The following is a 57,671-nucleotide window of genomic DNA, read 5'->3' on the forward strand; positions in this document are numbered from 1 at the left end:
CTTGGGCATTTTCTTGGATAAATGAATAGTAAGCCCCTACTTCAAAGAGATTGGCTTTACCTGTAATAGTGTTATTGAAAGAGGTAGAAGAGGATTTAATACTATTATAGCCATAGCTAAGCGCAAGTCCTACAATCGAGCGGGCATCATTATGGCTAAAGGCATAATCATAACCCCCTTGGATATTGGTAGAATAGGTATGTAGCCCTGCCCCACGATTTGAACTACTTTTACCATTAAAGATTCTTGCCCATACCCCTTGAGTAGCAGGGTTATCTCGGAGTTCGCCTAAGCGTTTATTGAGATCATTGATATTAGCTAAGAATATCGAATAGTTATTCGCAATTACTGCGGTAGCACTAGCTGCTTGGGCAGCATTGATAGTAGCAGAAACGGAGTTGATGTAGTAGTTGGTGAAAGAGGCTATATTATCCTTATCACCATCTTCTTTGGGTTTGACATTGGTAACAACACCCGCAGCATTCTTTTCTTCTACCATTTCCTGTGTTTGTGTTCTAAATGTGGTAATCACATCATCAAAGCCTTGGGTAACAATGGATTTATCATAAAAAGCAAAATGCGAACTCGCATCATTTTTGACAGAAGCTACTAAGATGTTTTTATCAGAGAGATCCCCAAGCTTGGAATCATTGCCACCCTCACTCCCAGCAGTTGTGGTTTGAAATACTTGGAGGTAATCTTTTTGTGGGGTGGTATCTGCGCCTAAGATAATCACCCGATCGGCATTGGGTTTATCAGCATTACTCGCTAAGGGATTATAAGCTACACGGAAGACGACATCATTGAGGTCTTTTACATTACCAATACTCAAGGTAGCATAGTTTTCTTTGGGGGTATTGAGATTATTGAGGGTATTGCCATCACTGGAGAGGCTTGCGAGATCAATAATCGTATTGGTTTGAAATAACGTATCGCCTTTGAGATTATTTTTATCAATGCTATTGTTATTGCCCTCTAAGGTCCGGATATAAGAGCCATTACTCAAGATGAGTTTGGCGCCTTGATTGAGTTTGATAGCGACATTGGCATCGGTAATATTTAAATCCCCAATAAAGACAGCATTTTGATTAAAGATGGCTTGGTAGTTGGAGACAGCACCCTTAGATTCTTCTGTTGCTTTGGGTAAGCTATGGACATCGCCCACGAGGATTCCTGAAATATTAGCCGTATAAATGCCATCGCTTGCTGTTTTATCCACATTGATACTTACGGCAGCCCCTGTGGCAGTGGGACTGCCAAATAAGGTTTGGTAAGCTAGAGGTAGCGAATCAAAGTCATCGCGGTATTTCTTTAAAATACTTGTAGCTTTATCGGCATCTAAACGGATAATGATCCCATTGTTATAGGTGTAGCCATTGACTTTGGCAGTGTTTTTATTGGTATCAGAGCTGGTAGGGTCATAAGCGTTGGCTTCTTTAGAATCAGGGGCAGGATTAAAGTTGGTAGAATCACCCATATGGTGGTATGTATCTGAATCATCTGCTGGTGGGGTTACCTTATCGGCAAAGATCACATTGGTGTGCCCACCAGAATAATTAAAATTCGCACCCCCTTTGATATTCCCTCCAATGGCAATATTGGCTGTCCCGCCTGTGGTATTGACATTAAAGACTGGGGGGGTATTTTGCAAGAGATTCTTTGTTGTTTCATTACCTACTAAGGCGTTAGAGAATCCATCACTAAGATTTAACGTTACATTGGTCGTGCCATCTTGGGTATTGATATTGCCACCGAGATAGAGGGCGTCTTTGAAATCGATGTTGGTAAAAGATGTGTGAGATTCATTATTGATATCCCCCACAAATGAACCAATACCAGCTTGGCGCAGATAGTCTTGGATAGCTTGGGGGGTGTTAGAAGCAAGCGTGGCTTTGGAGAAATCAATCGTGGAGGCTTTTGAATCTTTTGATTCAGAAGAGGCAGGAGGAACATCATAGGAACTAAATGTTACATTACTCACACGCAAGCCATTTGCATTATCTTGTGTATTGATTGCCCCCATCATTGCTCCTGCTTTGATAGTCGCATCGGTAATCGCCCCAGCAGCTATCGTATTGATATTCCCTAGTAATGTCGATTGGGTGAGATTGATAGTGAAGTGGGGGAGAGAGGTGTTATTTAATAATGTGTTTAGGTCAGATGTTCCAGTGAAGGTCTGTGTATTGCTTGCTCCCGCATTGAGATTGCCCATAATAGTAGAATCCTTAGTAGCTGTGATAGTCGTGCTACCAATACCCACACCACTAGTAGAACTACTCGTAACACTGCCATTGAGTATCCCTCCATTGAGATTGATAGTCATCTTACCGACTTGGTTAGTAACATTGCCATCTTGCAGAGCGCCAGAATTGAGGGTGAGGGAAGAAATGGCATTAAATGTGATTGGACCCGAGATTGAATTATACATATTTGAATCATTGTTCTTTTTGAATGACTGATTGATAATCTCGCCCTTATGGGTGCCTCCTGCTATAGTAATATCCATCAATCCCCCTGTGTTTGTGATAGTGCCCTCTTGGAGAGAACCTTTCTCAAGCTTGAGTTCAAGTGTCCCAATAAAGGCGAGATTGCTAGCACTTTTGAGGGCCTGATACCAATCAGGATGGGATGTTTGATATGTATTGGCGATTGTTGTTTGTAGCATATTTACAAGATACTGGTTTTGCTTCTTATTTGTTACACCATAAGCTATGTTTAGACCCGCATTATTGGTAATATTGCCTTTTAAAGTAGCATTTTCTTTAATATTGACATTCATTTTCGTGCCAGGATTGATGAGATCACCAGATGAAATCCCATTATTTGTATTTTCAGAGCTATTTTGTATATTGAATGTGATGGGTTTTATCATCCCCTTATCAGCCCAATAGCCACCAAGTGTTCCTTTTACGCTACTAACAAGCCTTTGAGCATTTTGGAGTGTCGCCCCATCAAGATTAATAATAGTATTTTCAGCATTGATGAATTTGATTTGGTTGGCATCAAACGCTTCATTGGTAAGATTGAGGTTGAAAGTTTCGATAGATTTTCCATAATCACCTATTTTATCAACACCAACGATAATCCCAGTGTCTTTATTAGTGGCAACTTTAGCCCCATTTTTGAGTTCAAGAGTAAAACTGCCTTTCGGATTATATGTGCTTCCTATCAAACTAATATTGCCATTGACGGCATATTGCTCATCTCCATTTGCCCCTTTGCCATTGCCATCAAAGCTGAGGGTAATATTATTAGAACCAGTAGGTGGAGTTGCAAGAGCGTTTGGATATGCTGATATATTAATGTTTCCATCAATGCTGGCATTTTGTGTGGAAACATTCAAATTAATACCACCCGAAGAAGCTATGGAGCCAGTAACATTCCCTTTCATATAAGCACCTTGTGTATTAGGTTTGCCCGTTGATATAAACTGAATCGTATTGGTTTGTCCATCAGCGTTTATATTTCCCTCTAGCTTAGAATCCTCAAATGTGACCTTCATATTGCTACTATTGGGATAGCCTTGATTCCCACGACCACCAATGATATTGCCTTTCATATTCGCACCATTTTGGAATGTAATATTGGTAGTGCCTACACCACCAGGTATGCCAGCGGGATTAAGTTGGTAAATTTGACCATTATAGATATTCCCTACAAAGGCATAACCAGCAACAGATTGACTATTTACCTGTGTAGAACCTCCATAGCTTCCATTGAAAGTAAAGTTTGCTTCTTTCCCAATCCCCGCACCACCCCCTTGGTGTTTCAAATTCCCTACAAATACGGAGTTTTGAAAATTCGCACTTGTAATTTTTCCACCTTGAGTAACCGTGAGATTCCCTTGAAGTATGGTATTGTTGGCTTTAAGTCCTGTGATATCTTGATTATTGGTAATAGTCATATCGTTAAATTTATAATAATCATCTGATGATTGTTTTGTGACACTGATATTAGCGCCACTACCTGGAGTGAAACAAGCCGTAGGGTCTCCTAGCGTGCAATCCGCCCCATACACCAAAGCACTCCCCATCACTGAAGCCAAGATGATGGAAAAAAGCGGTTTGAATGATTTTTGTAGATTTTGCGATTGTTTTGAAATCTGGGAAGATTGGGATTTTCCTAGATTGTTAGAATCAAAAGATTGTTGGGATTCTTTAGAAATTTGTATTTTCTTTGAATCCTGGAATGTTTGGGATTTTTCAAAATATCTTGCGTTTTTGCTCGTGTGTGCTTGGATAAAGGATTTTTGAGAGGATTGAGAAGATTTTGGGAAGCTATTTAGGAGATCTTGCCCCCCCCCCCCGCAGTATTTCTGGGTGATGATTTTGGGTATTCATTACGTATTCCTTTTGTCAATCTTTGAGATTTTTGAATTTAAAAAGCATTATTCTAGTATAAAATTTCTTGAATATATACTTAAATTTTTTTTAAATCTGAAGAAAATGCAATCAAATTGACAATTTTATAGCTATTTTTGAGATATTTCAAATCAAATGATTTACTAAAACAATTTATTTTTGAATAAATTTAATATAAAAAATGTGTTAAATTTTTTGGATTTGGGGGCAAAAACCTGAATGGATTTGAAAAAAATTCTAAAAAATATGCAAAAATAATCGAGTGGGTGGGTGAAGCAAGGATAATATTTCTCCCTACAAACTCCGTATCTTAGCGATCTCATCGCGCAGTCTAGCGGCCTCTTCAAAATCAAGTCGCTTGGCAGCTTCGTGCATTTTTTTGTTTAATTCTTTGATGATACTATCACGCTCTGCCTTCGGAATCTTGGACTTTTTGAGGGCTTTTTCATAAAGCTTGGCATTCGCACTACTTTCTAAGCGTAATTCTTCCTCGAGATTTCTCGCTACGGATTTGGGCGTGATGTGATGGGCGATATTGAATGCTTGCTGTTTTTCTCGGCGATAGTCGGTGATTTCCATCGCTTTTTTCATACTTGCGGTGATTTTTTTGGCGTATAAAAGCACCTTGCCATTGATATTCCTTGCTGCCCTACCCATCGTCTGGATGAGGCTGGTTTCACTACGCAAAAAGCCCTCCTTATCCGCATCCATAATCGCTACAAGCGAGACTTCGGGGAGGTCAAGCCCCTCACGCAAGAGATTGATACCAATAAGCACATCAAATTCCCCCATTCGCAACCCCCGAATGATATGATTGCGCTCGATCGCATCGATTTCACTATGCATATACTGGACTTTGAGCCCTAGTTCAGTATAGTATTTACACAGCTCTTCAGACATCTTTTTGGTGAGTGTGGTTACCAATACCCGCTCATTTTTTGCAACGACTTTTTTTATCTCATCATAGAGATTTTGCACCTGTGTGTCGCTATCACGCACCTCATAGACAGGGTCGAGCAGTCCAGTGGGGCGGATGATTTGCTCAGCGATATTTTTTCCAGAAAGCTCAAGCTCAAGCTGGGCAGGCGTGGCAGAGACAAAGAGAAAATGCGGGGCTTTGTGGATAAATTCATCAAATTTCAAGGGGCGATTATCTAGTGCGGAGGGCAAGCGAAAGCCGTATTCGACAAGCACGCTTTTACGGCTCATATCGCCGGCATACATCCCGCCAAATTGGGGCAAACTCACGTGGGATTCATCGACAATCACCAAATAAGGCTTGCCTTTTTGTTCAAAATAATCTAGGAGGCTATAAGGCGTCTCTCCGGGGGCTTTGCCTGTGAGGTGACGGGAATAGTTTTCGATACCTTTGCAAATCCCGCTAGCTTGGATCATTTCCAAATCAAACTCTGTCCGACCTTTGAGGCGACTATGCTCGATCATTCTGTTTTCTTTTTGAAAAAATGCCAACCTTCCAGCAAGCTCATCTTCGATACTTTTGATAGCACTGGTGAGGCGATTTTGCCCGACGATAAAGGGATTGGCAGCATAGAGGATATAAGAATCCAGCCGTTTCACCTCGGTGCGCTCGATACTATCAAACACGCCGATACGCTCGATCTCATCGCCAAAAAATTCGATACGGATAAATTCGACTTCATTATAAGCGGGGAAAATATCCACACTTTCGCCCATTACCTTGAAATTCCCCCGATCAAAATAATTGTCATTCCTGCTATAGCCCATATCCACGAGCTTGAGAAGAAATTCTTTATAATTGCGTTTTTCTCCTACAGCGATTTTTTCTATCATCGTGAGGTATTCGCTAGGATTTCCCAAGCCATAATTTGCTGAAACACTTGCTACTACAATCACATCATCATAACCGAGCAACGATGTCGTAGCCGAAAGCCGCAAACGCTCCAAATCATCATTGATTGCGCTGTCTTTTTCGATAAAAAGATCACGCCTAGGGATATAGGCTTCAGGCTGGTAATAATCAAAATGCGAGATGAAATACTCGACGTGATTTTTGGGGAAAAATCCCTTAAATTCGCTGTAAAGCTGGGCGCAGAGGGTTTTGTTGTGGCTCATAATGAGTGTGGGGATATTGAGCGTGGCGATGATATTTGCCATCGTGTAGGTCTTCCCACTGCCGGTAACACCGATGAGCGTTTGGTATTTGTTGCCCGCTTGGATACTTTGAGAAATCTTTTTGATCGCCTCGGGCTGATCGCCTGCGGGTGAATACGCAGCATTGAGTATAAAATTTGCCATCACAATCCCTAAAAACAATAAAATATTTGTTACAATTATACTTAATTCGTTGCATATTATTGTGGCGGCTACCCATTTAGGAGACAAAATGCCATTGATTGATAAATTAAGCGAGAAAATCGACCTCTTGCTAGAAAAAATAAGACTCCAAGAAAGTCAAGCTGAAGAATTACGCCTCAAAATCAGCACATTGATGGCTCAAAGTGAAGAAAAAGACCGCCAAATCTCTACCCTTTATGAAGAAATCGCCCAAAAAGACAAAAGCGTGCAAACACTCTATGACAAGATCGCTGAAGTGCTAGAAAAATGACACAAGAACAAATCCCGCAATTCCAAGAAACTGAGGATATTCAAAAAAATAGCCCTAGTGGAGCAATCGATCAAATTGAAATCAAAATCTCTGGTAGGCGATTTCAAATAACGCTAGAAGGCTTCACGCAAGAAGCAAAAAATGAAGTTATCACAACCTTTGGTGATAAGGATTTGGAACTCACCGAACTCCTCAAAACGCATTTAAATAAAATCCAAGAATATTCCCTCCTCAATCAAAAACTAGAGAGTCTGCTCCACAAAATCACATCGTGATTCTCCAATGCACTATTACCACATCGCCCCGCTCAAAACCAATTCGCCGATTTTGACCTACCAATCCCAAGAGATCTTTCAAAAAGGCGATGTTACCAATATCCCCATCAAAAACAAAATCGTTCAAGGCGTTGTTCTTGGCACGTGCGAAAAGCCTGATTTTGCCTGCAAAGAAGCGTTAGCTACCCAGCAATTTTTCAACCCCCATCAAATCCTTTTGGCAGAATTTATCGCGCCGTATTATTGCTGTTCTTGCGGGCTGGCGTATGGGTTATTTACACCATTTGAAAAAGCCCAACAAGAAGAAAAAGAGGGACTTGCCAATATCCCCTCCCCAAACATTTATCAAACAAAAGCCCTCAATGAAAACCAAGCAAAAGCCCTGCGTATCGCAAAGTCGCAAAATGCTAGCTTGCTTTTTGGAGATACTGGGAGCGGGAAGACAGAAATCTATATGCACCTCTTAAAAGAAAGCCTCACACAAAACAAAAATGCGATTTTTTTGATGCCAGAAATTTCGCTCACCCCCCAGATGCAAACCCGCCTAGAAGAAGTCTTTGGCGATGTGGTAGCGATATGGCATAGCAAAATATCCAACAAAAAAAAACAAGAAATTCTCCAAAAAATCCAATCAGGCAAGATAAAAATCATCGCCGGGGCAAGGAGTGCGCTTTTTTTGCCATTGCCCAATCTAGGGCTACTCATCATCGATGAAGAACACGATGATGCCTACAAATCCCAAACCAAACCCCGCTACAACGCCAGAGACATCAGCCTCTATCTCGCCAATAAAGCCAAAATAAAAATCATTCTAGGCTCAGCAACCCCAAGCATCACAAGCTATCACAATGCCAAAAAAGCAGGCACACTCATCCGCCTCAAAGGCAGGCATTTTGACTCAAAAAAAGATATTTTGTTTGAAGAATCCCCTACAAATATCACGCCTTTTTTGCTCACCCATCTCCAAAATACCCTCGCACAAAACCAACAAGCCATTATTTTTTTGCCCACAAGGGCGCATTTCAAAACATTGATTTGTCAAGCCTGCGGTCAAAGCGTGCAATGCCCCTTTTGTAGCATTGATATGAGTTTGCATTTGGACAAAAAAATCCTTTCTTGCCATTATTGTAATTACACGCTTCCCATCCCATCTGCTTGCCCAAATTGTGGTAGTCCTGAGCTTTCAGCCCAACGTCTTGGGACTGCCCAGCTTGCGATCGAACTCCAAACATTATTGCCCCAAGGGCGCATTGGGATTTTTGACAAAGACCACACCAGCACGCAAAACAAACTCAAAAAAATCCTTAATGATTTCAACCGCAACCAGATTGATATTCTCATCGGCACACAGATGATTAGCAAAGGACACGATTATCATAATGTCAATCTTGCGATCATCTTAGGGATGGATTATTTGCTAAAAAGCCCCGATTATAGAAGCTTTGAAAAATCTGTCGCACTCATCTATCAGATCGCTGGGAGAAGCGGGAGAAAAGAAAATGGCAAGGTGATTATCCAAAGCCTAAATAGCGAATTTCTCAAAAATTTTATCGATGATTATGAGGATTTTTTGCATTTTGAGCTTGCACATAGGTCGCATTCCTACCCGCCATTTTCCAAGCTTGCTACATTGCAATTTGCGAACAAAGATGACAAAAAAGCCAAAGATAATATGGAAACTATTTTGAAGATTTTAGAAGCTAAAAAAGACAAAGAAATTATTATTATTGGGGCGGGAAAGTGTGGTATCGAAAAAATCGCTTCAAAATATCGCTATCAGATATTTCTTCGCTCCACGTCGCATACTGCGATGATGAAGATTTTACACACGCTTAGCCCCTATAGCGAAAAGATGGGGTTTGAAATCGACAGGGACCCCACCAACATTTTGTGATTATTTCATCATCTCTTTATAAGGACCAAAGAGATGTTGTTTTTGAGGGAAATTGTCAGGATAAGGTCCAACAACCGCATCCACAGGTTTCACTCGTTTGTCTGGGAAATCTTTCTCTCCGCCTTTTTTGACAGGTCGAGGCTGGGAATTGATATATGCAGCGACATCATAGGCTTCCTCATCGGTCAAATCAGGGTTGCCTTGAGGCATATTGGCTTTGATATACGCTGCTGCTTTTAGCTCTCTATGCATACCCGCACCGGTATTGTAGCTGTCTTTGCCCCAAAGTGGTGGGAATACATAATAAGGCCCGGTAGCCTCCGTATTTTTGAGTCCGTGACCATCTTCTTGGTGGCAAGCGACACATTTTTCTTTGAATACAATTTCACCTTTTTTGGGGTCTGCAGCACGATCCATCAAAGCCATCTTGACTAAGCCCTGACCTTTGATTTTTGCTCCCACAGGCACGCCTTGAGAAAGCCATTGCATATAAGTCATTATCGCTTTCATTTCTTTGGAATTCACTGGCAACGGCTTGCCATTGAGGCTTCGTTGCATACAGCCATTCACCCTATCTTCCAATGTATTAATAGAGTCATTTCTTGAGCGATACTCTGGGAATCGCCCCCAAATACCTACAAAAGCAGATTGAAATTGCCTTGTCCCACCATATGCGTGGCAACTTGAACAAGACATATTATTGCCTGCAAATCTTTTTTTGGGATCTTTGGCTTGTGGCCCGATATATTTTGTGGTTTCATTCAAGATTTTATTTCCTAAAATAACCATTTCAGTATATCGAGAACCCTTTGGCATCTTGCTTTCATCAACATAACCATCTTCTTGCATTGCCGCAGGTAATTTCCATTCTTGCACGGGCAGATCAATACCTGTGGCTTCTTTTTGTTTGGCTATCTCCTTGTCAAATCCAAATCCTACCGCTCCTAGTAAGGGCAAAAGCATTAAAATTTTTAGTCCAGCTTGTTTCATTATCAGTCTCCTTAGTAATACGTGTGTGTGGTTATATATTACCATTAAATAATTAAACAAGAATTAAAATTTTAATCAGAGTGTCGATAAATCTTGATAGCTATGATTGAAAACCCATATTTTTTTCGCCATCGAAATTCCCGCTTTGCTCACGCCTGATTTCTTCGACAAAATCCTCTTTATCAAACACCGCATTATCGCGGGCTGCGACCTTGTAAGCGGTGTTTTTGATGACCAAAGAAATCTGCCCCCCACTCAAAGGAAATGCTGCCAATTCACCCGCCAAAGAAATCGGGGTGTGTGGCTTGGCATATACGGCATTTTTAGGCAAATATTTTTCCCACAATAAAACCCTTTGTTCCAGCGAGGGTTTTTTAAATTCGATTTTATAATTAAACCGCCGTGAAAATGCCGAATCAATGGTTTCCAAAAGATTTGTCGTTGCGATCAAAATGCCTTCAAATTTTTCAATCTGCTCTAAGAAAATATTTTGCATTTGATTGTGCATTTTTTCCACCCCGCTCCCGCTACTCACCCGTGTGCTGAGGAATTGATCGGCTTCATCGAGGAGCAAAATCGGATTATTCTTGAGTTTTTGGGCGATTTCGCAATAGCCATCAAAAATCTTGCGGACATTTTTTTCTGATTCGCCGACATACATCGAGAGGATTTTTGAACAATCAAAGCTAATCACAGGCTTTTTGAGGCTTTTTGCAATACCGAGTGCCGTGAGCGTTTTGCCCGTGCCTGCCGGTCCATAAAAAATAATCCGTGCGTCAATGCCCTTGCCTTTTTCTTTTATGCCCCATTTTTTTAGCCGTGCGATGACCTTCCCATCGACTTGTTTGAGAAGCGAATCAAGCGTTTCTTTGGTCTTGGGAAACAAAATCACCTCATCAAGCCCGATTTTTGGCTCAAGGATTTCAAAGATTTCTTGTTCTTTTACCAAAGATTGCAAGGTGATTTTGGTGGTTTTTTTCTTCCGATTGGGATGAATGATGACTTCCAAAATATCTTCTGGGATAAAAAATGTCCGACTGATCCCTCCAAAAGGACTCAACATCTCATCATAATCGACAAGATTTTTTTCAACCAATGTGCTTTTTTCATCGAGCAACGAACGATTTTTGATACGTTCGTATTCATCTTGACTAACCAGATCAATCAAGCTATTCATATCACGCAAATTTTCATCACTCCCCGAATATTCTTCTTTGAGTAGAGCAAAAAAGATGATTTCTTCTTTGGGATTGAGGGCATTTTCTTTGATGAGGGTTTGGACTTGCATTGGCGTTTTGGTAATCTCCAAACGAGACAAAATCCTTTCTTCAAGCAATTTGAGGCGATGGCTTGTCCGAGAAAGCGAGATAGAGGGGACTTTTTGAAAACTCGAGCTAAGTTTTTGGAGCAAATCAATCCGCAAAAACTGATCCTTGAGATACTCCAAATGGTCCTCATAAGGGCTGATCTCTGGTAATTCAAGATTAAGCGAACCATCTTCTAGGAGTTTTAAAAAACTAAGGCTCAATGATATGTTGGCATTCAAAAGCTCCAAAATCGCCATTTCATTCGTTCTAGCCGTCCCAAATCCACTTTGAACAACCCAGCCAAGCTCCAAAAGATTTTTGATTTTTGGGAGATATTCTAAAATGGCGATTTCTTTTTTATCAAAAACATTTTCAAGCAAGCCCAACACATTGCACTCATCAGTCCCGCTCATCAAAGCTTCTGCCATATGCCGCAAAACCTGCGCTTCCGCAACATCGCATTTGAGATAGGGATAAATCGTAGCTTGTGTGAGATTTTTAGAATGGATAAAATCAATATAATGCTTCAAGAACTTTTCCTTTTTGTAAAATCCAAATGACTATTTTCAAAATACTCTGCTGGCTCTAAATGGATGATTATCTCCCATTGTTTGCTAGGGTCTATCGCTTCGATTCGCTTTTCTATCTCATCAGAAATGCTATGGGCAGACAAAAGCGTGATACCCTCTTCAAACACGACATAAACAACGAGGAATACCCTATCACCGACAATGCGGGTTTTGAGATTATCATAGCCCAAAATCGCACTGGTGTCAAAAATAGCCTCAATAGCCTGCTGGGTTTTTTCATCTAATGCCCGATCGAGTAGCATAAAAATACCTGATTTGATAATCTTAAAAGCCCCATAAGCGATATAAATGGCAATCAACATTCCCAAAATAGGATCGATGAGATAAAAACCACTCGTTTGTATCACCACCAACGAAATCAAAATCGCCCCATTGCTAAACAGATCGCTTTGGTAATGCAAAATATCGGCTTGGATGACCTCATTCCCGCTCATCTTGGCGACTTTTTTCAAAAAAAGCACCAAAATTCCCACCACGATGGTGCTAAAGACCATCACCCCAATCGCAGATCCCGTTTCATTTAAAGGGATTTTAGCATCCAATCGCCTGATGGACTCATAAAAAATATAACCCGCAGAAGCTAATATAAACATCCCCTCAAGCATCGTAGCGATATAGGGGATCTTGATAAACCCATAGTTAAAATGTTTATTAGCTGGCTTTTTGGCTTCTTTGAGTGCAAAATAATTAAACGCGGATATGCAAATATCAAGCAAAGAATCTATGGCACTTGCCAAAACCACGATCGAGCCACTAGAAATGCCAACACCAAACTTTATAATGGCTAAAAATGTCGCTGTGAGCGTGGCGATCATTGTCGCTTTCGTGGGCGTAAAAAGTTGCATTGCCTTTGACCTCACCTCACACCACAAAGCAAAATAAACGTTTTTTAGCCATCCTGATTGCTCGCTTCTTGCATTGAATTTTTCCCTCTGGGGCTAAAAATTATCGGCGTGCCGATGAAATTAAATTTTTCCCTCATAAAATTAACTAAATACCGCCTGTAGCTAAAATGCAACGATTTGGGGCGATTCATCACCAAGGCGATTTTGGGCGGGTGAGTATCGTATTGGGTCGCATAATAAATCTTGACAATCTTGCCGTGATCGCTTGGGAGCGGGTGGCGTTTGGTTGCCTCTGCTATGGTGTCATTGAGCTTGCTAGTCGGGATTCGGCAGGAAAAACATTCATAAACTTCAAGTATTTTTTGTTTGAGTTCCTTGATATGCCGCCGACCCAGCGCACTCACCGTGAGCACAGGAGCGTATTCTAAAAATCTAAATTTTCTTTTGAGTTCAGCGATGATAGAATCGTATGCCTCACATCGTATATCCCATTTATTTAGCACGAGTATCACGCCCAAAGCGTGCTTATCGACTAATGAGCTGATTTTTTCATCAAGCTCGACAAAAGGCGTGCTAGCGTCTAAGACCAAGAGGGCAATCTGGCATTTTTGCAAAACCTTTGTTGTCCTATCAAGGGCGTATCTCTCGATACCCTCAATCTTACCACGTCGGCGAATCCCAGCGGTATCAACAAAACAAATGCTTTTATCCCCAACCCAAATCCTCTCATCCACCGGGTCAATCGTTGTCCCTGCGACATCAGATACCACGCTCCTTTCCTTGCCAACCAACGCATTAAGTAGTGAGCTTTTCCCGACATTGACCCTGCCGATGATACCTACGTGAATGCTCTCTTCGGCGGGTTGCTCTCCATCGGAAGCCTCTAGCTTTTCTTGGCTCTCAATAAAATCAAGAATATCTTCATCATCAAGACTGGCTTGAGATGGGGTGTTGCCATCAAGCCCCAGTGCGAACAAAACGCCATTGATGAGGGCGATGACACCCCGATTGTGGCTCACAGAGATAAAATAAATCTCTTTTGTCCCAAAGGAGGCAAATTCATAAGCAAATTGTTTTTCTTTGTCATTATCGATTTTATTGACTACCAGCAGGCAGTTTGGGTTGATTTTGCTAATTTCTCTAAAAAGCTTTTTATCATCATCTTGGGGGATAAGCTTGCCATCGACAATATAAAGCACCAAATCCGCTTCTTTTGCTGTTTTTAAGCTCAATTCTCTGACCTTGCCAAACAACGCCGTGCTACTATCAAGCCCACCGGTATCACAGATTTGGACCTCGTTGCCCTCCAAAAAGATGGCTTTTTGATTCACATCTCGTGTTGTTCCAGAGATTTCAGATGTGATGGCAATCCGCTCTTTAGCTAAGCGATTAAATAAAGAACTTTTTCCAACGTTGGGTTTGCCCAAAATCGCAATTTTTTTCATCAATTTGCTTCTCTTTAATGATATTTTTCTTATAATCTTTAGGATTTGTTCTAAGATGATTGAGTAATGCAATCATAACCAAAACTTTGAAAATTAGAGGAGTTTTTTAATGAAAAAGGTTTTATTGGTATTTATTTTCATTCCTATCCTTACAAACCTTATATATGGAGAAGAAGTTCAAAACACGCCAAATCCAGCCAGCCAATTCCCAAACCTCCCGACCTCGCAACCTGCCATCCAAAATGAAACGATTGATTTTCCTATCAAAGACGCCCCTGTGGAAATAACCCCATCTAGTGAAGCCCCATCCTCTCTATTGACAGAATCCAAAAAACCACACAACCCAAATAGGGCATTATCAGACCCTAAAGAATCACAAACTTTCCTCAAAGAAAAAACCAAACCAAAAAATATGACATTCACGCAAGAAGAATTTTATGAACCCAAAAAAGATGAGATGGCATTAGAAAGAGAAGAAGAAAAGCTTTTCTTAAATATCCATTCAAAAGCATTGGAACAATTTATGGCAGGGGCGGTGTATGAGACCAAACAGCAGGTGCAAACATTCGCGCTCAAGGACTCTTTTACCCAGATTACGAACGTTGATGGCAAGATTTATGAATACAAATACGCCCAAAAATCCATCGATCGGTATTCTGCCATCGCCCCCTATCAAAAATACCCGCTCAAAAAGATCTCACCGACAAAATACCAGATTCTTATTGATGAACTCCCGCAGGTATTTGACATCAAGGGTTGTAAGATCGCTATCAAAAAACAGCTTTCAGGCACACTCTATCAAAAGCGAGAAGTTATCATTGATCTCGATACCAAAAGGGAATTGCGGAATGAGAGCCATTTTGATTTGTTTTTGGAATGCCCAAAATAATGTGGCGACCCCTGGAAGATTTGAACTCCCGTTCCCACCTAGAAAGGGTGGTATCCTTGGCCACTAGATGAAGGGGTCAAAACCATAAAAAGAAAATTAAAAAACGTAAGATGTTGCCTAATAAAAGATAATGAAGTGGCGGAGCGGACGGGGCTCGAACCCGCGACCCCCTGCGTGACAGGCAGGTATTCTAACCAGCTGAACTACCGCTCCAAATCCTAATGGTGGTCGCTACAAGGCTCGAACTTGTGACATCTACCTTGTAAGGGTAGCGCTCTACCAACTGAGCTAAGCGACCAATTCGGACATTCTAAAGTAACAATGTCGGGGAAATCAAGGATAAGAAGTGGTGACCCCTAGGGGACTCGAACCCCTGTAGCCACCGTGAAAGGGTGGTATCCTAACCGCTAGATGAAGGGGCCACTTCTATATTTTAAACCTATGGTGACCCGTGTTGGATTCGAACCAACGGCCCATTCCTTAAAAGGGAATTGCTCTACCAACTGAGCTAACGGGTCATAAAAGCATTAAATTTAAAATCAAATCTGGCTTAGTTGCTTGTCTTATTTTCGTTTGAGAAACAAAAAGAGCGAAATTATATGTTTTTTATATGGGTTTGTCAAGCGTTTTGAAAGAAACGCCCAAAATTTTCAGAGAAACTTTAGAGATTTTTCAGCAACATTTCCAAAGCACATTCGCAACTTTGTTTTTGAATTTCTTGGCGCTCCCCTTGGAACAAATACCGCTCAACTACAGCGAGATTCCCTGCTTTTTGCACCCCAATATAAATCGTCCCCACAGGTTTTTCCACACTCCCCCCACTAGGACCTGCCACGCCACTAGTTGCCAGGGCAAAATCTGCCCCAAACATCTGCAATGCCCCCCTTAGCATATCACGCACCACAGGCTCACTGACTGCCCCATAGGTTTCAAGCCAATCGGTTTTGACCCCCAAACATTTGTGTTTTATCTCATTGCTATAGCTCACAATCCCGCCATCATAGACAGCCGAAGCCCTCGCCACAGAAGTGAATTGATACGCCAAAAGCCCGCCGGTGCAACTTTCAGCTGTGGTGATTTTTTGATGGTTTTTTTTCAAAATCTCTACGATAGTCGTTGCTAAATCCTCGCTTTCAATGACCCTATCGCCAAAAATAGATTGGATAACCTCAAAAACCTTTTGCGCATCCTTTCCCTCAAGCAAAATCCTCTGATTTTCAATCCGCATTTTCGCATCAAATGGCGCAACATAATTCTGACACAACACCAGACTGGCCTCATTATCAATCCCTAAGAAAGTCAAAAACTTTTTCATAACACGCCCTCTTTTTGATATAATCAATTATATACCATTAACAAGGTGATAAAAAGGAGAAAAAATGTCAAAGCAAGGACCAGTAATCACAACCCGCCCCGAGTCTGCACCCAGCGAAAAACCCATCTACAGAAAAAACGGAAAACTCAAAGAATGGTTTTACAACCAAGAAATCATCAAACTCCAAATCGAACTTGTCAAACTGCAAAATTGGGTCAAAAAAAATAACCAAAAAATTGTCATCATTATGGAGGGCAGAGATGGTGCGGGCAAAGGCGGGACGATCAAAGCCTTGAGCGAACATCTCAATCCCAGAGGATGCCGTATCGTAGCTCTTCAAAAACCCACAGAAATCGAAAAATCGCAATGGTATTTTACCCGCTATATCAGCACGCTCCCATCTGGTGGGGAAATTGTATTTTTTGACAGGAGCTGGTATAACCGCGCCGGTGTCGAAAAAGTAATGGGATTTTGCACGCAAGAAGAATACAAACAATTTATCTACCAAGTCTCCAACCTCGAACAAATGCTTATTTCTAGTGGCACAATGGTTTTCAAGTATTTTCTCAATGTCAATCAAGCCGAACAAAAACGCCGTATCAAAAGCCGTAAAACCGATCCGCTCAAGATGTGGAAACTAAGCCCCATTGATTCAAAATCCTTGAGTTTATGGGAAGAATACACCGAAGCGTTTGAAAAAATGTTTTCAAGAACGCACACGCCCTATGCCCCCTGGATTATCGTTGATTCCAATGACAAAAAAGCCGCTAGGCTTAATATCGCTAGGGATTTGCTCAGTAAAATCGATTATGAAGACAAAGAACCCCGAAATGTTTGCTTGCTCGCAGACCCTAAAATCGTCCATCCCTATTCGCAAAATCCTTACACAGATATCACAATCCCTTCATAAGGATTTCCCACAGCCTCTCTACCACCTCATCATCTAGGTGCAAGGTGCTTTTGGAAGCCAAAAATTCCACGATCTGATCTTGGGGGAATCTCGCCCCACCAATGCAACTTGGGTGAGCGAACAAAAATGCCCGAGCCAGGCTAATCTCCTCGCTGATTTTTTCCCCACAAACAAAGCATTTTTGCCCCCTATCGCCCCTGCCCTCAAAATCGAGCAACCCCGCATACATCTCAAGGACAACACGCAAGGGATTTTGCTTAAACATTTTTTTTGCACCATCTTCAAGCATATCAAAATAAAAGCTATCAAGCTCATAAATATCAAATAAATGCTTACTCAAAAGCCTAATAAATCGTTGCCAAACATACGAGCGATCGAGATTATTTTCCCACGCAAACCCTAGATGTATTACATTCCTAAGTTTGGGTAAAAACAATCCATTGCCCTCTTCTTCAAAATCAATCTTTTTGCCCAAATGCACGATACTATGCCTCGCCCCATAAAATCGATAAAGCCTCTTGATAGCAAAAGGCGTAAGGATTTGGGCGATCAAATCCTCATTTTTTACCGGAATGGTATTCAAAATATAGCCCTGCACGTGTTTTCCTAAATTAAAGAATTGCTTAAAATAAAATCACTATAATGCCAACCTCATTGCAAAAGAAACGCCATCTCCAAGGATATTTTTTGAGTGATTTTATCAAGGCAGTCATTGAGGCAAGCCAACATATCATCGAAATTTTATCACAACGCAAACCCGAACATATGCAAGCCCATCAAATCGGTGCGGGCGGGGATATTAGCCTTGGAGCAGACTTGCTTAGTGAAGAAATCTTTGCCAAATATCTCCTCCCTATCGCCAATATTGATTCTGAAGAATCAGGCTATCTCGTAGGCAAGGGAGATGATGTTATTATCTTAGACCCATTAGATGGGAGCGATAATTACATTTCAAATATCCCTTATTATGGTGCTTCAGTGGCTTTGTGTGCTAGCTCTGGAGAGACAAAAGAAGCCATTATTATAAATTTCTGCTCCCAAAGCGCTTATTTTGACACCGGCGATGGCGTGTTTTTCACAAAAATCCCCGCAAGGACTACTGCGCCCATCACCCCAAAACAGAGCCTTTCAAAATGCGGTATCTTTGAAAAAGCCTATTCTAACCCCGATATTGCCAAAAAACTTTTTGAACACAGCATAAAATTTCGCTCCCTTGGGGCGAGTGCGCTCTCGCTTGCCTATGCTCAAGAAAGCAATTTTATGCTTTTTGGTGGCAAGATTAGAAAATACGACGCGCAAGCGGGATTATTTTTGTCTCGCCATCTATGGATAAATCATTGCGAAGACTTTTTGCTCGTAAGTAGAAATAAGCAAATCTTTGATATGATTTCAAAAATTATCAAAAAGGACTAGAAAATGGGTTTTGCGGATTTTTTGAAGAATCTCAAGAGAGATGAAAGCAAATCGGCGCAAAAAGATACTTCTAGCCATTGGATAAAATGCCCTAAATGCTCGGCTCTGATGTATTATAAAGAAGTTTTTTCCCAATCAAATGTCTGCCCAAAATGCCATTACCATTTCAGAATCTCAGCTAATGATCGGATCGCGCTTTTGTGCGATACAGACAGCTTCATCGAATACGATAAAGAATTACGCCCCATCGATCCTTTGAATTTCGTAGATAAAGAAAGCTACAAACAAAGAATCAAAAAATACGAAGCCAAAACAGGGCGTCCTAGCTCGGTAATCTGCGGTGAAGCGAGTATCAACCATATCCCCTTGCAGATTGCTGTTTTTGACTTTGCCTTTATGGGGGGCAGTCTCGGATCTGTCGAGGGTGAGAAAATCGTCCGCTCCATCAATCGCGCCATTGCAAAAAGACAAGCCCTGCTTATCGTCTCCACAAGCGGGGGAGCGAGAATGCAAGAATCCACGTATTCTTTGATGCAGATGGCAAAAACTAGTGCTGCCCTCGGCAAGCTCTCTGAAGCCAAACTGCCCTTTATTTCTTTGCTTACAGATCCCACTTTTGGTGGCGTGAGTGCCTCGTTTGCATTTCTAGGGGATCTTATCATCGCAGAACCCGGGGCGATGATTGGCTTTGCAGGGGCTAGGGTCATCAAGCAAACCATCGGGGCAGACTTGCCTGATGGCTTCCAAACCGCTGAATTTCTGCTCGAACACGGGCTCATTGATATGGTCATCCATCGTAAAGAACTCAAAAAAACGTTGGGCGATTTGATACATATGCTGAATCCTAACTATGAAATGCAACCTATATTCCATCACTAAACCCAGTCTTGATTCTGATGTTTTTGTGAAGCATTACCAAAAGCAATGCAAGCAATTTGGGCTCACCCTCCAAATCTATGATGTGATGAATACCCAAATCAATAATGCCCAAAAAGTCTCACAAAAAACCGCCCAACAAGCCTATTCCAAAGCGTTAGAGCCATTTTTATCTGATGGAAAAAACATCGCCTTGCACCCAACAGGCAAGCTACTTGATAGCCTCGCATTCAGCAAGCTTTTTGCCAAAGAAAATAAAATCAATTTTTTCATCGGCGGGGCGTATGGGTTTGAAGAAATATTTCTGAAAAAATGCCTCCCTATAAGCCTCAGTCCCCTGACTTTCAGCCACAAAATTGTCAAACTCATTTTGTGCGAACAGATTTATCGCGCTTTTAGCATCATAAACCACCACCCATACCACAAATAAGGAGAATGCGTTGGATAATAAAAACATTAAATTTTTTGAAAATATGCTCCAAAAGCGGCTTGAAGAAATCACTTCCAACATCCATCTCACCAATACCAATCTGATGGAGCTTACTGCTACTAATCTCAAAGATCAAAGCGATATTGTTTCAGCAAACCTTCAAGGCGAGCTTGAATCTTTGATGGCACAGAAACACGGGTTAGAATTAAAAGATATTATTCATTCATTACAAAAAATCAAAAACAAAACATATGGGATTTGTGAAATGTGCGATGATGAAATCGACATCCAGAGGCTCAAAATCAAACCCCACGCCAAATATTGTATCAAATGCAGAGAGTTGCACGAAAAATCCAAAAATAGGAATCGAAAATGAAATTCAAATATTATATTATCTTTGCCATTTTGTTTATCGTGGCAGTGGGTATCTATGTCTATACGCTAGATTCGAGCACCTACACCCTCTCCACCCCCCATCAAACCCAGTCTTTCAACCTCCCGGTTGCCATTTGGATTGCGATGGTGATATTGGTTTTTTTCATTTTGTCATTGGTGTTTTTTCTGGGCGAATGGATACGCGGGCTTTTAGTCAAATATAATGACAACAAGGATTTTGAAAAAATCACCCATCAAATCATTGAGCAGACCAACAAAAAAACTTTCACAAAACAAATCTATAAAAACCAACATTTTAACCTGCTTTCAAAGATACTCGCACGATTTGATTTCAAACCCGACTGCAACACGCCTAAAAGCTCCTATCTCAAGATAGACAAGCTTTTTGACATCTACGAACAAATCGATCTGGGCAATACCCAAGACCTCAAAAAATACGACCCAAGCTGTGACAATGCGTTTTTTATCAAAAACACGTGCAACAAGATCCAAAAAGATCTCAAATTTGCCCTTGAAGTCCTAGCTAGCGACTTGGGTATCGATCTAAAAAAATATGCTTTCATCCACGTGATGCAAAAAGGTAGCGATAAGGAGATCCAAAAAGCTTTAGAATTATCCCAAGCATTTTTGGATAAAGAAATGTCAAAAGAGCTTTTTATCGCCTACTCACAAAACCGCACCACGCTTGATCGTGAGAGTATCGCCCAAGCTTGCACAAAGGCAGGCTATTGTCAAAATGACTACCTCAAGCTCGCTAGAGAATCCAAGCCGTTTCTTTCTCCAGATGTCTGGCTCAAGCTCTTTGAATACCTCGCAGACAAAAACGAAAATGCCGAAAAAAGCTATCTTTATGTGCTTTTGGATCTTGAAATGATTGATTTGGTCAATGAGCGCTTAAGCAGGCATTCAAAAAACGAGTTTTTAATCGTCAATGCCTATCTTGATCTCAAAAAATTAGACAAAAATTACCCGCTTGAGATTTTTTTTGGATAGATATCTCACAGGGATACGGGGATAAAACCCAATAAACACCCACAGAATGCCTGATGAACGCTCAAACCCTCGCGATGGGGCTACCTAGATAAAAATGCCTGATAACATCTCGTAAAAACTCCATAAGCGTGGAATCTGTATTTGCCCTCAAGGCTTGCGTCGCCAAGTTGGCATTATTTCAAAGCCATTTTAATATTTGGGCTTACCAATCTAGCAGCCCCTCAAGACTTTTTATCTTCTGTGTGATAAACCTTGGGTTTGGAGCATTTCCCACCACCCCCACAGCCACAGCCTTTTGAATCTTTCTTCATACCCAAAAGTCTATACACCAAAAACACCATCACCCCAGCAAATAAAACAATACCGACCCAATCAATTGCTTGCATTGAAGCTCCTTTAAAATCATTTTTCAAAATACTTTGAGTATATCACCTTTATGTGTGTTTTGCTAAAACTCATTTTGTAGCAAATAGATTCTTCTATGGTAAAATCGAACAAGCCAGACCTTTGATGCAATGGTGGTTTTAGGCGGTTGCTAAATTCTTCTATGGTAAAATTTTCCTCATTTAGTTTGAGATACAAATCATGTTTTAGGCAGTTGCTAAATTCTTCTATGGTAAAATAAATCTTGTTATCCAATCTAAAGAGTTCGAGTTTTAGGCGGTTGCTAAATTCTTCTATGGTAAAATCACTCCGCTATGGCGATAAAAAAACGATTAGTTTTAGGCGGTTGCTAAATTCTTCTATGGTAAAATGGAGAACAAAACAATGGCAATCGATAATAAGTTTTAGGCGGTTGCTAAATTCTTCTATGGTAAAATTCAATTCCGTGGGGCTTTGAGCCTCAAGATGTTTTAGGCGGTTGCTAAATTCTTCTATGGTAAAATTGATTTTAGTAAAATTAGCAAATACCCCAAGTTTTAGGCGGTTGCTAAATTCTTCTATGGTAAAATATGTCAAAACAAACAATCCTAATCTTATGAGTTTTAGGCGGTTGCTAAATTCTTCTATGGTAAAATCAAACGCTAATAGCAAGATTCTTGAATTAAGTTTTAGGCGGTTGCTAAATTCTTCTATGGTAAAATAGATACCCAGCGACCAAATTATCCAGCAGAGTTTTAGGCGGTTGCTAAATTCTTCTATGGTAAAATACAAACTCCCTTTTTGTATGGGTGATATAAGTTTTAGGCGGTTGCTAAATTCTTCTATGGTAAAATACACCCCGATAAAATCCCCAAATATGGGGAATAATATGGGTTAAAACCATAAAGAATATGCTACAATACACCAGAAGAATTTAGCAACTGCCTAAAATAAACGGTTATAGGGTTCCGTGCGGGGTTACAATCCCCTAAAAACCCTAAAACAATACAAGCTGTCTTGGTTGATTCATCACTTCTAATTCACTTTTTTGCCCCAATAACAATCTCATCTGATCAAATTGTTTTTCTGTCAATACTAACCCCCTGATATGCCCTTTTGGAGGCAATATCAAATCCAATCTATCCAAATGCGAATGCGCACTTGCTACCCCTTTGCATAGACGCATATAAACTGAAAATTGCAACATCAAAAACCCATCTTTAATGAGTTCTTTCCTAAATTTTGCAGCATATTTCCTATCCTCTTTGGTTCGGGTAGGCATATCAAACATCACTAAAATTCTCATAAACTTCTCTTCCATCAGAATTTTCCTTTATAAATACCGGCAATACCAACTGGTTCTCAAATCCCCTAAGCACATTCGCCAAAGATTGCACACTGCGTGTAATCGCACGATACATAGGATAATGCCTATCCTTACAAGCAATCTTAGCGTTCAAAACACCGACTAAATTCTGCCGGTGTTTCCTTTGAAACCCCTCTATAAGCTCTTGTTTTTCAACCATCAAACACACCAAAGAATCAGCAAATACCCGATAAGGCTCTAGCATATCATCAGCCAAGTTAAAAGCATTGAATTGGTTTTTATGGAAAATACCAAATGCAGGCAACAAGCCACTACTCACCAGACTTCTAGCTACACAACCCCGGATAATAGCATAAGCATAATTGAGTGCTGCATTGATAGGGTTGCAATCCTTTCTACTAAATTTATTGCCAAAAAGGGCTTGAAAATAAAGAATCGCCCCTTGAGATTCAAAATTTTTAGCATCATTTAGCACCACAGCTTTGGATAATTCTAAAATTTTTTGCCCACGCTTCGGGCAAAACGCTGTAGCCAACATTGCCTGATTATAAAGCTTTTGTTTAATGATTTGTTGCCATAAAATCGCTTTATTTTGTTTGGAGAATGCGATTTGGTTTTGAAGCATTTCTGATGTCTTGTAATACCCCAAATAAGGAGTAAAAATACCATTAGGGGTATGGGAATCATCGCAAGTAAAAAAAGCAATTTTATTATCGGCGAGCTTGCTGAGCAAGCTTGTGGTGATACTAACGTGCTTACTTTCAGAGATGACAAGGAGAATATCCCTCAGAGGAAAAGTAATATCTTTATTTTCTTGCGTGATACAAAAAAGATTATTTTTTAAACTCAATTTAGCAGGATTGCCAATAAAAATACACCGATACGCCTCATCAAACCCTGCCATTTAGGGCTTCTTTTTGGTGGTTTTCAATCTCACATCTTTTCTAGGCTCCCATCTTGCCTCACAAATCTCTCCTAGCGGGGATATAATACATTTTTTAAAGATTTTGAAATTTTGAATGCCACAACCATCTGCCAAAAACCCTGAATTTGGTTTTTCTTTGAAAAATTCTTTTTCATTTTCTTCTAAAATCTTATTGCTATGATGCCGAAAGGTCATCCCAGACGTCGATGCATTTGTCGCCGCATAATAAGCATAAAGACTTTTGGACATTTTATTTGTTTGGATTTGCACCAAATCATCCTTAAACAAACTAAAACAAAATGTATAATTTGTATCCATTTCGATCCAATCCTTAATCACACCCGTTTTTTTGTCCTTGCCTTGCACGATTGCTTTGTTGGGTAGCCTGCCGATGGCAACATCATAGGTATAAATTGGCACAACATAAAATTTTCCTTTATCTTTGGATTTAAAAATATCGGCACGCACCATTTCCCCATTTGCGACAATGCCTTGATGGATCTGGCGTATTTTCCCAAGCTTGAGGGCTTTTTCAACCCCTTCTGCACCCCCATAGACATCAAGATACTTCTCTTTAGGATAAATAGTCTGTTCGTGCAATGCCCCAGTAACGTTCCTCCTAGGCGCTTTGGAAACAAAAATATTATTGATTTTTTCGCCCACTTGTGTAGCGAAGTTTTCCAAAGGCTTTTGCAATGATTTTTTGGTTTTATTATCACCACGCTCTTGGATATTTTTTGCTTTTTTTGACATCTCAAGATATGCCTGCTCTCTTGTTTGTAGATATGTGCTAAAAGCCTGGATATTCCCATCGGTTGCAAATGCGATGATGATAGCATCTTGTGCGTGATGGAGATGGGTGTCTCTATTTTTGGCTTCCAAACCCCAATAATGTCGCAATAAACTTGTCAAACCCCCATTCAATGTCAAAATATGTTTTTTCGAGCCCTTTGCCCCAGCTTTTTTGCTCATATCCTCAATATCACTCAAAGGCAAAAATTCCAAATAAGAAGCTGTGTATTGGCTGATGAGGCGATTGATATAGCCGGTATCATTGAGATTTCTAGCCAAAAAACTTGCCCGATCACCAATATGCTTGCCAGCAAAATTTTTATTGAAAAGTTTTTTCTTCACATTTCTAGGGAGTTTTTTCATCGTTCGGATTCTTTTTTCAAATTCATCCCATTTTTCTGTATCGTTGCCTAGCCACTCATAGGGGGTTCTATCGCCTTTGGCTTGATTTTGGGTAGCAAAGACTAATACCTTATTGCCTTGTGAATCATCTAAGCTCCTAGAAAGCGGGTAGATATGATCGATTTCAAGCATATTGGCGTCTCTAAGGCATTCTTTAGTGATTTTCTTGCCACTATAGACACAAAATTCATCTTGACAAATCCATAATTTAACCTTGAGGATATTTTTTTGAGTTTCATCCAAGCCATATGTTTTGCAAATCTCTAAAGCGTCTTGATTGCGCCGATAATTTTCTTGCTGTTCTTTAAAAATCCTGCTCCTTTCTTTGAAATTCCTGCCAATATCACGTGTGAATTCAAGATGGATTTTATGCACCTTGCCGTATTTTTTTATGATTGCATTGATAACCTTGCGATATTGAGCCATAGCACGATTGACAACCGGATTGAGCGTGTCTGCAAATCCCGTCTCACTTAGCGGTGGGAGAAGACTGCATTTATTATTTGTTGGGCTATCTTTTTTAAGCCCTGCGAGCAATATCGCTTCATCATACCGCTTCCCCTCTCTCATATAAGGCAATATCCTATCAAGTGCCTTGAGGCTTAAACGAATGGTCGTGCTAAATCCAAGAGAATTATTGATGAGTTTTTCTTGCAGTGGTTTTGAAATAGGGAGTTTGGAGATTTTCTCAGAAAGAATTTTTGATGATTTGTTAAAAGTAATGATTTGAGCGATATTATCCAAAATATCTGCACCCCAAGAGGTAAATTCCGCTTCAAAATCACGTAGATAGTCTTTGAGTTCGTGATATTTTTGGAATTTAATAAAAATCTTATCTTCAGGCTTTTTATCGTTAATATAATCAAGTTTTACATCTTTAAATTCTATTTTTTCATCAAGTTTGAGGATTTCTCGGAGTTTTTGATAACTCAGACCACCTTTAAGCCTTTTGGATCTATCTAAAATCTCTTTAATAATCTCTTTTGGATAGATTTCTCCACTAATATGCTCAATATTTTTTAGGGTGTTGATAATTTTGGTGAGATTGATAAATTCTTCAGCACTATAACAACATTTAGAAGCGCGCTTTTCCTCAGGAAAAAACTCACAATTCCCCACCTTGCTTTCAAAACTTTTCAATTCTCTTTGAGAAAAAGCGATCTTTTTAAAATCATCTTCAAATCCCTTGTGTGCTTTTTGATTGCCAAATTCCCGTTGTGATTTAAAAATTTCTTCTATCTCGTTTTGAAGCTCTCTCCTGCCGATAGAGCGTTTATAATTTTCTTTTGCCCCCTGTTGATGCGATTCTTCTTGCTTGCCTTTGTTGCGCACATTTTCATAACAACCCTGTGAAATCTCTTTGCCATAATATTCTTTAAACATCATCTCGCCAATGGTTTTATACCCTTTGGTTTCCATTTGCTTTTTATTTTCTTTGATAGAATTTAAAATTACTTTTTCTTTTTTTGCCTTGTCGCTGGCGTGATTGTCATCAACGATGGTGCTTAAATCATTATAACCCCTTCTTTTGGCAATATGCAAAAGAACCCGTGCAAATTCCGTATCACTAAGCTTCCTTTCAAGCCCTAAGGCTCTAAGCTCCCAAGGAGAAAGAAACGCTTTATGGGTTGCAAAAAGCTTTGGCAGGGATGGTATATCAGATACAAATACTTCAAATGCAAAACCAAAATGCTTGCATAAAAGTTTTTTGATCTGGGACATCCTTGCTTTTCTTCTTTTGATGATCCTTCGCATACTCCTCGCTTCTCTTCTAGGGAGCGCAAGAGATTCTCCATTTTTGGGGTTTTCTGCTTGGGTAAATAATCTCACCCCGCAATCAATAATCTTGTTATTTTCTCTTAAATCCCTATCCGCCTCGACCAAAGCCCAGCCAATAGAAGTGATACCAATATCTATTCCCAAAATTTTTATCATATAAAACCTTTTTTAGAATGGCTAGATTCTGCCATACCCAAAAGCAAAATAAGGGGGGTTTTACCCCAAAATCTGCTTAGCGATCTCATCTGCCCCATCGGGGTGGATTTTTTCTCGCAAGCCCAAACTCATTTGGGTGATATTTTTCACGCCATCTTCACCGACTTGCTCGAGTTTATCGATAAAATCAAACAAATGCTTTACCTCCAGCTCATTTTGACGCACGATAGCCCCAAGTCCGGCATTTTGGAACTCCAACGCATTATAATATTGGTGATCACTAGCAGCATAGGGGTAAGGCACAAAAAGTGCCACAAGACCATTCGCACACAGCTCCCAAGCTGTGCTAGCGCCCGCCCTACCGACACAAACATCAGCTTTTGAGACCAAATTAATCAAATCCGATCTAAAATCAAAAAGCTCGATAGAACTTTGCTCCATAGAGTCTTTTAGCCCAAGGGCTTCATAAGCATTTTTGACCCGCTCAAAATCATTTTTGCCACATTGATGGATGATTTTTATCCCTTTTTCCAAAAGCCCTTTCGCACACAAAAGGGCAAAATCATTGATCGCTTTTGCCCCTTGCGAACCCCCCAAAAAAATCACATATTCTACCTTTTGCCTAATGCGTGAATGGAGAAAAAAATCATTTCGGATAGGATAAGAAGTCCGGATATAATTTTTCCCCGAATGCGAAAAACTCCCAAAAACTTTTTTAGCAAAAGGGCTCAAAAGCTTATTAAGCGTGCCTTTGATGGCATTTTGTTCGTGGATAAAAAAGCTCACGCCCAAAGAAATCGCCCCAAAGCTCGCTGGCCCCGCAGAAAATCCCCCCACGCTAAGCACCCGTTGGATTTGATGGGTTCTAAGAATCTTCCTAGCCTCCCGCCAAGCAGTCCATTGCAAAAAAATCGAGTGCAAAATACCCAAACCTTTTTGATTCACCACGCCTTTTGTATTCAAAAAATAGCATTTCTCAAACAAATTACAATTTTCAAACCAATCCCTATCCTGCCCACTGACCGAACCGATATAAAAAACCTGATGACCCTTGTTTTTGAGTGCTATACCCATCGCTTGGGCGATCGCTAAATGCCCGCCCGTTCCCCCGCCTGTGATTAGAATATTCATCCGTGCCACTCCTTAAAATAGCGTTTGTCTTATAAATAACATCGCCCTTGAAAAACCTGTCCTAAAAATCACGCCCCCACTTCTTGCTTGACAAAAGATTTGAGTGTTTCTTTGACACCAAAATCAGGATAATCCATCATCGAAAGGGCGATCTGGGCTGCGGTGTGATTTTGCGGGTTAAAAATCAATGGGGCCAAAAAATTCACCATCGAATCTTCCAGATTCTTTTGTAGCACCACCACACAATAAACCTCAACATTAGAATCCTTATCAAGCTCTAAAAGCAACTCGACATATTTTGGCACACTAAAAGAATATTCCCGCAAAGCATAGGGATTTACCAATGTCATCACAAAGCCCCCATCAGGGCTACTTATCTTGCTAAAAAGCGTGTCAATCTTTTCAAATCTAACCTGTGTGATGTTTTCAAACCCTAAAATAGGCGCTTTCAAATCATATAACATATTTTCTCCTGTAATTATTGGCTTTTTTGTATAATTCAAAAAGCAAAACTTATACCAATCTTTTAAGGACACCCGATGGGCTTAGATGCCACAATGAAATCCTACAACCCCACAGAAATTGAAGAAACTATTTATCAAATCTGCAAAGAACGTGGTTATTTTGAAATCAGCGGCAACCAAAATATCCAAAAAGAAAACAAAACATTCTCAATGATGATGCCCCCGCCCAATGTTACCGGCGTCCTCCACATCGGACACGCCCTCACGCTCACCCTCCAAGACATCCTCACCCGTTTCAAGCGAATGGATGGCTACATCACCCTCTATCAGCCCGGACTTGATCACGCCGGGATCGCCACGCAAAATATCGTCGAAAAACAACTCCTCGCACAAGGAATCAAAAAAGAAACTATTGGCAGGGAAGCTTTTATCCAAAAAGTATGGGAATGGAAAGAAAAAAGTGGCGGGGTGATTTTCTCACAAATGGAACGTCTTGGGATCTCACCTGCGTGGTCTCGGGCGAGATTTACAATGGATGAGGGGCTTAAAAATGCCGTGAGAAAAGCCTTTGTGAGCTGGTATGAACACGGGCTTATCGTTCAAGACAACTATATGGTAAATTGGTGCACCCACGATGGCGCACTCTCAGATATTGAAGTAGAATACGAAGAAAATCTTGGCAAACTCTATTACCTCAAATACCCCATCAAAGGCACGCACGACTGCCTCATCGTGGCTACCACACGCCCAGAAACCTATTTTGGAGATACAGCCGTGATGGTCCATCCTGATGATGAACGCTACCAAAAAACTATCGGCAAAAGCGTCTTGCTCCCGCTTGTAGGCAAAGAAATACCCATCATCGCTGATACCTATGTCGATCCCTCATTTGGGACCGGCTGTGTCAAAGTCACCCCCGCTCACGATGTTAATGACTATGAAGTCGGCAAAAGACACCAATTAGACACGATTGTCGTGTTTGATAAAATGGGTATTCTCAATGAAAATGCCCAAGAATTTCAAGGACTAGAACGCCTAGAAGCGCGAGAAAAAATTGTCAAAAAACTCCAAGATGAGGGCTTTATCGAAAAAATCGAAGATTATACCAATCAAGTCGGCAAATGCTACCGCTGTGGCAATATCATCGAACCCTATATCTCAAAACAATGGTTTGTCAAAGCCAGCGTGGCAAACGGGGCGATCGAAAAAGTCAATCAAGGTCTTGCCTCCTTTTATCCTCCCCAGTGGAAAAACAACTACAATGCGTGGATGCGCGAACTCAAAGATTGGTGTATCAGTCGCCAGCTGTGGTGGGGACACCAGATCCCTGTTTGGACTTGCGAATGTTCCCATACATTTGCCAGCCAAGAAGATCACCCATCACAATGCCCCAAATGTGGGAGCAAAAATCTCATTCAAGACCCCGATGTCCTTGATACCTGGTTTAGCTCCGGGCTGTGGGCTTTCAGCACGCTCGGATGGGGTAATGGCGATTTTGGCAAGGATAAAATCTGGCAAAGCGATGATTTGAAAAAATTCTATCCGAATACCACGCTTATCACCGGATTTGATATTTTGTTTTTTTGGGTCGCGCGGATGCTTTTGAGCGGGGAATCCTTGCTTGGGGAATTGCCCTTTAAAGACATCTATTTGCACGCCTTGGTCCGAGATGAAAATGGGGCAAAAATGAGCAAATCCAAAGGCAATGTCATTGACCCTTTGGAAATGATAGAAAAATACGGCGCGGATGCCCTGCGCTTTACCCTAGCGACGCTTTGTGCGCAGGGGCGGGATATTCGGCTATCTTCTGGGGCGATTGAAATCTCAAAAAATTTCGCCAACAAACTCTTTAATGCTACGAATTTCTTGATGATGTATTTGGAGCAATTAGGCGGGCAAAAGGCATTGCAAGAGGGCTTTGAAGACAAACATAGCATACACGATTTCACAACCCCGCTAGGCAAATACGCCAAATCACGACTAAATCTTGCCACAAAAGAAGTCAGAAACGCCCTAGAAGCCTACCGCTTCAATGATGGGGCAAATATCTTGTATCGATTTTTGTGGGGGGAATTTTGCGACTGGTTTATTGAATTTGCCAAAGCCGATAAGGGTGCGATTTATGAGCTTGGTAGCGTGCTAAAAGACGCGCTCAAACTCCTGCACCCCTATATGCCATTTTTGAGTGAATACCTCTGGGGCAAGCTCAATGCCTCGAGCCTAGAAAACTCCCCATCCATAATGATCCAGCCCTATCCAGAAGAAACCACGCAAGATAGGGAGCTAGAAAGTGAGTTTGACATCATCAAAGACGCTATTGTCTCTATTAGGCGCTCAAAGATGATTTTAGACATCGGGAATAAGGAGATTTCAAAAGCTTTCATCGAGCCGAATAGACCAATCAAAGATGAAAAACTCCTGCAAAGCTTCCTTGCTAAGCTTGCCAAAGTCCAAGAAGTAGCCATCACAGATTCCAAACCTAGCCATTGCGTTTCTGATGTGAGTTTGTATTGCCAAACGCACCTAAGTTTGGAGGGCATTGATTTAGAACCTATCAAAAAACGCCTCGAATCGCAAAAACAAAAGCTAGAAAAAGAAATCCATAAGCTCACCTCAATGCTACAGAATCAAAAATTTCTTCAAAATGCCCCCAAAGAAGTGCTTGAAGAAACAAGAAAAAATTTAGAGGATGCTAATGATAAAATGGCGAAAATCACTGAAGAACTGAAATTATTTATATGATTTTAAATCATATCTAACTTTATATGTGTAATAATTTTATAATTTCAAATTTACTGCAGGAGTAATGGGTGATCTTGATGGGCAAAAAAACAAAAGTTGTTTTTTCCACTCCAGATGGCTTTGTAGATACCCATTTGCGTGCTACAAAACCCTCCAAAACAGATACCATCATCGCTTGTATCAAAAGCACATCTCTCATCAAAGCCCAAGTCCGAATCGAAAATGCTTCCTTGCCATTATCAAACACCGCACTTTCAGATTGGCTTTATGCCAAATGTGTTGCCGAAGGGATTTTTGAGCCCAATATTTCCTATTGTTTTGTGTATCTGTGCCAAGACTTCGCTTCAGAAAAAGTCTTTCAAATCTATGCGTTGGACTTAGCGTATTTCCCAGCCCATCAAATCCTCATCCCCGATATTTTTTTACCGATGGGATTGGATTTGACCAAACACACGCAGAGTGTATTTTTGTTTGATAAAAATCTTGTGTTTTATCATCAAAACGAGCTTGTTTATCACTCGTTTTGTCAAAATCCCCAAGAGATTAATAAAGCCCTTGATTATATCCACGCTATCTATTCGATCGCACCCAGCGTGATTTATGCCCAAGATAGCGAGACCCTTGAGCTAATCTCATCTGATGTATCCTTGCCCATCTTGCCACTAAGCGCACTCACAGGGGAGAGTGAAAACCCCATCGCCACGCTGGCATTCTTGTATTTTTCCAAATCCCAAAACAACGCCTTGCCCCTGCTTTTCCCCAGCACGCCGATTTCATTTTATCAAAGCAAGACATTCGATCTGCTGGTCAAAACCCTCTGCGCTACGCTGTTGATGCTCCTTTACCCAACTTCTGAATTTCTGTATTCTATTTATCTTAAACACCGATTTGAAGCACTCACCAAAGAAAATCTTGCAACCCTCCAAACCATCGCCACGTATTCTCAAAGCACCGCCCCAGAGAAAAATAAAGCCCAAGATACGGCACTACAAGACCATCTATACGCCCTATATCAAGCCCAAATTGCCTACTTGCCTCGCTATAATCTCCTTGCTGACCTCTCCAAAATGCTTGCGTTCAAGGATATTGTAGTCGAAGATATTCGTTTGACTAGTGATATTTTTCAAGATGTTGCTGCGATGAGTTTTGTCCTCTCTAGCCTATCGCAAAAAAATATCATCAATGCCATCAACGCACTACAAAATAGCCCGCATTGGACAAATGCAAAACAACAAATCTTCTTTGAAGCCATCAGTAAAAATCAAGAAAAATCCTCAGCTGAAATCATCTGGGTTCGCAATGTTTTCTAGTATTTTTAAAAGCCTTGAAAGCTATATCCAAAACAAAAATAAAAAAGAGCTTTATATCCTTTTGGGGGTATTATGGGGCTTGATATTTGCCCTGATTTATTTTTTGCTTTTGCCCCCTATCTCTGATAATCTCACCCAACAAAAAGAAGCTTATGCGATTTTAAGCTTAGCTTATGCCAAAAATCTCTCCCATCTACAAAAAATTTCTCAAAACCCCCAAGAGAAAAACATTGAGATAAACAAGCAAGCCCAAGAAGTGCATTGGCAACAAGCATTCAGGCACGCTGCGATAAATAATTACGCCCTGCTTAAAATGATTGAAAATCTCGCTACCAAATTGCAATTACAAATCACCTCAGATATTACCAACACAGGCGATGATTTGCTCTTTTGCCTTGAGGGTAGATTCCAAGATTTTACAGAATGGCTACGCTATTTGGAGCAAAATTATTTTGTTTTTATCGAAGATTTCCACCTATTTTTCAAAGAAAACACCCTCGCTTATCAAATCCATATCAAAAATCTAGGAAACTCGTTATGAAAGCTTTGTTTTTAGCTCCACTTTTTTGGGCGAGCCTATTTTCCAGCGAGCTTTCTAGTGATATTTCTAACAAGATCCCCGAGACCTTTTTGAACACCCCTATCCATATCGCTAAACAAAAAATTTTTAATATGTTTGATTCTAGCATTCTCCAAACCCCCAAGCTTGAAATCATCATCAACCAAAAAGCCAAGATCAATGGCAAGTGGTATCAACACGGACAAAAAGTCTCAAAATACCATATCATCGCCATCGAGCAAAATGCTGTGATTTTGAAAAATGCCCAACAAACTCTCAAGCTCACCACCCGAGCTCACCACAAAAAGACAAAATGATGGGCAAAATCAGAGGCAATATCAAACGATGCCTTGCAATTTTTTGCCTGTGTTTATGCGCCCAAGCCAACGATTTATGCAACGACAAAACATTTGACATCGCCACAGCAGAAGATTCATCTATCCGTGAAGTCATCGAAGAAATCGCTAATGAGTGCTATTTCAGCCTGATTTATGCCGATAGCAAGACCAAAGAAATCCTTGATGATCAAAAACCCGTCTTAAACCTCAAAGCCCACAAACTCGAATCCATCTTGCAAATCATTACCGATGGGGCAGATCTGAGTTATGAAATCAAAAAACGCCATATCAAAATCAAACGCCTCATCACCAAAACGTTCAATATCGATTATGTCGCCACGGCACGTGTGGGTTCAAGCAACACCGATGTCATCTTCTCCCAAGACACCCAAAATAATCTCTATCAAACCCCATCTTTAATGTCCCTACAAAACCAAACCGACGCCCACCAAAGGGCGATGGCAATCGGTAGCGAGCAAACCAAACTCAATGTCGGGCGTAGCGGGACAAAAATCTACTCCATTGATGAGCTTAATTTTTGGGGTGAGCTAGAAAACGAACTCGTAGCGATCACCTATCGCCCCGGAGATAGCAACCAGCCGCCAAAATCTGGTACAAAAAGCACCATCGTCATCAACAAAGGGGCTGGACTTGTTACCATCACCGCCTCACCCTCACAAATCCAGAGGGTGCAAGACTACATCGATATCCTCAAGGAAAAAATGCAAGCCCAAGTCCTCATCGATGTGAATATCCTCACGATTTCTCACAATAACATCGATACGGCTGGGGTAAATTGGGGAGAAATCTACAATCTAGGTATCAAGGGCAGTGGGGATGGGAACAATCTGGTTACATTCCAAAATTCAGGCGCAAACTATGGCATTAATATCTTTTCTCAAGACCTCACCTTAGGGAAGATTTTGGAGTTTCTCCATCACTATGGCAAAGTCAGCTCGGTTTCTAACCCCAAAGTCCTCACGCTAAACAACCAGCCTGCCATCATCTCTGTGGGCAATGTATTGCGCTATACACAAAATCTCGTTTATCAAAACAGCACGAATACCGCTGTGATCCAAAACACTGGCGAACAATTCCCCACGGTTTTTTCAGGCGTGCTTTTAGATGTAACGCCTTCAATCAGCAAGGGCTATGTCATCTTGAAAATCAATCCTTCCATCACCAAAGCCAAAGACGCCGCTATAGAAAACCAGCCCAATGCACTCAAATCCCCACCCAATCTATCGACCAACCAACTCTCCTCTATTGTCAAACTCCAAGACAATCAAAAAGTCATCTTAGGCGGGCTCATCCACAAAACCCAATCCATCGTAGAAAAAAAGCTCCCCATTCTAGGCTATATTCCCCTACTCAAATACTTTTTTTCCTACAAAAAAGATCTCAAACAAACCCAAGAAATCATCATCGTCATCACGCCAAAAATCATTACCCCCACGAGCTTTCCGAGTGATTTGGGATACAATATCCCCGAGGGAAACCTATAATGAAAATAAATATAAAAATAGATTGGTCCTTTTTGTTGCAACCAAGCACTTTGATTATAGGGGCTTCATTTTTGCTTGGTATCATTGCGACCAATATCAATTCCTACCAAAACGGCTATGCTAAAGCCATCGAGGATTCTCAAAAATCTTTGAGCCTTTCAAAACCGCAAACACAGCCCGCACCTATGACGTCGCCCGCACTGCCATCGCCACGCATTCAAACCCCCCAAAAACCTGTGCTGGAAAAACCACCATTTTATATGGGCGAAATTCAAGGCAATCTCACCTATGCCCACGCTATTAAAATCGCACAAGATTACTACGCAAATGGGGCGTATGAAAATGCTATGATTTGGGCTTACCGCGCTAATCAAATCGATCCAAACGGCATCCAAAGCTACAAAATCACTATCGAAAGCCTCGAAAAAATCGGCGAAACAAAACAAGCCCAAACATTAAAGCGAGAAGTCGAAGCATTTTTTAGGAATCGCTGATGAATGCAATGAGCGAGATAGAAACGCTGGATTTTCAAGATTGGGCTATTGATGAAAAATCCTGCACCCTTTTGCCCTATCAGCTAGCGTGCAAGCTAAAAACATTCGTATTTTTGATTGATTTTGCAAAACAAAATATCATTTTAGCCGTATGTGAAGACAAAGAAAACACTCACAAACAAAACACCCATAACCAAAGCTTACTCCAAGAAATCATCAAACAAAAATACCCAACATTTGCCGTGCAGCATTGCCCCATCCACCCCAAAAGCTTTTATATCGCCTTAGAACATATCAAAATCCAAGAACAAATCTATCGCTTCAGCACCCAAATCAACCAGCAAAAAAGCGCCCAAAGCAGTATCGAAAGCTTCTATCATTTTATTTTAGAAACTGCTATTTTGCAAAATGCGAGCGATTTGCACCTAGAATCCAAACACACGCACGCAAGTTTTAAGATTCGCAAAGATGGCAAAATCAAAGAAATCGCCAAGCTAAGCTGCGAAATCTTTGAACTCCTTTGTAACAAAATCAAACTCCAATCACGGCTTGATATCAGCGAAAAACGCCTGCCTCAAGATGGGCGATACAGCCTCAATATTGAGGGCAAGGATTATGATTTTAGAATCTCGTGCGTGCCTACCCAGCACGGCGAATCCATCGTAATGCGCCTGCTTTACAAACAAACCCGCCAGATTGATTTGGATTTTCTCAACCTCAGCACCGACCATCACGCATTGATTCAAAAAAGTATCCATTCCCCGCACGGCATTATCCTCATCACCGGACCCACAGGGAGTGGCAAAAGCACCACGCTTTATGCCTTGCTTGAAACGCTAAAATCTTCTGAAAAAAAGCTCATCACCATCGAAGACCCTATCGAATACCAAATCGATCTCGCCACGCAAGTCCAGATCAATCCTGATTATGGATTTGGCTTCCCAGAAGCCTTGCGGGCGATCTTGCGCCAAGACCCCGATATTATTATGGTCGGAGAAATCCGCGACCAAGAAACCCTCCAGCTAGCTATCCAAAGCTCGTTAACTGGTCATCTCGTCCTCTCGACTATCCACACAAACGACACCGCTAGCACCATCGATCGGCTTTTGGATATGGGAATCGCACCTTATTTGCTTAATTCTAGCCTCCATACCATCATCTCCCAACGCTTGGTCCGCAAGCTCTGCCCGCATTGCAAAAAACCCAAAGCAATCTCGCAAACAGAAAAAATCGCCCAAGAACAAAACGCATTCACCCCAGTGGGTTGCCAAAAATGCCATATGCAGGGCTTTGATGGCAGGGAGGCGATTTTTGAGGTTTTAGAAATCACTGATACTATCAAACCCCTCATCGGCAAAACCCCCACATCAAAACTCAAAGAAATATTAAAGGAAAAAGGCTTTCAAACACTCTTTGATGATGGGATAAGAAAAGCACGTGAGGGGATCACAACGTATGAAGAAATTTACCGCAGTATCAAAGAATAACCAATGAAATTCCGTATTCAAGGTATCAAAAACGCACGCACCATCATAATCATATGCCACGCTGCTTCCCAAGAAGAAGCCAAAATAAAAGCCTATGAAGCAGGTATCGCTCCCACGCAAATCACGCCAATATCCCAAAATGCCCTTTCAGGGTTTTTGTTATTTCCTGCCCTTTTATCGCTTCGTGCTTTTTTATTGCCCTCGCACCAAAAAGAACTCATCAATAGTTTCAAACAAATCGCTTTAATGCTCGAAGCCTCCTTGCCGATTGATGAGATTCTCAACTATTGTATCGCTGGGCAAAAGCACCCCAAAATCCAAGCGATGTATCAAGACATACTCCAAAGCCTGCATTCCGGGATTTCTTTGAGCCAAGCATTCAAAAAGCACGCCAACTTCATCGGCGAAATGCACGCAAATATCATCGAAGTGGGGCAAAATACGGGCAACCTGCCGGAAACATTCCGTGCCTTAGCCCACGAACTCGAACAAGACCAGCAAGACATCGCAGGATTTAAGAAAAAAATGTTTTATCCGTTTATCGTGATTTTGAGCGTTTTTGTTGCCTTTGGGATACTCAATGCACTCATTATCCCCGAATTTATCGCTTTATTTGAAGAATTTAACCTTGAGCTTCCTTTTAGCACCCAAGCGCTGATTTTTACAGGGGATTTATTGCAAAAATGGGGGCTGGTGATACTTGTGATAGCAGGGCTTGGAGCGGTGGTAGCCAAAAAATCAATCACAAAATCACCGCCACTAAAAGAGTGGCTACATCGCCACATTTTAGATATCCCATTCATCGGAAAAATACTCCGCTATCGTGATCTCACACGCTGTTTATTTTCGTTTTATCTATGCGTTAAAACAGGGATGGATTTTGGTGCGTCTTTGAAAAATGCTCACGCTTCCATCAACAACCTCCATCTCAAAAGCAGTTTTTCTCAAATCATCACCAACATCCAAAAAGGGCAAAATCTCAGCTATGCGTTGGGTGAAGTCACGCTGTTTGACCCGATGACAAACGGCTTGATTTTAGCCGGTGAAAAAAGCGGGAATCTCGATACCACGCTACAGATGTGTTCCCAATATTATCAAACGCTTTATTCTGAAGCCCTCAATCGCTTTAGCCAATGGGTAGAACCCATCTTGACATTACTCGTAGGTAGCCTTGTGCTGTGGTTTTCGCTAGGGATAATGATGCCAATGTGGGATCTTAATAATATCGAGTAAATTGGTTTTCATTTTGCTTACTCGATTCGCTTAGCGAATCTGAAGACCGCTACATCTATGTTTTACTCGGTTTGACAAGTCAAACCTGAAGACCACTACGCAAGATGTAAAATCTTGCTTCGCTCCTAAAGTATGGGGTTATTCCCAGCTACCGCTGGTCATCAACCCGTTTTCTAAGGTTTTCAATTTTAAACCACTTTCAAACCAAGCTATCTACGCCATTTAATCCTGTGTTGCATTGGGGGCGTGTCAGGGGGTAGGGGTTTTAAAGGGGTCTAGGGGGGCGGACTTCGCAATTTAAGCCCCCCTGACCCCTTTCTAGCTAATATAAGAAAAAATAACTAGTCGCACAGCTATGGAAAAGAATCATTATTTTCCACTCGATTCCTCCTTTGGAAAATTTAGCAACAAATCCCGGTAATAGGCGTATTGCTTTTTTCTTAGCTCTATTTCTTTCGGCAAGCCTTCGGTTAGGGAATTAGTTAATGCGTCGAATTTATCTAGTATGTCGACGATTTGGTTTTGGGTTTCAATTGGGGGAATGGGGATTGGAATTTCTTTCATTTGATTACTCATTAATTTAGGGTTTCCCATTCCTGCATATACGTGGCTTTTTGCTTTAATGGATAGCCAATAAAATAAAAATTTATGCGTAAGATTTATTTGCTTTTTAATTTCTATCAAGCCACAAACATTGGTTATTGAAAATTTTCCGTTTCGATAAAATACAGTGCCTGCATTTGCTCCATCTGTTGTCCAAGTTATAAACTCTCCATCAAAATCAAAAGTTCCTATTTTCCCAATAATGCCATCGTTAGAGGTTTGTGAGCTATAAACGGGATATTCGCCTTTGTTATCTTCTAAATAAACTTTTGAAATAACTTTCCCGCGCTTCAGGATCGCTATTTCCCCCAGCGGTTTATATTCCACCTTTGCGCCATTAAGCAGTTTTTGCAAAAAAGGAAAATCGGCGGCGTTTTTAAAGTCTAACAGTTTATCGCGGTAGTATTGATATTGCTTCTTGCGCAAAATCAGCTCTTCGCCTAGCTTAGCGGTAAGTTCGGCTGTTAGCGCACTAAACCTATCTAATATCCCGACAATTTCATTTTGAATCGCTAAAGATTTCTCTGGATTATTCGGCGCAGGGATGGGGATGATTATTTTTGCAAGATCGCTGGCAGAAATATCAATTACTTTTGTACCTTTTGCATATTTTCTTTTTTCATCAAAAAAATTTGCGGTTTGCGTGTAATAAGCAAAATATTTGCCAATAATTTCAGAACTTGGTTTAAATATTGAAGCGTGTCCGCCAGTAACAGCTTGCTTTTCACCTAAATAAACAAGTGCTTTGCCAACGTCTTTAAGGTTTTCGCTGGTATTGGTAATAACCACATCACCGTAATTTACTTTCCTTAATTTTTGGGCTGATTCTTCTGAAACAAAAGATTTGGTTGTCTCGGTTGATAATCCGTAAAAAGTATATATTTGCCCATAATGAATTGCAGGAAATCCCGTTTCTGTAAAATCCTTTTTTTGCAATCCATTGCCGCGAATAATTTCGCCAATTTCCCCCAGCGGCTTCCATTCCACATTTTCGCCATCTAACAGCTTTTTTAAAAACGGGTGCATTGGTTTCCTTGTTTTTATCTTTGTTTATATTTTAAACTTTTAAACCTTAGAAACTCTACCCACCCACCCCAAGTTGATAACAAAACGAAGTGCCGTTATAACCCTATTCTTTAGGAACGAAGCGAGGCTTTGCCTGCTGGAATGGTCTTCAGGTTTGGATTTTAAAATCCAAACCGAGTAAGGATAATGCTAACCATCACAGGCTTTCCAAGACCGCTTTGGCGTGTCCTTTGGCTTTGACATTATAAAAAACTTTCTCTATACGCCCATCTGTGCCAATCACGAATGTCGATCGGATAATACCAAATACCTCTCTGCCATACATCATCTTTTTGCCATAAGCCCCGTAAGCACTTGCAACGCTTTTGTCAGGATCGCAAAGCAAAATAATCTTGAGCGCTTTATCTTGAATAAATTTTTTATGGCTCTTGGGCGTATCCGGGCTAATACCCACGACAATCGCGCCTTTTTGAGCAAAATCATCGAGCATTTCTGTAAAATCAACTGCTTCAATTGAGCAACCCGGCGTATTATCCTTAGGATAAAAATACAGCACAATCTTTTTTGCCATCAAATCTTTTAGGCCAATTTCAGTCTCATCTTGATTTTTTAGTCTAAAATCAGGCGCAACATCACCTACAACTAATGCCATCTCAAACTCCTTTAATACAAAATAATCACTACATTTTGAGGTCCGTGCACCCCAAACACCGTTTGTAATTCAATATCAGCCGTCCTTGAGGGACCAGCGATAAAAAGCAGATTTGTCGGCAATACGCCATCCTTGCTTTCTTTTTTCAAAGCCTCAATGCCCGCATAAAGATCTTTGACTATCTGGGTTTTATCGAGCAAAATAACACAATTAAGCGTAATCAAAGACGCTAGTCTCGGACTCAAAGGCGAAGAAACCACGCCAATAATACCTAGATTTGCCACGCCACAAACCCCCTTGATAATAGAGGTATCCATATCAAAAAGCTCGGCGCGCATATCTTCAACGCATTTATCATAGGCGATTTTTTCAAAATCACCCGCAAGGCTAGCAACATCAAAAGGCAAATCCAGCGTATGCAAGACCTTTTTAGCACCCAAATCATTCAAAGCCCTCAAAACATCCGCACTAAGATTTTGGGGCGAGGATTCTATCACATTTGCCCGATTGGATTTTTGAAAATGCTTGTATTCCTCGAGTAAATCGGGATTTTCAGATTTCAAAATATCCTTAAAATGCACTTCCGTTTTGGCAATATGGTTTTTAGCAAGAGCGGTTTGGACTCGATTTAAGATTTGTGTCTTACTCATAAATCACCCCTTGGATATTTTTGACTTTGGCGTGCAAAGAAGCGTTGATATGGGGGAATTCCCGACAAGAAATCCAAGACTTCAAGCCCGGAAGTATCGGGGAAATCTTTTTAGCTAGCGGAGAAAAAATACTTATCAAACCTAGCAATATTCGCCATTTTACCCCGCTAGTTGCCAACGATGCAAATACGCCCATAGCGAATTTTTCGACCTTGTTGGGATGTGTTTTTGACAGACTGCCTACATTCCCTCTACCCTCGAGTGCCTTTTCACTCCGAAGATCCCTGATAAGATCAGCTAGCGGGATTTTGACCGGGCAAACCTCTGAACACCTCCCACAAAGAGAGCAAAGATTTACCATATAGCCGCAATTATCCAGCCCAAAAAGTTGCGGGGAAATCACCTCCCCAATCGGTCCGGGATAAGTCGATAAATAAGCGTGCCCACCGATCTTATCATACACCGGGCAGTGATTGAGGCAAGTCCCGCAACGGATACAGCTTAGCGAGCGATAATAATGTGAATCTGAGAGAATCTTAGAGCGATTATTATCAAGCATTACGATATGAACCTCTTTGGGGCCATCTAAATCGCCATCTTTCCCATCGCCATCTTTTCGGGGACCTGTGATGATATTGTTATAGCAAGTAATAGGCGCACCCACCGCACTTGGGACCAACAACGTATCCAAAATACAAGCATCTTCAAAGCTTTCAACGATTTTTTCTATCCCACAAATCGCTACGTGAATATCGCAAGCTGTGGTGCTCATCCTCCCGTTGCCTTCATTTTCGACAAGCCAAATCGCCCCCTCATTAGCAATGGCAAAATTCACACCCGAAAGACCCATTTTAAAGTCTTCAAATTCTTTTCGCAAATGCTTCCTTGCGATGGCATTGAGCTTTTCTGGCTCACTTTCAAGCGGGGCATTGAGCTTGTCTTTGAAAATCTGCCCGATTTGGTAGCGGTTTTTGTGAATCGCAGGGGCGACAATATGCACAGGGGGTTCATCAATCAACTGGATAATCAACTCCCCAAGATCGGTTTCTGTAGCCAAAATACCTTTTTCTTTGAGGGTGGCATTCAGATGGATTTCTTCACTCGCCATCGACTTGCCTTTAAGGATTGTAGAAACGTGTTTTTCTCTGGCAAGATTATAGATGATCTCATTGGCTTCTTTTGCATCATTTGCCCAATGGACCTTGAAGCCGTTTTTGATAGCATTGCTTTCAAATCGATCCAAAAGCACATCGAGATTAGAAAGCGCTTTTGCTTTGACCTCCTTGCCAAGTTCGCGCAATCCCTCCCAATCGGTGTAACGACTGGTAATCAGGTTTTTTCGATTGGTTTTGAGGGTTTTCATTACCGATTGGAGATTTTTTCTCAACTGCGTATCATTGAGTTTTGCACTGATGGTGTCTTCATATTCTTTGGCAGAATGAAATAATAAATTTTCACTCATTGCAAATCTCCATTTTGGGGTTGTTTTTCAAATTTGGTATTTCCTAGCCCGCCAGAATTACTCATCGAAGCAATGCCTATGCGCTGGGCGATAAAATCATACAGATGGATAGGCATTACATTCGCCCCTATTTTTTCCATCGCGCCGCTGATATTGAGCAAACAGCCCGCATCGCCTGAAACCAAATAAGCGACATTTTTCGATGCGATGTCTTGGATCTTATCGCTTACCATCGCCTTGGAAATCTCAGGCTCTTTGATACTAAATGTCCCGCCAAAACCGCAACACTCTTCCTCTCTTTCTAGCTCGATGAGTTCGACATTTTTGAGGCTTTTTAGCAATGCTTTGGAAGATTGAATCGTTTTTGCCACCCGCAATGCGTGGCAATTTGAATGCCACGTGATCTTGGTAGGTGCGCCACAATCTTCATACCGCACGCCCAATCGCTTGTCTAAAAACTCGCTGAGCTCAAAAACGCGCGAACAAAAATCATAAACCCGCTCATATTCTGGCTTGCCCTCAAATAACTCCAAATAATCGTGTTGCATCATCCCCGCACACGAACCACTCGGCACGATGATGGGATAATCTTCTTCAAACAAACCCATATTGTGGCGTGCGATTTTTCTGCTCTCCTCATAGTAGCCAGAATTATAACTGGGCTGACCACAGCAGGTTTGATTTTTTTTGAAAATCACCTCAATCCCCTCTTTTTGCAAAAGTTTGATGGCATTCACGCAGGTGTCGCTATAGGCAATACCGCCCAGACAGGTTGCATAAAAATAAACCTTCATCATTATCTCCTTGTAAATCAATACGCATCAATATACCCTAAAAACCCATAAAAAAATAAAAATCAAACCTTTATCATAGGGATTTTCGGGGGTATTTTTGATACATAACTACACAATTTTTGAAAGAGATAATTTTTATTAGTTCCAAAAATCAAGGGCAATGCAATCTTTTGGTTATACTAAATCCTTTATAAATTCAAAAATTACAAAACCCAAGGAGAAAAAATGGAATACCATCAGGTTTATAATCCCTTAGATAATATTTGGTTGAGTGCGTTTGTGGCTTTCTTGCCGATATTGTTGTTTTTTGCAGCATTGGTTATTTTCAAGCTCAAAGGCTATATGGCAGGCTTGCTCACCGTGATTTTATCGGCTATCATCTCTATTTTTGTTTATGGAATGCCAGCCAATATGGTCGCTTCAGCATTTGCTTATGGGTTTTTGTATGGCTTATGGCCCATCGCTTGGATCATCGTAGCAGCGATTTTTCTCTATAAGCTTTCTGTCAAATCGGGGTATTTTGATATTTTGAGAGAAAGCATTCTCTCCATCACCCCCGATCATCGTATCCTTGTTATCCTCATTGGCTTTTGTTTTGGGGCATTTTTGGAGGGAGCTATCGGATTTGGAGGGCCTGTAGCGATCACTGCAGCCATACTTGTGGGGCTAGGCTTGCGCCCTTTATACGCCGCAGGGCTTTGTATGATTGCCAATACTGCTCCTGTGGCATTTGGTGCGGTGGGGATTCCTATCATTGCGATGGCAGGGGTAGTCAATGTCCCTGCCCTTGATATTTCAGCGATGACAGGGAGGATGTTGCCCCCATTGACACTTTTTGTGCCATTTTTCATCGTATTTTTGATGGATGGCTGGCGAGGAGTCAAAGAAACGTTCCCTGTGGTTTTGGTTGCTGCACTCTCCTTTGCGATCGTGCAATTTTATAGCTCCAACCACTTAGGACCAGAACTCCCTGATATTATTTCAGCGATCGTTTCTATTGTCGCAACGACGATATTCTTGAAATTCTGGCAACCCAAACGGATCTTTCGCACCGATGAAAGTCCTGCATACAACGAACATACCAAGCACCATATTTGCAAGGTGCTAGTCGCGTGGGCGCCTTTTGTGATATTGATTGCTACGATCGTGATTTGGACACAGCCGTGGTTCAAGGATTTATTCAAACCCGGCGGGGCGCTAGCATTCACAACCTTTCAGTTTGAATTTAGCACCATCAGCGAAAAAATCATCAAAACAGCCCCCATCGCCATAGAGGGAAAACCCCTTAGCGATAAAATCGTATTTTCATTGCCATTGATTGGGGCAACAGGGACTTCCATCCTCGCAGCAGCGATTTTGAGTATCTTTATCTTGCGTGTCCGCACAAAAGATGCACTCGGGGTTTTTGCAGAAACACTAAGCGAGATGAAATTCCCCATCCTCACGATTGGACTTGTCCTAGCATTTGCTTATATCTCCAACTACAGCGGGATTTCAGCCACGCTCGCTTTGGCATTGGCAAGCACAGGGCACGCTTTCACATTCTTTTCGCCCATCATTGGCTGGATTGGGGTATTTTTGACCGGAAGCGATACGAGTTCTAATCTACTTTTTGGCTCTTTGCAACAACTCACAGCCAGACAGCTGGGTATCCCTGAAGTCTTGTTTTTGGCTGCCAATTCCGTAGGTGGGGTCGTAGGCAAGATGATTAGCCCGCAAAGTATCGCCGTAGCTTGCGCAGCTGTGGGGCTTGTGGGTAGAGAAAGCGAACTCTTTCGATTTACATTGAAATATTCGATTTTATTTGTCATCGCTATTGGTATCATCACGACATTGATTGCGTATGTTATCCCAGAGATTATCCCTTGAGGGGGGGGGATCTCTGGAGTTTAAAATCCCCAAGCTATTTGATTGTGGATTTTTCTAGTTTGCTCCTACCTTGCGTTAGTCAAAATCTACAATATCCTTGCTAAGGTATTTTTCTAGCCCATCGGGAAATATCGTAACAATATTGGCATTGCCAATCTTTTTTGCCAATTCCAGACAAGCCCAAAGACTTGCCCCCGAAGAAACCCCTGCCAACACACCCTCACGCCGACACAAAATACGCATCCCCTCATAAGCATTTTCATTCTTGACTTTGATGACCTCATCGATGAAATCTAGTCGCATAATCTTAGGAACAAAATGATTCCCAATGCCCTCAATGTCATAGCTCCCAGCCTCGCCCCCGCCGATGATAGATCCCATAGGATCACACAGCACGCCCTTAGCAGCGGGGATTTTTTCTCTAAAATACGCCATCACGCCACTAAATGTCCCCCCACTGCCTGCCCCGCATACAAAATAATCAATATTCCCATCAAGCGCCTCATCGATTTCTCTGGCGGTGCTTTCATAGTGGGATTTTGGATTGTCTGGATTGTCAAACTGCGACAAACAAATCGAATCAGGGATGATTTCAAGCAAGGTAGCAACTTTTTTGTTTGCGCCCTCTATCCCCTCATCTTTAGGCGTATTGATGACTTTTGCTCCCAAAGCTTTCATCAATGTTTGTTTTTCTATCGAAAATTTCTCTGGGACCACCATCACCACATCATAGCCCTTGCTTTTCGCACTCAAGGCAATGCCAAGCCCCGTATTTCCCGCTGTGGCTTCGATGATGGTGCTTCCGGGCTTGAGTTTGCCTCTTTTTTCAGCCATTTCGATCATAAATTTTGCAACCCTATCTTTCACACCACCGGCAGGATTGCGAAACTCGAGCTTGGCAAAAATGCGGTTATTATTTGGGATATCCAAGCGATTGAGCTTGAGGAGAGGGGTGTTGCCGATGAGTTCGTCGATGTTGTTGCAATAGCCCATCGCTAAGCCTCACGGCTAGAGCAAATAGCATTTTGCAAATCCGCTAAGATATCGTTTTTGTCTTCAATGCCCACAGAAAGGCGTATCAAACCATCGCTGATACCCATATTTTGGCGGATTTGAGCCGGGATAGAAGCGTGTGTCATCGAAGCAGGATGGCAAAGCAGGGATTCCACCCCGCCCAAGCTCTCCGCAAGGGCAATAAGCTCGACAGAAGCAAAAAACTTCCGATAATCATACCCTGCTTTTAAAACAAAGCTTATCATTCCCCCACCACCAGAAGCTTGAAGCCTATGGGTCTGGTAGCCTTTATCTTGAGGTAATCCGGGATAAAACACCTCTGATACCCCCTCCGTGTGGCTCAAATGCTCGGCGATAAACAACGCATTTTCGCAATGTCTTTGCATTCTCACCCCAAGTGTCTTGATACCCCGTATCAACAAAAAGCTTTCAAAAGGCGATAAAATCCCGCCGGTAGCATTCTGCAAGAAGCCAATTCTTTCGGCTAATCCCTCATTATCGGTAACAACAAGCCCAGCGATAAGATCGCTATGCCCGCCTAGATATTTTGTCCCACTATGGAGGACAATATCAACACCAAGCTTGATGGGGCGTTGCAAATAAGGGGTCATAAAGGTATTATCTACGATACTCAAAACCCCGTGCTTTTTTGCGATTTGAGCGATTTTGGCGATGTCGCTCACACCCATCAGTGGATTTGCCGGACTTTCTATCAAAATCGCTTTGACCCCCTGCTGGAGGGATTTTTCAAAGGCTTTTATATCTTGGGTCGGGGCAATCTCATAGGAAATCCCTGATTGAGAAAATACCTTGTCTAAAATCCGAAATGTCCCCCCATACACATTGCTTGAAATCAGCAATTTATCGCCTGTTTTGAAAAGTCGCAACACCGCATCAATAGCTGCCATCCCTGAGGCAAATGCAAAGCCAAACCGCGCACTTTCTAGCTCGGCTATCAGTGCTTCTAGTGCATCCCTTGTGGGATTTTTGGTTCTTGAGTATTCATACCCTTTGTGCTTGCCTAGCTCGATTTGTTTATATGTAGAAGTCTGATAAATCGGCACATTCACCGCACCGGTGTGGCTATCCCCATCAATCCCGCCGTGAATGAGTTTGGTATCAATACGAACTGATTTTTCCATTGTTATTCTCCATTAGATTAGATTTTATTTCTCTTGCGTGCAAGAAAAATGATTCTGATAAAGCCGAAGCAATGCGATAAAAAACGCTGTGATGGTCGGACCGACAACAATCCCCCAAAAGCCAAATGTCGAAAGCCCTGCTAAAATCGAGAAAAAAATCAAAATTTCATTGATTTGAAGCGGTGTTTTTAAAATCTTTTGCTTGATAAGGGCAATCAAAACCGGTTTGATGAGATTGTCAATGACAAAACCAATAAATACCAACGAGTAAATGGCGATAAAAATCGCTACGGCAAAATGGCTACTATAAGCCTCATAGCCTGCGATCGGGACCCATATCAAAGCCCCGCCAACGATGGGTATCAGCGAAGCCAAACCATAAAGAACACCCAATAAAAACCCGTCATAGCCAAACCAAATCACAGCAATGCCAAATGCAAACCCCTGCAAAACGACATTGATAACTGAGGTCAAAAATACCACACGCAAAACGCCATTGATTTCGCCAAAAATACTTCTGGTCTGAGCGACCTCAAAGGGGAGTAAGCCCAGCATATAATCATAAATCCGACGCCCATAATAAAAAAAGAAAAACAAAAAAACCAAGATAAATCCCGCATCCATCACGAAATTTAGGCTGAATTTGGTAATCGTGCTACTGAATTTGATAGCATAGCCCATCATTGATTGTGCCGAGATATTTGAAAGCATTTGATTGACATTTGCGCCCAATGTCGGGAAATCTGCTAATGCCACTCCAATCATCTCTTTTGTGCGTTCGATAAATTCACTCAATGTATCCATATCCAAGCTAAGGATGAATTTTAGGCTTTTATGCCCCACAAAATACAGAGGCACGATCAAAAAAGCCAGCAAAATCGCCACGCACAAAAACGAGTTTAAAAGATTGAAACGACTATAATGATCAAAAAAATTCTTGAGCCAAAATGTCGCCACGCACAAAAGCCCAGCTATCAAGAGATTCATCAAAAAATCTTGATACAAATACCCCATCCAATAAAGACCGACAGCAAAAACAATCCAAAAAAAATAAATTGGGCGCATTGAGAAAACTTTGTAAATTATTTTGCCAACGATTATAACAGAAAACCTTGGAAACTTTGCCTGTTGAAGCGGTCTTCAGATTCAGTTTTTAAACTGAATCGCATAAAACATAATGTTTTCTTTTCCATATTTTTATCGCTAGTGATTGTTTCTTATACTAGCTAGAAAGGGGTCAGGGGGGCTTAAATTGCGAAGTCCGCCCCCCTAGACCCCTTAAACCCCTACCCCCCGACACGCCCCCTTGGCAGATAGGGTGAAAGTGCGTAGTTGGCTTTGGTTTATTGGTGGATAAGATTTAAATACCTTAGAAACTGGGTTGATATTCCTGCGTTAGCAAGATATAACCCTATTCTTTAGGAACAGGAGGAGCGTTAAGCCAAAGACAACTGCTTGTCTTTGGTAGCTCCGCACGGCGATGCGTTTATGCTCCAATAGGAGCATAGCATACGACAAAAGCAGTTTCACTGCCCGAAGTGGTCTTCAGGTTTGTTTCTAAGCAAACCGAGTTTAAATAAATAGAACAATTTTGATAAAATCACAGCATTCGCACGCAAAAAATAAAAATATGGATAAAAATATGGATAAAAAACTAATCTTGCACAAATATTCTGGGAGTGGTAATGATTTTTTGATCACGCAAGCCACCAAAGATGATCGCCATCATAACCGATCGGTTTTGGCAAAAACGCTTTGTGATCGCCACAATGGTATCGGGGCAGATGGGCTTGTCGTGGTTTTACCCCACCCAAGCTATGCCTATGAATGGGAATTTTACAATGCCGATGGCAGTGAGGCAAAAATGTGCGGGAATGCCAGCAGATGCGTGGCACACTATGCCTACACAGAGGGTTTGGCCCCTAGCCATCATTGCTTTTTGACCCAAGCAGGCGTGATTGAAGTGAGTGTGCAAAATAATATCGTTACAAGCAATCTGGGTGCTTATAAACAATTAGAAAAATTTCAGCTCGATGGTAGCGGATTTTGCGGGGATTGGTATCATATCGATACGGGTGTGCCCCATTTGGTGCATTTTGTAGCAGAAAAATCCCAGCTCCCTCACGCCAAAACGCCCGTTCTTTCAGAGCTTCGCAAGCAATATAATGCCAATGTTAATATGGCATTTATCCAAAAAGATAGCCAAGATGGCACGATTTACCTCAGCACGTATGAAAGGGGTGTCGAAGATATCACACTTGCGTGCGGGACAGGGATGGCGGCTGTTTTTGCCGTGGCAAATAAGTATTATGGCATTCCCCAAACAGCCACCCTCATCCCACCGAGTCAAGAAAGGCTTAGCCTAAGCTTCCAAGGTGAGGATATCCTCTATGCAGGCGAAGTCAAACGTATTGCGATGTGTATTGTGGATCAAAATAAATAAGAATATGAAGCGCTCGCATAAATATTTTCATAAGAAACCGCAGGATTAGCGATGGATTTGACCCTGCTAAAAGGTATTTTTATCCCAAGCTCAACGCGATGATTGCTCTGAATGCTTGCCCCCAGTCCAAAATTCAAAACACCGGTATATCCATACACAAGCGCTTTGTCTTCAGGGGTAACCTTGATAACATTGGCGTGTTGGAAATACCCAAAACCAACCCCGCCATAAACCCCAAAAGCATTTTCGCCAATATGTAAAAAATCTGCCAACAAATCGAGATTCAAGCTCAATACCGAAGATGTGATCGTATCAAGCGCTAGTGGTTTGATAGCCATCAGATAATCCAAATACGTCCTGATGGCTAGGTATCCATTAAGAAAGCTGAATTGATAACCGCCCCTAGCTCCCCAAACAAAAGCCTTGTAAGAGTTGGGTGTATCTTTTTGCCCATCAATCATCTTGGAAATATCAGCCATCCCCAAAGCCCCGCCGATAAATATTTGACTTTTATTGGGTTCTGTAGCATTTAAGCCCAACAATACCAAAGATAAAAAGACGATAATCCTCATTTTTTTTCCATATAACAAGATAGTTTTAAGCATTATATCCCATCTTGTTTAAAATGCCCTCCACGCAAAACAAGGCAATAATAAAAATGTTATAAAATAGACTGAATGAGTTGTGTTGGCTGGGAATAACTCGGACGGATAGAATAACTTTAGGAATGGAGCAGGGTTTTAGTCTGCGGAGTGGTTTCAAAGTTCAGTTTGCGAATGGAAACCTTAGAAACTCTGCCCACCCCAAGTTGGTATTTCTGCGATAGCAGGATATAACTCGGGTGGGTGGGTCAAAATCCTTTAGGAATGGAGCAGAGTTTCACTCTGCGGAATGGTCTTCAGGTTTGTTTCCAAACAAACCGAGTAGAAATAAGAACCGGTCTTCAGGTTTGCCAAAAAGGCAAACCGAGTAAAAAATAATTACATCAGAATTTATCACCCTCTTTGGGTTTGTAAAGTTTTTTGATGTAATCATCAATCGGGGCAAGCAAACGATAAAAAACAGGGACGATAAGCAAGCTCAAAAACATTGATACCAATAAGCCCCCGCTCATCGCAATCCCGATGGGGGATTTCATAGCCGAACCATCTCCAGTGGCGATAGCAAGCGGGAGCATCCCAAAGACCATCGCAATCGTCGTCATCAAGATAGGGCGCAACCTCGATTCCCCTGCCAAAATAATCGCATCATAGATATTATGCCCCTCTTTGCGTTTGTCATTGGCAATATCAATGAGCAAGGTCGCATTCTTGCCCACCATCCCGATGAGGAGTATCAACCCCATCATCGAAAACATACTCAAAGGCTGGCCCACAATGCCAAGGGCAAAAAACGCCCCTGAAAAACTTAGTGGCATTGTAATCATAATGATCAAAGGCTCTAAGAGGGATTCATACAGCGCAGCAAGTATCAAATAAATCAGTATAAAAGCCGTTGCTACAGCTACAACAAAAGCCTGCCCTGTTTCTGCGAGGTTGTCTGCATCACCCCCAAATGCAATGCTTGCACCCGGAGCGAGCCATTCAGACGAACGACTTTTAACAATTTCTAGCAAATCCCCCAAAGACAGACCAGATTCCTTTGTAGTTTCGCCATAGACGGTAACACTGCGTTGTCTATCATATCGGGTGATATTTGATGGCGTGATACTTTCTTTGATCTCAACCAAACCATCTAAAAACATCAATTTACCATCTTTATTTTTGATCTGGAGGCGCTTGATATCCTCTACCGAGACCCTTTTATTATCAGGGACGCGAATCGTGATGTAATATTCTTTTCCATTTTCTTTGAAATACGCCGCTTGATTTTCCCCTGAAAACGCAGCATTGACGACCTGCCCAATCGCTTGAGCGGTGATACCATATTTGTTGGCATTTTGCCTTAAAACCGTGAGCTGGTATTGGGGTTGCATATCTGAAGTGCTGGTATGGTAGTTTTGGAACTTCCCTTTAAGCTCGGGGCTTTCAAGCAAAAGATGGCGGAGTTTGCTGACACTCTCATCTACCAACGCTTGTGAGGGCGCATAGATATAAGCTTGGAATGGCGAATTGTCTCCCCCGCCAATCAAAGGCACTTCTGAGGGGATAATCGAAGTCATAATCTTGGCTTCAGGCATCGCATTGAGGGTCTTTCTAACCTCATTCATAATCTCAAATTGACCTTTTTTTCTTTCTTTTAAGGGCTTGAGTTTTACATAGATTTTAGATTTGAATACACTTTGGATCTTGCCATAGCCCACCTGTATGGTCGTAAAATCAACATCAGGACGCTTTTGTATTTCTTTTTGAAAATCGATCGTTCTTCTTTGCATATCATAAATACTAATACCGGGCTTTGTCTGAATCCATACATAAAACTGCCCCCTGTCCTCTTTGAGCATAAAATCCGAACCCAATCTACCCGCTACAACCAAAGAACCAATAAAAATCGCAAGCACCAAAACGCTGATGATGATTTTGTTATTCAAAACAAATTTCAAAATCTTTACATAGGTGCTTTCCATCCCTTTGAAAAATGGCTCGCTCCAGTGATAGAATTTCGATTGTTTGGGGCTGACAATCAACGAACTCACCATCGGGATAATCGTGATAACCACAACATAAGAGATGATAATCGCTAACGCCACGGTGATCCCAAAGCTTTGAAAAAACCTACCGACAATCCCTGTCATATTCCCCACGGGGATAAAGACAGAAAGCAACATCGCAGAAATCGCAATGATAGCAAATCCAATCTCCCTGACCCCCTCATAAGCCGCCTCACGCTTGCTCATACCGGCTTCAAGCTTTTTGTGGATATTTTCGATGACAACAATCGCATCATCAATGATAATCCCAATCGAAAGCGTGAGCGCAACCATTGTGAGCATATTGAGAGAAAATCCCATCATCTGCACGAGCGCAAATGTCCCCATCACCGATACCGGGATACTGATAGCAGAAACGAGCGTGATCGTAACATTTCTCAAGAACAAAAACACAACAGAAACTGCCAAAATACCCCCAAGCATCAAGTCAAATTCAATATCCTTGATCGAGGAGCGGATATATTCTGTCGTATCCAAAAATGTCTTCACCTCATAGCCCGGACTCACCGCCTTAATATCTGGAAGCGTGGCATAAACCCCATCAGCAATCTCAACTTCGTTGGCCCCAGAGATTTTTTGCACCTCAAAAATAACGCCGGGCTTATCGCCAAAAGCCGCATAGGTCGTGTCTTCTTGAATCCCATCTTCAATCACAGCAATATCACTGAGTTTGACATTATCAGCGACCCGAATATTGGCAACCTCAGAGATTTTGTAGCTATTAGCATCGGTAAGGATTGAAAAATCCTTGGTGTTATTGACGATTCTCCCGCCATCAACTTCGAGATTTTCCGTCCCAAGCGTATTCCAAAGATCAGTATAGGTGATCCCATATTTATTCATCAATGTCGGATCGGCATAAATCCTGATTTGTCTTTCACGATAACCATTGAGTTGCACACCCCCAACCCCATAAATCTTTTGGAGCATTGGCTTGACAATATTTTCGGAGTGGCGCATCAATTGCGGGATAGGGACGGTATCGCTACTCAAAAACAACGAAATAATCGCTTGCCCATTCGTATCAAATTTATCCATTGAAGGCTGGTTGATATTAGGGTCATCAAATTTGACCGAAGATACTTTATTGATGACATCATTCATCGCCTCATCAATGGGCTTTTCAAGCTGGAATTCGATGATAACCAAGCTGATGTTTCTCGCACTATTTGAGGTAACTTTCTTGATCCCATCAATCCCCATCACGGCTTCTTCGATCTTATCAGTTACCTTGCTTTCGATGACATCCGCACTCGCCCCCGGATAGCTCGTGCTGACCATAATGATAGGGAAGTCAATATCAGGGAAAAGGGCTGTAGGGATTTTTTTGAGACCCATCACACCAAAAAAGATGATAGCCAAACCAAACATCAATGTCGTGATGGGGCGTGTTATCGCAAACTTATACATTATTTAGTCCTTATATAGCCATCGCCAAAAATGCCCGGCACCATATCATCTGCAGCAATCGCTTCGGCACTCACTTTTCTTGTCGTATCATCAACGGTGGGATAAATTTTAGTGATTTTAACGACTTTTTGTTCCCCGCTCCCATCGATAGCATAAACATATTCATCGCCAACTTTTACCTTATCGATATATTTGGAGTCAAATTCTAAGACGATTTTTTTCTGGTGGCTCACCAACCTAAAAAGCGTCGTGCTATTTGCCATTACCCCATCGCCAAGGTTGATGTTTTTGCTGGCAATCACCCCATCAAAAGGCGCTTTTAAGATACTTTTATCGAGCAAAGAAACATAATAATTATAATCTGCTTCAAGCTTTTTGTAATCTGAAAAATACTTATCCAATGTATTTTTGTCGATCGCCCCACCGGTTTTGCTGTATCTTTCGTATTGTTTTTTGGCAAAAACATATTGTTGATAAATCGAATCGGCTTGTGCCTTTTTGTCCTTGTTGGATAAAGACAAAAGCTTATCTCCCTTTTTTACGACACTATCAACATCAACAAGCATTTCTGATACGATACCAGAAGAATCCAAGGTCAAATTCGAATCCTGCACTGCCTCGACATTAAAAATCGCATAAACATCCTCGCCCCACAACAAAGATGCGCTCAAAAGTGTTGCTAGTAAAAATTTCATCTTCATCCGTCTATTCTCCTTATTTTATGTAGTCCTGTAATTTCTGCCCGCTATAAAATATATAATTGGCTTTTTGTAACTCGTAGTTATTCAAACTCTGATTGTAGGTAGCTTCTGCGTCAAACTTGGTGCTTAAAGCCTGCAAATAATCCGTAAAATTTATCAATTGGGCGTCATATTTTTTCTTGATATTTTGATAAGAAATATTGGCTGATTTCAAGCTTGCCTCAGAAGATGCGATTTTGGCTTTTGCTATTTCGAGAGATTTGCGATAAAGCTTTTCGTCTTTTTTTTGCTCCAATTCCTTATAAAGCAGATTTTTTTCATTCGCCAACTGACCAAGCTTGAGGTATTGCTTTTGCAAAGTCAAGCCAATATCATCAAATACTTTCAGTGTTACGGTAACGCCGACTGTGTTTTGCTCGGTAGGATAAAGCTGTCCAAACCCTCCATAAGCATAAGCTGGTTTTTGAATATTGTAAGTCCACGTATCAAATATCGCAACAGAGGGATAATAATTTAACTGCTTGTTTTGATATATTTGAGCGCGGATTTGCTCTTTTAGAGAAATGAGGTCCTGGCGCTCTTTGATCTCATAAATAGGATTGCTGATTTCAATCCGCTTGAGGGCATCAAAATTTTTATTGGTGAGGTATTCAAGCATCAATTTGTTTTGCTCGATAGAAAGCTTAATATCAGCGATTTGATACTCGCTCAAAGAGCCTTGCGCCTTGAGAGATTCCAGATCATCAATCGTGGTAAGACCTTGGTCATAAAGTTTTGAAACCCGTTGGATGTCTGAATTAATCTGATCGAGTTTTCGCTGTAATGAAACAAGCTGGGAAACATTATCAAAATACTGATAATACTGCTGGATTACCTGAAGATAAATATTTTGTCTTGTGTATTCCATATCCGCGACACTCGAGCGGTAAGTAGCGGATTTTTCTCTAATGGTGTTGATGGTGTTAAAACCATTGAAGACATCCAGATTAAATTTCGCATTTGCAACTTGGGTATTGTAATTTTTATATGTCTCGGTATCTCTGTTGTTGTTTTGAAAGGTATAATCTAGATCAAATCGAGGCAAAAACGTTGCTTTTGCAATCGTATGGTTCTTTTTTGCTTGTTGCATACTCAAGGCTTTTGATTGGAGCGAATAGTTTGAATCCGCCCCTTTCAAAAGCTCGATAAGCCCGATGGCGTTGCCAACATTTTTTCTAAATTTTTCCATCTCTGAAGATATGCTTGGATTGCCATCGCTTTGAATGCTTAGATCCATTGATTGTTGTTTATTTTTAACATCCAAATCGTTTGCAAACAAGCTCCACAGAGGCAAAAAAGCCAATATAAGCAAACCTGAAACTCTCATTTACTCTCCTAATCTTCTAGCTTGTATCTAAAAATATAACGCAAAATCTTACAACTTAAGTGTGAAGTATAACACAAAAATCTAAATAGTTGCATATGCAACTATTATAATTCTAGAATCTTGCAAAGTTTCCATAAGTAGCATATTTAATGTATAATCCAGGAACAAAAAAATGATTTTTCGGAGATTTTATGTTTGACTTTAGTGCCTCAATGCCTGCCAAAATTGCATTCAAAAAAATAATGTCTGACAATCTCACGCCGTTGATGGTGCTTGAAAACACCGCTGCGAGGGTGCTTTTGGAATCAGCCTATCAAGAAACAGGAAAGGAAAGATATTCCTTAATGATGCTCTCCTGCGCATTTTTGGTTGTCAAAAATCTTGGGAAATACACCCTCTTAGCAGAGAATTTCACACTCGATCTCAGCACAAAAGATAGTAGCAAAAAATTCCTAGACTGGCTGGAGTTTTTTAGGGATCTTTCCCCGCAAAAACCCCAAGAACTCGAGCATATCCCGCTTCCCTTAGGCGGGATGGGGTATTTGGGTTATGAATTTTTTGAAGAAATAGAAAACATCGTATTTGACAAACCCAAAATCATCAATACTTACGATTGTGCGTTTATTTTCGGGCGGGATTTTCTCATTTTTGACCATCTTTATGATGAGGCGTATATCGTGAGTGTTGGGTATGCCAAAGAAAACCAAGACACCCCTTTGGAAGCCAATATCAAAGCGATTGAAGAAAAACTACTCCATATCAAACCCACTATCAAGCCCATCCCCCCATCACAAAAAACCACTCCCACCCAAATCATCTCCAAAGACAAGCAAGACGATTATATCCACGCTATTAAGTGCGTGCAAGATGAGATTTATGCGGGCAATTTGCTCCAGTGCGTCCCCTCGCAAAGTATGCAAATCAAAACCGATCTTCCCCCCTTGCAGGCGTATCGGAATTTACGGCACAAAAACCCCAGCCCCTATATGTTTTATTTTGATTTTTGTGATTTCAAGATTTTGGGGGCTTCTCCTGAAGTGATGATTAAGTCTCAAAATGCCACCCTCACGCTTCGCCCCATCGCTGGCACACGCCCTAGAGGTGAAACACCCGCAAAAGATCTGCATAATGAAAAAGAGCTTTTAAATGATGAAAAAGAAAATGCCGAACATTTGATGTTAGTCGATCTTGGCAGAAATGACATCGGCAAGGTTGCTGTTGCTGGTAGCGTGAGGGTTAGCGAATTTAAATCGATTGAAAAATATTCCAAAGTAATGCACATCGTTTCTGAAGTTACCGGCAAGCTAGATACCCAACGATATACATCCAAAGACGCCATTTATGCGACATTTCCTGCTGGAACGAT

The 57,671-nt window shown here is 41.3% G+C and carries 48 protein-coding genes, 5 tRNA genes and 1 CRISPR repeat array (1 of these 54 running past the window's edge); of the genes, 22 read left to right on the forward strand and 31 right to left on the reverse strand.

Features of this window, described 5'->3' with window-relative positions; all coding sequences use genetic code 11:
• Nucleotides 1–4,033: hypothetical protein (locus BJI48_RS06925; protein ID WP_143428781.1), on the reverse strand; the 4,033-nt coding region annotated here is incomplete at its 3' end.
• On the opposite strand from BJI48_RS06925, the gene BJI48_RS06930 reads away from it, so the two are divergent.
• Nucleotides 3,999–4,253, forward strand: coding sequence for a hypothetical protein (locus BJI48_RS06930; RefSeq protein WP_095333347.1), 255 nt, complete (start codon nt 3,999–4,001; stop codon nt 4,251–4,253). The genes BJI48_RS06925 and BJI48_RS06930 overlap by 35 nt on opposite strands.
• Before the next feature lie 402 nt (nt 4,254–4,655).
• Here the strand turns inward: BJI48_RS06930 and uvrB are convergent, their stop codons facing one another.
• Entirely contained in the window at nt 4,656–6,638 is a 1,983-nt protein-coding gene (gene uvrB, locus BJI48_RS06935; RefSeq protein WP_095333350.1) for an excinuclease ABC subunit UvrB, read from the reverse strand.
• An 88-nt stretch (nt 6,639–6,726) separates the two neighbouring features.
• Between uvrB and BJI48_RS06940 the strand changes: the two genes are divergently transcribed.
• Genes BJI48_RS06940 through BJI48_RS06950 form a run of 3 tightly spaced genes read left to right on the forward strand, consistent with a single transcriptional unit; the run spans nt 6,727 to nt 9,117 of the window.
• Nucleotides 6,727–6,948 carry a DUF904 domain-containing protein gene (locus tag BJI48_RS06940; protein ID WP_095333352.1) on the forward strand — a complete coding sequence of 74 codons (222 nt, stop codon included), beginning with the start codon at nt 6,727–6,729 and terminating at the stop codon, nt 6,946–6,948.
• Nucleotides 6,945–7,223: a hypothetical protein gene (locus tag BJI48_RS06945; protein ID WP_095333354.1), complete on the forward strand. Its 279-nt coding sequence runs from the start codon at nt 6,945–6,947 to the stop codon at nt 7,221–7,223. Before BJI48_RS06940 ends, BJI48_RS06945 begins: the two co-directional genes overlap by 4 nt.
• A gap of 7 nt (nt 7,224–7,230) precedes the next feature.
• A complete protein-coding gene (locus tag BJI48_RS06950) occupies nt 7,231–9,117 on the forward strand; it encodes a primosomal protein N' (protein ID WP_095333357.1) in 1,887 nt (628 codons plus the stop codon).
• On the opposite strand, the gene BJI48_RS06955 is transcribed toward BJI48_RS06950, so the two are convergent.
• From BJI48_RS06955 to der, 4 genes are all read right to left on the reverse strand, one after another.
• Nucleotides 9,118–10,107, reverse strand: a complete 990-nt coding sequence (locus BJI48_RS06955; protein WP_095333359.1) for a c-type cytochrome — start codon at nt 10,105–10,107, stop codon at nt 9,118–9,120.
• 100 nt (nt 10,108–10,207) lie between these two features.
• Nucleotides 10,208–11,944, reverse strand: coding sequence for an ATP-binding protein (locus BJI48_RS06960; protein WP_095333361.1), 1,737 nt, complete (start codon nt 11,942–11,944; stop codon nt 10,208–10,210).
• On the reverse strand, nt 11,941–12,849 hold the full coding sequence (locus BJI48_RS06965) for a cation diffusion facilitator family transporter (protein WP_095333363.1): 909 nt from the start codon (nt 12,847–12,849) through the stop codon (nt 11,941–11,943). Before BJI48_RS06965 ends, BJI48_RS06960 begins: the two co-directional genes overlap by 4 nt.
• 44 nt (nt 12,850–12,893) lie before the next feature.
• Nucleotides 12,894–14,294 (reverse strand): ribosome biogenesis GTPase Der, encoded by a 1,401-nt coding sequence (gene der, locus BJI48_RS06970; RefSeq protein WP_095333365.1) that lies wholly within the window; start codon nt 14,292–14,294, stop codon nt 12,894–12,896.
• Between the two features lie 109 nt (nt 14,295–14,403).
• On the opposite strand from der, the gene BJI48_RS06975 reads away from it, so the two are divergent.
• Entirely contained in the window at nt 14,404–15,183 is a 780-nt protein-coding gene (locus BJI48_RS06975; RefSeq protein ID WP_095333367.1) for a hypothetical protein, read from the forward strand.
• 2 nt (nt 15,184–15,185) lie between these two features.
• Here the strand turns inward: BJI48_RS06975 and BJI48_RS06980 are convergent.
• The 6 genes from BJI48_RS06980 to BJI48_RS07005 all read right to left on the reverse strand — a co-directional run bounded on the left by BJI48_RS06980 (nt 15,186) and on the right by BJI48_RS07005 (nt 16,498).
• Nucleotides 15,186–15,261 (reverse strand) — tRNA-Glu (locus BJI48_RS06980).
• Nucleotides 15,262–15,319: 58 nt separating this feature from the next.
• Nucleotides 15,320–15,396 (reverse strand) — tRNA-Asp (locus BJI48_RS06985).
• A gap of 9 nt (nt 15,397–15,405) precedes the next feature.
• Nucleotides 15,406–15,481: transfer RNA gene (locus BJI48_RS06990), tRNA-Val, on the reverse strand.
• Between the two features lie 49 nt (nt 15,482–15,530).
• Nucleotides 15,531–15,605: transfer RNA gene (locus BJI48_RS06995), tRNA-Glu, on the reverse strand.
• A 20-nt stretch (nt 15,606–15,625) separates the two neighbouring features.
• Nucleotides 15,626–15,701, reverse strand: a tRNA-Lys gene (locus BJI48_RS07000).
• Nucleotides 15,702–15,844: 143 nt separating this feature from the next.
• Complete coding sequence (locus BJI48_RS07005) at nt 15,845–16,498, reverse strand: CinA family protein (RefSeq protein WP_095333370.1); 654 nt, start codon at nt 16,496–16,498, stop codon at nt 15,845–15,847.
• 64 nt (nt 16,499–16,562) lie between these two features.
• On the opposite strand from BJI48_RS07005, the gene ppk2 reads away from it, so the two are divergent.
• Nucleotides 16,563–17,408 (forward strand): polyphosphate kinase 2, encoded by an 846-nt coding sequence (gene ppk2 / locus BJI48_RS07010; protein ID WP_095333372.1) that lies wholly within the window; start codon nt 16,563–16,565, stop codon nt 17,406–17,408.
• Here the strand turns inward: ppk2 and recO are convergent.
• On the reverse strand, nt 17,392–18,006 hold the full coding sequence (gene recO / locus BJI48_RS07015) for a recombination protein RecO (protein WP_095333375.1): 615 nt from the start codon (nt 18,004–18,006) through the stop codon (nt 17,392–17,394). The genes ppk2 and recO overlap by 17 nt on opposite strands.
• 89 nt (nt 18,007–18,095) lie before the next feature.
• On the opposite strand from recO, the gene BJI48_RS07020 reads away from it, so the two are divergent.
• Genes BJI48_RS07020 through BJI48_RS07040 form a run of 5 tightly spaced genes read left to right on the forward strand, consistent with a single transcriptional unit; the run spans nt 18,096 to nt 21,516 of the window.
• Complete coding sequence (locus BJI48_RS07020; protein ID WP_095333377.1) at nt 18,096–18,821, forward strand: inositol monophosphatase family protein; 726 nt, start codon at nt 18,096–18,098, stop codon at nt 18,819–18,821.
• Between the two features lie 3 nt (nt 18,822–18,824).
• Nucleotides 18,825–19,700, forward strand: coding sequence for an acetyl-CoA carboxylase, carboxyltransferase subunit beta (gene accD, locus BJI48_RS07025; RefSeq protein ID WP_095333380.1), 876 nt, complete (start codon nt 18,825–18,827; stop codon nt 19,698–19,700).
• Nucleotides 19,672–20,127, forward strand: a complete 456-nt coding sequence (rlmH, locus tag BJI48_RS07030) for a 23S rRNA (pseudouridine(1915)-N(3))-methyltransferase RlmH (RefSeq protein WP_095333382.1) — start codon at nt 19,672–19,674, stop codon at nt 20,125–20,127. Before accD ends, rlmH begins: the two co-directional genes overlap by 29 nt.
• Nucleotides 20,128–20,137: 10 nt before the next feature.
• On the forward strand, nt 20,138–20,503 hold the full coding sequence (gene dksA, locus BJI48_RS07035; protein WP_257874435.1) for an RNA polymerase-binding protein DksA: 366 nt from the start codon (nt 20,138–20,140) through the stop codon (nt 20,501–20,503).
• Nucleotides 20,500–21,516 (forward strand): hypothetical protein, encoded by a 1,017-nt coding sequence (locus BJI48_RS07040; protein ID WP_095333384.1) that lies wholly within the window; start codon nt 20,500–20,502, stop codon nt 21,514–21,516. The genes dksA and BJI48_RS07040 overlap by 4 nt, the downstream gene beginning before the upstream one ends.
• 221 nt (nt 21,517–21,737) lie before the next feature.
• Here BJI48_RS07040 and BJI48_RS09465 read toward each other — a convergent pair whose 3' ends face one another.
• The 6 genes from BJI48_RS09465 to fliW form a co-directional block, all read right to left on the reverse strand.
• Nucleotides 21,738–21,902, reverse strand: a complete 165-nt coding sequence (locus tag BJI48_RS09465) for a hypothetical protein (RefSeq protein WP_180763080.1) — start codon at nt 21,900–21,902, stop codon at nt 21,738–21,740.
• 69 nt (nt 21,903–21,971) lie between these two features.
• A CRISPR array of direct repeats spans nt 21,972–22,733; the repeat unit is 36 nt; unit sequence GTTTTAGGCGGTTGCTAAATTCTTCTATGGTAAAAT.
• A 143-nt stretch (nt 22,734–22,876) separates the two neighbouring features.
• Nucleotides 22,877–23,200 carry a CRISPR-associated endonuclease Cas2 gene (cas2, locus tag BJI48_RS07045; RefSeq protein WP_257874436.1) on the reverse strand — a complete coding sequence of 108 codons (324 nt, stop codon included), beginning with the start codon at nt 23,198–23,200 and terminating at the stop codon, nt 22,877–22,879.
• Complete coding sequence (cas1, locus tag BJI48_RS07050) at nt 23,163–24,110, reverse strand: type II CRISPR-associated endonuclease Cas1 (RefSeq protein WP_095333388.1); 948 nt, start codon at nt 24,108–24,110, stop codon at nt 23,163–23,165. Before cas1 ends, cas2 begins: the two co-directional genes overlap by 38 nt.
• The gene (gene cas9, locus BJI48_RS07055) at nt 24,111–27,260 is read right to left on the reverse strand and encodes a type II CRISPR RNA-guided endonuclease Cas9 (protein ID WP_095333390.1); all 3,150 of its coding nucleotides are present in this window, start codon (nt 27,258–27,260) and stop codon (nt 24,111–24,113) included. It lies immediately after the preceding gene.
• Between the two features lie 60 nt (nt 27,261–27,320).
• The gene (locus BJI48_RS07060) at nt 27,321–28,391 is read right to left on the reverse strand and encodes a UDP-N-acetylglucosamine--N-acetylmuramyl-(pentapeptide) pyrophosphoryl-undecaprenol N-acetylglucosamine transferase (protein ID WP_095333392.1); all 1,071 of its coding nucleotides are present in this window, start codon (nt 28,389–28,391) and stop codon (nt 27,321–27,323) included.
• A 68-nt stretch (nt 28,392–28,459) separates the two neighbouring features.
• Nucleotides 28,460–28,855, reverse strand: a complete 396-nt coding sequence (gene fliW / locus BJI48_RS07065; protein ID WP_095333394.1) for a flagellar assembly protein FliW — start codon at nt 28,853–28,855, stop codon at nt 28,460–28,462.
• Nucleotides 28,856–28,948: 93 nt separating this feature from the next.
• Between fliW and BJI48_RS07070 the strand changes: the two genes are divergently transcribed.
• The 8 genes from BJI48_RS07070 (at nt 28,949) to BJI48_RS07105 (ending at nt 38,523) form a co-directional block, all read left to right on the forward strand.
• Nucleotides 28,949–31,597, forward strand: a complete 2,649-nt coding sequence (locus BJI48_RS07070) for a valine--tRNA ligase (RefSeq protein ID WP_180763083.1) — start codon at nt 28,949–28,951, stop codon at nt 31,595–31,597.
• Nucleotides 31,598–31,674: 77 nt separating this feature from the next.
• The gene (locus BJI48_RS07075; protein WP_143428782.1) at nt 31,675–32,907 is read left to right on the forward strand and encodes a hypothetical protein; all 1,233 of its coding nucleotides are present in this window, start codon (nt 31,675–31,677) and stop codon (nt 32,905–32,907) included.
• Complete coding sequence (locus BJI48_RS07080; RefSeq protein WP_095333401.1) at nt 32,897–33,448, forward strand: hypothetical protein; 552 nt, start codon at nt 32,897–32,899, stop codon at nt 33,446–33,448. The genes BJI48_RS07075 and BJI48_RS07080 overlap by 11 nt, the downstream gene beginning before the upstream one ends.
• Complete coding sequence (locus BJI48_RS07085; RefSeq protein ID WP_095333403.1) at nt 33,445–33,783, forward strand: hypothetical protein; 339 nt, start codon at nt 33,445–33,447, stop codon at nt 33,781–33,783. The genes BJI48_RS07080 and BJI48_RS07085 overlap by 4 nt, the downstream gene beginning before the upstream one ends.
• Nucleotides 33,780–35,309, forward strand: a complete 1,530-nt coding sequence (locus tag BJI48_RS07090) for a pilus (MSHA type) biogenesis protein MshL (RefSeq protein ID WP_095333405.1) — start codon at nt 33,780–33,782, stop codon at nt 35,307–35,309. Before BJI48_RS07085 ends, BJI48_RS07090 begins: the two co-directional genes overlap by 4 nt.
• Nucleotides 35,309–35,803, forward strand: a complete 495-nt coding sequence (locus BJI48_RS07095; protein WP_095333407.1) for a hypothetical protein — start codon at nt 35,309–35,311, stop codon at nt 35,801–35,803. Before BJI48_RS07090 ends, BJI48_RS07095 begins: the two co-directional genes overlap by 1 nt.
• Nucleotides 35,803–37,290 (forward strand): GspE/PulE family protein, encoded by a 1,488-nt coding sequence (locus BJI48_RS07100; protein ID WP_095333409.1) that lies wholly within the window; start codon nt 35,803–35,805, stop codon nt 37,288–37,290. The genes BJI48_RS07095 and BJI48_RS07100 overlap by 1 nt, the downstream gene beginning before the upstream one ends.
• Nucleotides 37,291–37,293: 3 nt before the next feature.
• The gene (locus BJI48_RS07105; RefSeq protein WP_095333411.1) at nt 37,294–38,523 is read left to right on the forward strand and encodes a type II secretion system F family protein; all 1,230 of its coding nucleotides are present in this window, start codon (nt 37,294–37,296) and stop codon (nt 38,521–38,523) included.
• Nucleotides 38,524–38,892: 369 nt separating this feature from the next.
• Here BJI48_RS07105 and BJI48_RS07110 read toward each other — a convergent pair whose 3' ends face one another.
• From BJI48_RS07110 to BJI48_RS07130, 5 genes are all read right to left on the reverse strand, one after another.
• A complete protein-coding gene (locus tag BJI48_RS07110; protein WP_095333414.1) occupies nt 38,893–40,152 on the reverse strand; it encodes a restriction endonuclease subunit S in 1,260 nt (419 codons plus the stop codon).
• 196 nt (nt 40,153–40,348) lie between these two features.
• A complete protein-coding gene (gene bcp, locus BJI48_RS07115; RefSeq protein ID WP_095333416.1) occupies nt 40,349–40,804 on the reverse strand; it encodes a thioredoxin-dependent thiol peroxidase in 456 nt (151 codons plus the stop codon).
• 11 nt (nt 40,805–40,815) lie between these two features.
• Nucleotides 40,816–41,454, reverse strand: coding sequence for a lactate utilization protein C (locus tag BJI48_RS07120; RefSeq protein WP_095333419.1), 639 nt, complete (start codon nt 41,452–41,454; stop codon nt 40,816–40,818).
• Nucleotides 41,447–42,916: a LutB/LldF family L-lactate oxidation iron-sulfur protein gene (locus BJI48_RS07125; RefSeq protein WP_095333423.1), complete on the reverse strand. Its 1,470-nt coding sequence runs from the start codon at nt 42,914–42,916 to the stop codon at nt 41,447–41,449. Before BJI48_RS07125 ends, BJI48_RS07120 begins: the two co-directional genes overlap by 8 nt.
• Entirely contained in the window at nt 42,913–43,710 is a 798-nt protein-coding gene (locus BJI48_RS07130) for a (Fe-S)-binding protein (protein WP_095333425.1), read from the reverse strand. Before BJI48_RS07130 ends, BJI48_RS07125 begins: the two co-directional genes overlap by 4 nt.
• Before the next feature lie 225 nt (nt 43,711–43,935).
• Here BJI48_RS07130 and BJI48_RS07135 point away from each other — a divergent pair, with 225 nt between their 5' ends.
• The gene (locus BJI48_RS07135) at nt 43,936–45,579 is read left to right on the forward strand and encodes an L-lactate permease (protein WP_095333427.1); all 1,644 of its coding nucleotides are present in this window, start codon (nt 43,936–43,938) and stop codon (nt 45,577–45,579) included.
• Nucleotides 45,580–45,654: 75 nt separating this feature from the next.
• Here BJI48_RS07135 and BJI48_RS07140 read toward each other — a convergent pair whose 3' ends face one another.
• The 3 genes from BJI48_RS07140 to BJI48_RS07150 are packed head-to-tail and all read right to left on the reverse strand — an operon-like array spanning nt 45,655 to nt 48,800.
• Entirely contained in the window at nt 45,655–46,572 is a 918-nt protein-coding gene (locus tag BJI48_RS07140; RefSeq protein ID WP_095333431.1) for a cysteine synthase family protein, read from the reverse strand.
• Nucleotides 46,573–46,574: 2 nt separating this feature from the next.
• Nucleotides 46,575–47,735, reverse strand: coding sequence for a PLP-dependent aspartate aminotransferase family protein (locus tag BJI48_RS07145; RefSeq protein ID WP_095333433.1), 1,161 nt, complete (start codon nt 47,733–47,735; stop codon nt 46,575–46,577).
• Between the two features lie 24 nt (nt 47,736–47,759).
• The gene (locus tag BJI48_RS07150; RefSeq protein WP_095333435.1) at nt 47,760–48,800 is read right to left on the reverse strand and encodes an AI-2E family transporter; all 1,041 of its coding nucleotides are present in this window, start codon (nt 48,798–48,800) and stop codon (nt 47,760–47,762) included.
• 577 nt (nt 48,801–49,377) lie between these two features.
• On the opposite strand from BJI48_RS07150, the gene dapF reads away from it, so the two are divergent.
• Entirely contained in the window at nt 49,378–50,178 is an 801-nt protein-coding gene (gene dapF / locus BJI48_RS07155) for a diaminopimelate epimerase (RefSeq protein WP_095333437.1), read from the forward strand.
• Here the strand turns inward: dapF and BJI48_RS07160 are convergent.
• The 4 genes from BJI48_RS07160 to BJI48_RS07175 form a co-directional block, all read right to left on the reverse strand.
• Nucleotides 50,166–50,750 carry an outer membrane beta-barrel protein gene (locus BJI48_RS07160; RefSeq protein WP_180763081.1) on the reverse strand — a complete coding sequence of 195 codons (585 nt, stop codon included), beginning with the start codon at nt 50,748–50,750 and terminating at the stop codon, nt 50,166–50,168. The two genes, dapF and BJI48_RS07160, sit on opposite strands and share 13 nt — an antisense overlap.
• A 413-nt stretch (nt 50,751–51,163) precedes the next feature.
• A complete protein-coding gene (locus tag BJI48_RS07165; RefSeq protein WP_095333441.1) occupies nt 51,164–54,238 on the reverse strand; it encodes an efflux RND transporter permease subunit in 3,075 nt (1,024 codons plus the stop codon).
• The gene (locus BJI48_RS07170) at nt 54,238–54,939 is read right to left on the reverse strand and encodes an HlyD family efflux transporter periplasmic adaptor subunit (RefSeq protein ID WP_095333444.1); all 702 of its coding nucleotides are present in this window, start codon (nt 54,937–54,939) and stop codon (nt 54,238–54,240) included. Before BJI48_RS07170 ends, BJI48_RS07165 begins: the two co-directional genes overlap by 1 nt.
• Nucleotides 54,940–54,952: 13 nt before the next feature.
• The gene (locus BJI48_RS07175) at nt 54,953–56,305 is read right to left on the reverse strand and encodes a TolC family protein (RefSeq protein ID WP_095333446.1); all 1,353 of its coding nucleotides are present in this window, start codon (nt 56,303–56,305) and stop codon (nt 54,953–54,955) included.
• Nucleotides 56,306–56,496: 191 nt separating this feature from the next.
• On the opposite strand from BJI48_RS07175, the gene BJI48_RS07180 reads away from it, so the two are divergent.
• Nucleotides 56,497–57,671, forward strand: the 5' portion of a protein-coding gene (locus tag BJI48_RS07180; RefSeq protein ID WP_095333448.1) for a chorismate-binding protein. Its footprint extends 304 nt past the window's final position; only the first 1,175 of its 1,479 coding nucleotides appear in the window; the start codon lies at nt 56,497–56,499; the stop codon falls past the right edge of the window.

It is taken from the genome of Helicobacter sp. 11S02596-1 (genome assembly GCF_002272825.1).
GTDB lineage: Bacteria > Campylobacterota > Campylobacteria > Campylobacterales > Helicobacteraceae > Helicobacter_J.

What these genes read in the sequence shown, in the direction of transcription:
- uvrB (WP_095333350.1), bottom strand. Translation starts at nt 6,638, where the DNA reads ATGGCAAATTTTATACTCAATGCTGCGTATTCACCCGCAGGCGATCAG.
- BJI48_RS06940 (WP_095333352.1), top strand. Translation starts at nt 6,727, where the DNA reads ATGCCATTGATTGATAAATTAAGCGAGAAAATCGACCTCTTGCTAGAA.
- BJI48_RS06945 (WP_095333354.1), top strand. Translation starts at nt 6,945, where the DNA reads ATGACACAAGAACAAATCCCGCAATTCCAAGAAACTGAGGATATTCAA.
- BJI48_RS06950 (WP_095333357.1), top strand. Translation starts at nt 7,231, where the DNA reads ATGCACTATTACCACATCGCCCCGCTCAAAACCAATTCGCCGATTTTG.
- BJI48_RS06955 (WP_095333359.1), bottom strand. Translation starts at nt 10,107, where the DNA reads ATGAAACAAGCTGGACTAAAAATTTTAATGCTTTTGCCCTTACTAGGA.
- BJI48_RS06965 (WP_095333363.1), bottom strand. Translation starts at nt 12,849, where the DNA reads ATGCAACTTTTTACGCCCACGAAAGCGACAATGATCGCCACGCTCACA.
- der (WP_095333365.1), bottom strand. Translation starts at nt 14,294, where the DNA reads ATGAAAAAAATTGCGATTTTGGGCAAACCCAACGTTGGAAAAAGTTCT.
- BJI48_RS06975 (WP_095333367.1), top strand. Translation starts at nt 14,404, where the DNA reads ATGAAAAAGGTTTTATTGGTATTTATTTTCATTCCTATCCTTACAAAC.
- BJI48_RS07005 (WP_095333370.1), bottom strand. Translation starts at nt 16,498, where the DNA reads ATGAAAAAGTTTTTGACTTTCTTAGGGATTGATAATGAGGCCAGTCTG.
- ppk2 (WP_095333372.1), top strand. Translation starts at nt 16,563, where the DNA reads ATGTCAAAGCAAGGACCAGTAATCACAACCCGCCCCGAGTCTGCACCC.
- accD (WP_095333380.1), top strand. Translation starts at nt 18,825, where the DNA reads ATGGGTTTTGCGGATTTTTTGAAGAATCTCAAGAGAGATGAAAGCAAA.
- rlmH (WP_095333382.1), top strand. Translation starts at nt 19,672, where the DNA reads ATGAAATGCAACCTATATTCCATCACTAAACCCAGTCTTGATTCTGAT.
- BJI48_RS07040 (WP_095333384.1), top strand. Translation starts at nt 20,500, where the DNA reads ATGAAATTCAAATATTATATTATCTTTGCCATTTTGTTTATCGTGGCA.
- BJI48_RS09465 (WP_180763080.1), bottom strand. Translation starts at nt 21,902, where the DNA reads ATGCAAGCAATTGATTGGGTCGGTATTGTTTTATTTGCTGGGGTGATG.
- cas2 (WP_257874436.1), bottom strand. Translation starts at nt 23,200, where the DNA reads ATGGAAGAGAAGTTTATGAGAATTTTAGTGATGTTTGATATGCCTACC.
- cas1 (WP_095333388.1), bottom strand. Translation starts at nt 24,110, where the DNA reads ATGGCAGGGTTTGATGAGGCGTATCGGTGTATTTTTATTGGCAATCCT.
- cas9 (WP_095333390.1), bottom strand. Translation starts at nt 27,260, where the DNA reads ATGATAAAAATTTTGGGAATAGATATTGGTATCACTTCTATTGGCTGG.
- BJI48_RS07060 (WP_095333392.1), bottom strand. Translation starts at nt 28,391, where the DNA reads ATGAATATTCTAATCACAGGCGGGGGAACGGGCGGGCATTTAGCGATC.
- fliW (WP_095333394.1), bottom strand. Translation starts at nt 28,855, where the DNA reads ATGTTATATGATTTGAAAGCGCCTATTTTAGGGTTTGAAAACATCACA.
- BJI48_RS07070 (WP_180763083.1), top strand. Translation starts at nt 28,949, where the DNA reads ATGAAATCCTACAACCCCACAGAAATTGAAGAAACTATTTATCAAATC.
- BJI48_RS07075 (WP_143428782.1), top strand. Translation starts at nt 31,675, where the DNA reads ATGGGCAAAAAAACAAAAGTTGTTTTTTCCACTCCAGATGGCTTTGTA.
- BJI48_RS07080 (WP_095333401.1), top strand. Translation starts at nt 32,897, where the DNA reads ATGTTTTCTAGTATTTTTAAAAGCCTTGAAAGCTATATCCAAAACAAA.
- BJI48_RS07085 (WP_095333403.1), top strand. Translation starts at nt 33,445, where the DNA reads ATGAAAGCTTTGTTTTTAGCTCCACTTTTTTGGGCGAGCCTATTTTCC.
- BJI48_RS07090 (WP_095333405.1), top strand. Translation starts at nt 33,780, where the DNA reads ATGATGGGCAAAATCAGAGGCAATATCAAACGATGCCTTGCAATTTTT.
- BJI48_RS07095 (WP_095333407.1), top strand. Translation starts at nt 35,309, where the DNA reads ATGAAAATAAATATAAAAATAGATTGGTCCTTTTTGTTGCAACCAAGC.
- BJI48_RS07100 (WP_095333409.1), top strand. Translation starts at nt 35,803, where the DNA reads ATGAATGCAATGAGCGAGATAGAAACGCTGGATTTTCAAGATTGGGCT.
- BJI48_RS07105 (WP_095333411.1), top strand. Translation starts at nt 37,294, where the DNA reads ATGAAATTCCGTATTCAAGGTATCAAAAACGCACGCACCATCATAATC.
- BJI48_RS07110 (WP_095333414.1), bottom strand. Translation starts at nt 40,152, where the DNA reads ATGCACCCGTTTTTAAAAAAGCTGTTAGATGGCGAAAATGTGGAATGG.
- bcp (WP_095333416.1), bottom strand. Translation starts at nt 40,804, where the DNA reads ATGGCATTAGTTGTAGGTGATGTTGCGCCTGATTTTAGACTAAAAAAT.
- BJI48_RS07120 (WP_095333419.1), bottom strand. Translation starts at nt 41,454, where the DNA reads ATGAGTAAGACACAAATCTTAAATCGAGTCCAAACCGCTCTTGCTAAA.
- BJI48_RS07125 (WP_095333423.1), bottom strand. Translation starts at nt 42,916, where the DNA reads ATGAGTGAAAATTTATTATTTCATTCTGCCAAAGAATATGAAGACACC.
- BJI48_RS07130 (WP_095333425.1), bottom strand. Translation starts at nt 43,710, where the DNA reads ATGAAGGTTTATTTTTATGCAACCTGTCTGGGCGGTATTGCCTATAGC.
- BJI48_RS07135 (WP_095333427.1), top strand. Translation starts at nt 43,936, where the DNA reads ATGGAATACCATCAGGTTTATAATCCCTTAGATAATATTTGGTTGAGT.
- BJI48_RS07140 (WP_095333431.1), bottom strand. Translation starts at nt 46,572, where the DNA reads ATGGGCTATTGCAACAACATCGACGAACTCATCGGCAACACCCCTCTC.
- BJI48_RS07145 (WP_095333433.1), bottom strand. Translation starts at nt 47,735, where the DNA reads ATGGAAAAATCAGTTCGTATTGATACCAAACTCATTCACGGCGGGATT.
- BJI48_RS07150 (WP_095333435.1), bottom strand. Translation starts at nt 48,800, where the DNA reads ATGCGCCCAATTTATTTTTTTTGGATTGTTTTTGCTGTCGGTCTTTAT.
- dapF (WP_095333437.1), top strand. Translation starts at nt 49,378, where the DNA reads ATGGATAAAAAACTAATCTTGCACAAATATTCTGGGAGTGGTAATGAT.
- BJI48_RS07160 (WP_180763081.1), bottom strand. Translation starts at nt 50,750, where the DNA reads ATGAGGATTATCGTCTTTTTATCTTTGGTATTGTTGGGCTTAAATGCT.
- BJI48_RS07165 (WP_095333441.1), bottom strand. Translation starts at nt 54,238, where the DNA reads ATGTATAAGTTTGCGATAACACGCCCCATCACGACATTGATGTTTGGT.
- BJI48_RS07170 (WP_095333444.1), bottom strand. Translation starts at nt 54,939, where the DNA reads ATGAAGATGAAATTTTTACTAGCAACACTTTTGAGCGCATCTTTGTTG.
- BJI48_RS07175 (WP_095333446.1), bottom strand. Translation starts at nt 56,305, where the DNA reads ATGAGAGTTTCAGGTTTGCTTATATTGGCTTTTTTGCCTCTGTGGAGC.